The sequence below is a fragment of the Bacillus halotolerans genome (assembly GCF_001517105.1).
GTDB lineage: Bacteria > Bacillota > Bacilli > Bacillales > Bacillaceae > Bacillus > Bacillus halotolerans.
In genome coordinates this window covers 451,225-508,895 of sequence record NZ_LPVF01000012.1, presented here as the reverse complement: position 1 = coordinate 508,895, position 57,671 = coordinate 451,225, and the positions used below count along the sequence as shown (strand labels likewise).

Below are 57,671 nucleotides of genomic sequence, written 5' to 3'. Positions count from 1 at the left end.
TGGCCATCTGCAAATCAGTATATATCGGGCAGCGCTTGGTTTTGTACTTGGTGCGGGGCTTGGACTTTTGATCGGAATTTTGGCCGGATTCTCTAAACGGACGGAGTTGTATCTTGACCCATCATTGCAAATGCTCAGAACCGTTCCGCATCTGGCTGTCACGCCGCTGTTTATTTTATGGTTCGGTTTTGATGAAATATCGAAAATTTTGCTGATTGCGCTCGGCGCTTTCTTCCCTGTGTATATCAATACATTTAACGGCATTCGCGGAGTTGACGCTAAGCTGTTCGAAGTTGCCCGGGTGCTTGAATTTAAATGGCACCAGCAGATGACAAAAGTGATTGTGCCGGCATCCCTGCCCAATATATTGCTCGGCATTCGCTTATCGCTGGGTATTGCATGGCTTGGGCTTGTTGTAGCGGAGCTGATGGGTTCAAGCTCTGGGGTCGGTTATATGATCATGGATGCCAGACAATTTTCACAAACAAATAAAGTGTTTGCGGGGATTATCATTTTTGCGGTGGTTGGAAAGCTGACGGATTCTTTTGTCAGGATGCTTGAACGAAAGCTATTAAAGTGGAGAAACAGTTACGAGGGAAAATAGACGAAAAGGAGAGATTGATATGGACATTCTTTGGTTTATTCCGACGCATGGAGACGCAAGGTATTTAGGGTCAGAAAGCGATGGACGGACGGCGGATCATGAATACTTTAAACAAGTGGCGCAGGCCGCTGACAGGCTGGGGTATACAGGAGTCCTTCTGCCGACGGGAAGATCGTGCGAGGACCCTTGGCTCACAGCCTCGGCGTTAGCCGGGGAAACAAAAGATTTAAAGTTTTTAGTCGCGGTACGGCCCGGGTTAATGCAACCTTCTCTTGCAGCCAGAATGACCTCTACCTTAGATCACATTTCAGATGGACGGCTGCTGATTAATGTTGTGGCAGGGGGCGATCCGTACGAGCTAGCCGGGGACGGACTGTTTATCAGTCATGATGAGCGCTATGAAGCAACGGACGAATTTTTAACTGTTTGGCGGGGGCTTTTGCGCGGAGAAACGGTCACCTATGAAGGAAAACATATAAAAGTGGAAAACAGCAATCTGCTATTCCCGCCGCGGCAAGCACCGCACCCGCCTATCTATTTCGGCGGGTCCTCACAGGCTGGAATTGAAGTCGCGGCAAAGTATACAGATGTGTATTTAACGTGGGGTGAGCCGCCTGAACAGGTAAAAGAAAAGATTGAGAGAGTCAAAAAGCAAGCGGAAAAAGAGGGAAGAACAGTGCGGTTCGGCATTAGGTTGCATGTGATCGCCCGTGAAACAGAACATGAGGCGTGGGAAGCGGCTGAACGTTTAATCAGCCATTTGGATGATGACACGATTGCCAAAGCACAGAACGCTTTGCGCCGTGCTGATTCTTCGGGTCAAAAGCGGATGGCGGAGCTTCATCGAGGCGATCGGACAAAGCTTGAAATCAGCCCGAATCTGTGGGCGGGTATCGGCCTGGTCAGAGGAGGGGCAGGCACGGCTCTTGTCGGAGATCCGCAGACCATTGCCGACCGCATAGCGGAGTACCACGCCCTCGGCATTGAATCATTTATTTTTTCCGGCTATCCTCATTTAGAAGAAGCGTACTATTTTGCAGAGCTCGTCTTCCCGCTTTTGCCGTTCGAAAATGAGCGGACAAGGAAACTTCAGAAAAAAAGAGGAGAAGCCGTAGGTAACACTTATTTTGTCAAAGAGAATCATGCATCAGTTTAAGTGAAAACACAGTCTCCGAACATGGTATGATAATCAAAAAAGGGGGCTGTTTTTCCTGAGAATACTTATAAGTGCCGTTACTCTGTTGGTCATGCTGTCCGCATGCGGAAATACGAAGCACATGGAAATCAAAGAGGCAGATGTTTCAGATATTGAAAAAAACAGAATGAAGATTGCGGCTCCGTATTCATTCGCTGCTGAAGTGACTAATATCAACGAAAGCATTTCTGAGGCTGACATGTACATTGAACATTACCAAAACGGAAAGCTTGTTGAAACGATAGGTCCGGTAACTGCTGATTTCACGGAAGAAAATCCCGCTACATTACAATTTGTTTATTTTGAGAATGAGGAAGATCAGAAAAAAATGAGCACCGTTCACTTTGGCATTGTTGATGAACAAGGGAGCAGCACGGCTGCTTCATCGTTTCAGCGTGACGTCAGCGCTGCACAGGAAATGACTCAAAATTTATCATCAGCGGAGCCAATTTCTTTCGGGAAACCGGTATTGATCGGCAGCAGCATAAAGGATTCTAACGGTACAATGAAAACCTCTGAAAACAAAAATGAAGTGATTAAACATAAAGATGCTCTGCTTTATTATGTTGAATTGCATAAATAGAATGGACGGCTTCGGCCGTCTGTTTTACCGAGCGGTGTGCTTGCATTTTAGAATACATCATGATACATTTTAAATCGTAAATATTACGATTTAAAGGAGGCTTTTTCTTGGCTAAGAAATCAAAAGTGGCAAAAGAATTAAAACGCCAGAAGCTTGTTGAACAATATGTTGCTATTAGACAAGAGTTAAAGGCAAAAGGAGATTACGAAGCACTCAGCAAGCTGCCGAGAGATTCAGCACCGGGAAGACTCCATAACCGCTGTATGGTAACGGGCCGCCCGAGAGGATATATGAGAAAATTTAAAATGTCCAGAATTGCATTTAGGGAGCTGGCGCATAAAGGCCAAATTCCGGGTGTGAAAAAAGCAAGCTGGTAAGAAAAAACTCCGGACGATTACACCGCGCCGGAGTTTTTTTCATTTTTCTTGAAGGAAATGACATAGGATAGGTGCTGGATGATCATGATGATAAACACGATAATAATAGGGAAAAAGGGAATGTGTGACTGAAACAGCGGATAAAAAATGAGCAGGACAGCGGCGGCAGGAAGTGAAAAGTAGACGGCGATATATGACGCACGGCAGGCTTTTGCCGTCATCATCTGCTCTCTTTCATCCTGTTCCTCAAATTCATCTGGCAGCAGGAGATGTTTTGACGCAGGTCGGCTTTTCTTTTGTAAATAGATATAAACTGCAGCTGCCGCAATAAAAAGAATAAACGGGGTAATGTTTATATCAAACATCATCTGGGCGTTCCTTGTGCTGAAAAAGGCTCCAATGCCTTCCGAAGCTTCAAAGTATGAAATCAGTGTCCAGCATGCAAGGCCGAACAAAACGAGGTGAAATGCTGCTTTTGTTTTCATGCTCATATTAGTCTTCCTCCTCTAGCCAAAAGACATCCTCCATTTTCATGGAGAAGGCTTTGCAGATTTTTAATGCTAATAACAGTGAGGGAACATAGTCTCCTTTTTCAATTGCTGCGACCGTTTGTCTCGTGACGCCGACCGTTTCTCCGAGTTTTTCCTGAGAATAGCTGAAGCGCGCTCTGAGCTCTTTCACTTTATTTTTCATCATGACGTCTGCCACCTTCACATTCTCACTTTCTTCTATTGTATAGTTTATTTAACATTATGTAAATGGAACTTAACAACATTGCGAAAATAAAAATTTCTTTCGACAAATTTTTTATATTCTCTTGACGAAAAATTAATAAACGTGTAACATAATAAAAGTCAAAGCGGTGCTGACACCGACAATAACAAATGCGGGTGTAGTTTAGTGGTAAAACCTCAGCCTTCCAAGCTGATGTCGTGAGTTCGATTCTCATCACCCGCTCCATACATACGTTATTAACGCAGTGTTTCGTTTCTCAGATAAACGAAGTATTGCGTTTTTTTATGTGAAAAAGAACACGAATCTCGTGTTCTTTTACGTAAGCCAATGTACTGTATGGCCGCCGCCGTGAATTTGTTCAAACATTTTCGTTAATGATGTTAATAGGTTAACGGCATTTTCTTTTTTAATCGATGGCGGGAAAAAGATGATTTGCAGCATGCTTTTTGTATCTGCTGTGACGGGTTTTTGATTGACTTTGTTTTTGAAATTGCCGAATACCCCGTCTTCATCAGAATAAATCAGTATGTTATTTTTTTCTCCTGCTGAAATCCGGACTGGCTCCTGGAGCTTGCCGGCATCATAGATCATAATGGGGAGAGAATATTTTAACGCGAAAAAATGTATGGTATCATGGGCTGAATCCTCGCTTTCCATGAATTGTTCTTTGGATATCGGGATCAGCATTTGCTCCATCGGCGTTTTTTCTCCCTCGAATGAAGGGTCAAGCTGCTTAAAGATTGTCTGCCATTCTTTAACGAAAGGCTGGCTGGAAATTCCGCCGTCCGCATAGTCAAAAAACAGGGACTCTTGAAATAAACGAAGTCTGCCTTTCAGCATTTGCGGAGAGGAGCCGACTTCAATATTTTCATATATCACAGCGGCTGCTTTTATTCCTGCCGCACGTTCAGTAATAACAGGATCAAGTTTGATATTCACATGCATTCACTCCAATTACGGGATATCAACCTATTATACAACGGCTTGTTGTTTTATCACAAAGAAAGGAGGCTGTGCAAAACATGAACGTTTATCAGCTGAAAGAAGAATTAATTGAATACGCGAAAAGCATTGGCGTGGACAAGATCGGTTTTACGACCGCTGATACATTTGACAGTTTAAAAGACCGTTTGATTCTTCAGGAGTCACTCGGATATCTTTCCGGTTTTGAAGAGCCTGATATTGAAAAAAGAGTGACGCCGACGCTGCTTTTGCCGAAAGCGAAATCAATCGTGGCCATTGCACTTGCTTATCCTTCGAGAATGAAGGATGCGCCAAGAAGCACGCGAACTGAGCGCAGAGGCATTTTTTGCAGAGCCTCCTGGGGAAAGGACTATCATGACGTCCTGCGGGAAAAGCTCGATCTTCTGGAGGATTTTCTGAGAAGCAAGCATGAGGATGTCAGGACAAAATCAATGGTCGATACGGGTGAATTGTCTGATCGGGCAGTGGCGGAACGGGCCGGAATTGGGTTCAGCGCCAAAAACTGTATGATTACAACGCCAGAGTACGGGTCTTATGTGTATTTGGCGGAAATGATTACAAATATACCTTTCGAGCCGGATATGCCGATTGAGGATATGTGCGGATCATGCACCAAATGTTTAGATGCTTGCCCGACGGGGGCGCTTGTGAACCCTGGACAGCTCAACGCTCAGCGCTGTATATCTTTTCTGACCCAGACAAAAGGATTTTTGCCGGATGAATTCCGCACGAAAATCGGAAACCGCCTGTATGGATGCGATACGTGCCAAACGGTATGTCCAATCAATAAAGGGAAGGATTTTCATCTGCATCCAGAAATGGAACCGGACCCCGAGATTGCAAAACCGTTATTGAAGCCGCTTTTAACCATCAGCAACCGTGAATTTAAAGAGAAATTCGGACATGTTTCAGGCTCCTGGCGCGGAAAAAAACCGATTCAGCGGAATGCGATTTTGGCGCTTGCCCACTTTAAAGACACCTCCGCACTGCCTGAACTGACGGAGCTTATGCATAAAGATCCGCGCCCGGTAATCAGGGGAACGGCTGCCTGGGCTATCGGGAAAGTCGGAGACAACACATACGCGGAGGAGCTTGAAAAAGCACTGGAAAAAGAAAATGATGAAGAGGCAAAGCAGGAAATTGAAAAAGGAATTGAATTGCTAAAAGCCGGCATGACTAAATAAGTCTTGTCCTGACATACGTATAGAGCAGAAGGAAAAAACACTTGAGATGCAGCCAAGTGTTTTTTCTCTATAAAAAAGTATGTCGGGTGGGGTGAGCTTGAAGCACATATTAGAACAACTAGCGGAGGAGCGTCTCAGCTATCTGGTCAACGGGCATGATCTGAGACAAGAGCCTCAAGTCGGAGACCTGGAAGTCATGGAACGAAAGAAAAAGCTTCTGGAAAAACGTAAGATTGAGATGATAAAGGCGAAAGCAAAAGCTGTCATTGACTATGTGCAGGTTGAGGATGACGGAACCGCCTGCATCAGGTATATCATACACTTCGAATATCTATACAAGGAGCAGGATGACAGTCTGTATATGGAAGAGCAGATAGAAGAAAGAGTCGCTTTTGTTTATGATCAAATTCTGATTAAGGATCAGGAAGTGATAAAAAAACCGGCGGGGTTTAGTGAAGGCCAAAGCATTATTGACTATTCACAGGAAGAAAGGGAAGCGTTTGGCCGAGCTTTTCAATATGACCGGCTCGGAGCGGTACAATATGCCGAAAAATATTGGAACAAGCGTAATCCGGCTTATAAAAATTTCAGTGATAATTGTACGAATTTTATTTCTCAGTGTCTTCATGCAGGGGGAGCGCCAATGCGCGGCCACCCGAACAGAGGATCTGGCTGGTGGATGAAACAAAGCTCTTGGAGCTATAGCTGGACGGTGGCGCACTCGATGAAAATGTATTTGACGAATTCCAAGGCCGGCCTTCGGGCGGTTCGGGTGAAATCAGCGGATGAGCTGGTGCCGGGTGATGTGATTTGCTATGATTTTGAGGGAGACGGCCGGTTTAATCACACAACGATTGTGGTGGCGAAGGACAAAGGCAATATGCCGCTTGTCAACGCCCAGTCCTATGACAGCCGGATGAGGTATTGGTCATACGAGGATTCAACTGCATACACACCGTCTATCCGATATGCCTTTTTTCATATCGTTGATGATACGACAAAAGAGTAATTAATGATATAATGATGGGCGGATAAGAAAAATAGAGGTGAACACAGTGGCATTACATGTCGTTTTATATCAACCAGAAATTCCTGCTAATACAGGGAATATCGCACGTACTTGCGCAGCAACAGATACAACGCTCCACCTGATTCGTCCGCTCGGCTTTTCAACTGATGATAAAATGCTGAAGCGCGCCGGACTTGATTATTGGGAGTTTGTAAACGTAGTGTATCATGACTCGTTAGAAGAATTGTTTGAGGCATATAAAAAAGGGCAGTTTTTCTTTATCACGAAATTCGGCCAAAAGCCGCATACATCTTTTGACTACACGGATATTGACGAGGATTATTTCTTTGTGTTCGGAAGAGAAACAAGCGGCTTGCCAAAGGAATTAATTCAAAATAATATGGACCGATGCCTGCGTCTTCCGATGACAGAGCATGTCAGATCGCTAAATCTGTCCAATACCGCAGCAATTCTTGTGTATGAGGCGCTGCGTCAGCAAAATTACCGAGATTTAAAATAGTGAAAAACCCGCTCATGTGTATGGGCGGGTTTTTTGTGTTATGGAACTTTATTCTGGGCTTAACAACGTAACAGTGTTATGTTACAATGTATCCATCAAAGGAGCTGGACTTATGGAAGATCAATTAATCTCTAAAAAAGAATTGCTTGAAGAAACATCCATCTCATACGGTCAGCTGTATCGATGGAAACGAAAAAATTTAATCCCTGAGGAGTGGTTTATACGTAAATCCACATTTACAGGGCAAGAGACGTTTTTTCCTAGAGAGGATATTTTAAAGCGCATTTCAATCATTCAAAAGATGAAAGAAAATTTGTCTTTGGATGAGATGCGGGAGATGCTGTCACCGAAAATGAAGGATGTGAGCATGACAGCTGATGAATTGCTGACGAAAGGTTTGATATCAAAGCCGGCTCTCCATGTCTTTTCAGAAGGCGGAGCAGACACGGTGTTTTCTTCTCGGGATCTGTTGTCGCTGTATGTGCTTGAAGGGCTTTTACAATCCGGAAATGTCAGCTTGGAAGAAGCGAAAATGGCTGCTGAGGTATTGAGAAAGTATGATACAGCGGAGATCAAGAAGCAGACGGAACTGATCATTTTACGCAAGCTGGGTGTAACGACTTGTTTTATAGCGGCTGCCGCAGACAGCATCCTTTTTGAGTCGTCCGTCAAGATTGTCGAAAGAGTGGATTTAGCAAATGCTTCAGAGGAACTAAAGACAAAATATATGCAGGAGGGCCATCAATGGAAATAATAGATAATCTGGTGATAAACGGTACAGGGAGTTCAAAGGGCGGAAAATTTCAATCAGTTGAGATTAATGGCAGCGGAACCGTGGCCGGAGACGTGGAGTGTGACTCTTTTTCATTTAACGGGACCGGTAAAGCGGATGGGAGCGTCAAGGCAAAAACAGTAACCATCAGCGGTTCAGGGAAAATTCATGGGGATGTTGAAGCAGAATCCATCCGCATGAATGGAACAGGCTTTATTCAAGGTGATACCGCCGCTAAACAATTGAAGGTTGCGGGATCGTCAACATTTGGCGGAACAGTCAAGGCTGATGACATTGTGATCACCGGAAAGGCGGTCATGGAAGCTGATTGTGAAACGGAAACATTTCAGACCGAAGGCAAATGCAAAGTCAGCGGCCTTTTAAATGCTGATCAGGTGAATATCAAGCTTTCTTCCGGAGAGAGTTATGTGCGGGAAATCGGCTGCCGCCATCTTCAAGTGACGGGCAGAAAAGGGATGCTGACATTGCTGAAGCTGATGCCGACCCCTGTGTTAACGGCTGAACTGATCGAGGGGGACGTGATTGAGCTGACAAATACGAACGCCAAGACTGTGCGGGGAAATACAGTGAAAATCGGTCCGAACTGCCGGATTGAGACCGTGGAATACAGCGGTGATTATACTTGTGATCCGAACGCTTCGGTAGGCATGTACACAAGAATGTAAGGAGGATCATATGAAACGGTAAAATTAGGGAATTTAAAATTATATGGTGCCGGGCACGCTGCGGGAGGCGCCTATCACCATGTCAGCATCAAAGGTGAAGGTACGGTTGGAGAAGGACTGTCCGCTGCAGGCTGCCGCATATACGGCACAGGCCGTTTTCTCGGGAACGCGGAGACTGAACGGCTGAAAGTATTCGGAGAAAGCGAGTTTGAAGGCGATTTGACTGCGGACAAAATCAGTATATATGGGACGATGCAAGTCAGAGGCGCTCTTCATGTTGGCCGATTGAAGCTGAAGGGTCTGACTGAGGTCGGCGGCAATATGGCAGGGGATTCGTGCGAAGCAAAAGGAAAGCTCAGCGTGAAAGGCGATTGTGAAACCGAATCGTTTCATATCACTGGCTGTGTGGACGTAACAGGTTTGCTGAATGCAGGTGAGATTGATATCGGATTGAGCCATGATGCCAGCCGGGTCCGGGAAATAGGCGGAACGTCCATTACAGTAAAAAAACGTGCGCGCTTTTTTGCGCGAAAAAAAGCGAAACTAACTGCGGAGCTGATTGAAGGAGATAAAATCTATTTGGAAAATACCGAGGCGGCGGTTGTCAGAGGGAAAGAAGTCGTTATCGGGCCAGGCTGTAAAATCGGCACAGTTGAGTTTGAAAACAAATGCGAATGCGATCAGCATTCAAAAATGATGAAAAGAATTAAGTTGTAAAACATTGTTCTGTTACAAAGAAAAAGGGTGCTCTCAGGAGGGAGCACCCTTTTCTTTTTATTCTTTTCCCGGCTTGCTATCGTACCCTGCGGTAAAAATTGATACTAAAAAAGTGACAATGACTCCCATCATGATGATTGTTTTCACCGTCTCTCCCCCTCTTCAATTTTTCCTGCTGTCCGAGTCTGGATGATTCTGTATTTTCTTTATTATGAACGCACGCAGTCTGCCTTGTCAACGCTGTATAAGGTATCTTTATTTTAAGAAACCAAAGCATGTATCACGAGCTGACGGCATAGATTGTATCAAAGTACCTTTTTTTGCACAGCGCATCAAACATGATAGAGGAGGTCCTTATGGATATATTAAAGAAAATTGAAAAGTACAGAGAGGAAGAGCAGCGTCTGAAATGGGAAGGAACATTCGCTGATTATTTGGAGATTATTAAAGAAAATCCAATGGTCGCGCAATCTGCTCATTCTCGTGTTTTTAATATGATAAAAGACAGCGGGATAGAGGAGATTGACGGACGGAAGAAGTACAGCTTTTTTGACCGCGAGCTGTTCGGGCTTGAAGAATCCCTCGAGCGCCTTGTGGAAGAATATTTTCATCCGGCAGCGAAAAGGCTTGATGTCAGAAAGCGGATTCTGCTTTTAATGGGCCCTGTGAGCGGCGGTAAATCAACGCTGGTCACGATGCTCAAAAAAGGTCTTGAAGCGTACACGCTGACGGATAATGGTGCTGTATACGCGATTAAAGGCTGCCCGATGCACGAGGACCCCCTTCATTTAATCCCTCATCATTTGCGTGAGGATTTTTACAGAGAATACGGCATTAGAATAGAAGGAAGTCTTTCACCATTAAATGTGATGAGGCTGGAGGAAGAGTACGGGGGGCGTATTGAAGATGTGAGGGTGGAACGGATCTTCTTTTCTGAGGATAAGCGTACAGGAATCGGCACCTTCAGCCCGTCTGACCCGAAATCTCAGGATATTGCCGATTTGACGGGAAGTATTGATTTTTCAACCATTGCCGAGTACGGTTCTGAATCTGATCCGCGCGCCTACCGGTTTGACGGAGAGCTGAACAAGGCGAACCGAGGCATGATGGAGTTTCAGGAGATGCTGAAATGTGATGAGAAGTTTCTCTGGCATTTGCTCTCACTGACACAGGAAGGGAATTTTAAAGCCGGGCGATTTGCGTTAATTTCTGCTGATGAGCTGATCGTAGCTCACACGAATGAAACGGAGTATCGCTCATTTATTTCTAATAAGAAAAACGAAGCCCTGCACTCCAGAATTATTGTGATGCCTGTTCCTTATAACTTAAAAGTGTCTGAGGAAGAAAGAATTTATGAAAAAATGATCGCAGAAAGTGATGTATCGGATGTTCATATTGCTCCTCACACCCTTAAGGTCGCCGCGATGTTTTCAATCCTTACCCGATTAAAAGAGCCGAAGCGGTCTGATATTGATCTGGTGAAGAAAATGAGACTGTATGACGGAGAAAGTGTGGAAGGCTTTAATTCAGTAGACGTTGAGGACATGAAGAAAGAATATAATGATGAGGGGATGAGCGGAATTGACCCGCGCTACGTGATCAACCGCATTTCTTCAACCATTATCAGAAAAAATATGGAGTCGATCAATTCCCTTGATGTTCTCCGTTCTTTAAAAGAAGGACTTGATCAGCATCCGTCTATTTCAAACGAGGATCGGGAGCGGTACTTGAATTTTATTTCCGCAGCACGTAAGGAATATGATGATATTGCGAAGAAGGAAGTCCAAAAAGCGTTTGTGTATTCATATGAAGAATCAGCCAAAACGCTCATGGATAATTATCTCGACAACGTAGAGGCTTATTGCAATAAAAATAAGCTGCGTGATCCTTTGACAGGGGAAGAAATGAATCCGGACGAAAAGCTGATGAGATCGATTGAAGAACAGATCGGCATTTCCGAAAATGCGAAAAAAGCGTTCCGCGAAGAAATCTTAATCCGCATCTCCGCGTATGCGAGAAAAGGAAAGCGGTTTGACTACAATTCCCACGAAAGACTGCGTGAAGCCATTCAGAAAAAATTGTTTGCTGATTTGAAGGATGTCGTTAAAATTACGACCTCAACGAAAACGCCTGATGAGCAGCAGCTGAAGAAAGTAAATGAAGTCGTCGCCCGTTTAATTGATGAGCACGGCTACAACTCGACGAGTGCCAATGAGCTGCTGAAATACGTCGGCAGCCTGCTGAACCGATAAGCAAGTGACCCGTCCGAACAGGGCGGGTTGTTTTGTACCATTTTCTAAATAGTTTGTCAATTAACTGTAGTGATGCGCATATGATGAATATAAATCTTTCCGAAAGACTTGTTTCATAATCTGGCACAAGCCGGAATAGGTATGTATCACGACCACAAATGGTTAAGGAGGGGAAATTCATGTCCCAAAATGACAGCGGCCATTTTTTGATTTCTGAGGAAAACTGGTCCCTCCATCGCAAAGGCTTCGATGACCAGCAGCGCCACCAGAAAAAAGTACAGGAAGCCATAAAAAACAATCTCCCGGATCTCGTAACCGAGGAAAGCATTATTATGTCTAACGGCAAGGATGTAGTGAAAATTCCAATCCGCTCATTGGATGAGTATAAAATCCGCTATAACTACGATAAAAATAAACATGTAGGGCAAGGGGACGGGGACAGCCAGGTTGGAGATGTGGTAGCCCGGGACGGATCAGACAAAAAGCAGGGGCCGGGTAAAGGCCAGGGAGCCGGAGATCAGGCAGGCGAAGATTATTATGAAGCAGAAGTTTCACTAATGGATTTAGAAGAAGCGCTTTTCAAAGAATTAGAGCTTCCGAATCTTCAGCAAAAAGAAAGAGATGATATCATCCACACGGATATTGAGTTTAACGATATCCGTAAAACAGGGTTAACCGGTAATATTGATAAGAAAAGAACAATGATGTCGGCTTTTAAACGCAACGCGATGACAGGGAAGCCGTCTTTCTATCCGATTTATCCGGAGGACTTAAAATATAAAACATGGAATGATGTCACGAAGCCTGAGTCAAAAGCTGTCGTGTTAGCAATGATGGATACGAGCGGCAGTATGGGCGTGTGGGAAAAGTACATGGCGAGAAGCTTCTTTTTCTGGATGACCCGCTTTTTACGGACGAAATATGAAACAGTTGAAATTGAATTTATTGCCCATCATACAGAAGCAAAAGTTGTGTCTGAGGAAGATTTCTTTTCAAAGGGAGAAAGCGGCGGAACAATCTGTTCTTCCGTATATCGAAAGTCGCTAGAGCTGATCGATGAAAAATACAGCCCCGCCCGTTATAATATTTACCCTTTTCATTTCTCCGACGGCGACAATCTCACATCTGATAATGCCCGGTGCGTGAAATTGGTGAATGATATTATGAAGAAAGCGAATTTGTTCTGTTATGGCGAGGTCAATCAATACAATAGACACTCGACGTTAATGTCGGCTTATAAAAATGTGAAAGACGAGAAATTCAAATACTATATTTTAAAGCAGAAGTCAGACGTTTTTCAGGCGCTGAAGAACTTTTTTAGAAATGAAGAAACTGGCATCAGCCATCAATTATCCTAGTGAAGAGCCCATTTCAGGGCTTTTTTTTATTTAAAAAAAGTAAGAAAGCGATTACGAAAAAAATAAGAAGAAAAAAGGAATTTTTCCTTTGACAAATCTTCTTTCATTTATTAATATTTTATCTTGTGAACTATTATTGAGGAATGAGGTGAAAAGGAGTTGACTGAATCAGAACGTGCTTTGCTCACTTTTGAACAGCTCTTCGATACGTCTCGGTCTATCTATAAAAAACAGAAGAAGATATTGGAGATTGTGCTTGAGCCTTTTGATATTACAGTCCTTCAATATTTACTGATGTTTAAGATTCATCAAAGCGGAAGCACGCCGCTCAGCAAGCTGGCCATGTCTCTTGATCTTAAGCCTGCTTCTGTGACCCGGATGACCGATATCCTATATAACCGGCAATTGATGAATCGATATGACAGTCCGGATGACCGCCGTATCGTCATGATTCAGTTAACCGAAGAGGGGGAAGAACTTTTACAGAAAGCCGCTGTGCAATACGCAAAAATGGGCGCGAGCCTGTATCAGAAGCTTGACACGTCTCAGCTTCAATATTTGCGTAAGCTTGCCGGGAGTTTATCAAAACTCGCTGAAGGCTGTGCAGAAAAAAGCGGTAATTGAAAACTTCCCACATATTTTCACCAGCTTTCCACAAAATGATAGAGGAAGAAACGAAAGGAGAAAAACAAAATGAACAGAGGACGTTTAATTCTGACCAACATTATCGGTTTGATTGTTGTTCTTGCAATTATAGGCGGAGGTGCTTACTACTATTATCAAAGCACAAACTACGTAAAAACAGATGAAGCAAAAGTAGCCGGCGATATGGCAGCTATCTCAGCTCCAGCAGCAGGTAAAGTATCCGATTGGGATCTTGAAGAAGGAAAAACAGTGAAAAAAGGCGACACAGTTGCAAAAATCAAAGGTGAACAAACTGTTGATGTGAAATCCATCATGGATGGAACAATTGTGAAAAACGAAGTGAAAAACGGACAAACCGTACAGGCTGGTACAACAATTGCGCAAACGATTGACATGGACAACCTGTACATCACAGCAAATATTAAAGAAACAGATATTGCGGATATTGAAGTAGGAAATAGTGTAGACGTAGTCGTTGACGGAGATCCTGATACAACTTTTGACGGTACTGTAGAAGAAATTGGCTATGCGACGAACTCAACTTTTGATATGCTTCCATCTACAAATTCAAGCGGAAACTACACAAAAGTAACGCAAAAAGTTCCTGTTAAAATTTCAATCAAAAACCCATCTGATAAGGTGCTTCCAGGTATGAATGCATCTGTTAAGATTTCTGAGTAAAACAGATCAGTCATCAAACCATGAAAGGAGGTTGTCTTAGATGGCTAGAGGCAAAGAAAAAAATACAAAAAGCCCTATGACATTGCTGATTGTGCTAATGGCGGGTTTGTTTTTGGCAATACTAAACCAAACATTGCTTAACGTCGCAATGCCGCACTTAATGACAGAATTTGGCGTAAGTGCAACGACGATTCAGTGGCTGACAACAGGTTACATGCTTGTTAACGGCGTATTGATTCCGTTATCTGCCTTCCTGATTACACGTTTTGGCCAACGGAGTCTCTTTCTCGTCGCCATGTTCTGTTTTACGCTCGGTACGTTAGTCTGCGGTATCGCACCTAACTTCTCTGTAATGCTGATCGGCCGTTTGATCCAGGCCGTGGGCGGAGGTATCTTGCAGCCGCTCGTTATGACAACCATTCTGTTAATCTTCCCGCCTGAAAGCAGGGGGAAAGGAATGGGGATTTTCGGACTTGCGATGATGTTTGCTCCAGCGGTCGGCCCGACTCTTTCTGGGTGGATTATTGAGCATTACACATGGCGCATTATGTTTTACGGACTTGTGCCGGTCGGCGCAATTGTTATCATCGTGGCTTTCTTCATCTTTAAGAATCTGGTGGAGCCGCAAAAAATCAAACTCGACACACTTGGAGCGATCCTCTCAATTGTCGGTTTCGCATCCTTATTATACGGAGTCAGTGAAGCGGGTTCTGACGGCTGGACCGACCCGGTTGTACTGTCTACAGTTATAATCGGCGTCATTGCAATTATTGCTTTTGTTGTTCAGCAATTGCGCCATGATGATCCGATGCTTGATTTCAGAGTGTTTAAATACGACATTTTCTCACTCTCAAGTGTTATTAATATCATTATTACAGTGGCACTTTACACTGGTATGTTCCTGTTACCGATCTATCTGCAAAACCTGGTCGGATTTACGGCGCTTCAATCCGGTCTGCTTCTGCTTCCAGGTGCGATCGTGATGCTGATCATGTCACCGATCTCTGGTATTTTGTTTGATAAATTCGGCCCGAGACCGCTTGCGATTATCGGTCTGGTCGTGACAGTGGTGACAACATTCCAATATACGCAATTGACCATCGATACACCGTATACACACATTATGCTTGTATACTCAATTCGCGCATTCGGTATGTCACTCTTAATGATGCCTGTCATGACAGCCGGGATGAACCAGCTTCCTGCCCGTCTGAACAGTCACGGAACGGCGATGAGCAACACGCTCCGCCAAATCAGCGGATCAATTGGAACAAGCTTAATTACGACGATTTATACAAACCGCACGACATTCCATTATTCACAAATTGCAGATAAAACAAGCACGGCGGACCCGAACTTCCTCCATGCGTTCCAAAATGCAGTTTCGAATATAATGGTGAATATGAATGTGCCTTATGAAACAGCGAAAACGTATGTTTACTCACATATTTATAAACACGCGACACTCGATTCAAACGTCATGGGGATTAATGACGCCTTTATGTGGGCGACATTATTCTGTGTGGCAGGTGTGATTCTCAGTCTTTTCCTGCGTGATGTCAGAAAAGATAAATTGCGTGCGGAGAAAAAGAAAAAAGAGGAGCTTTCATTGCTTCCGGCTCCAAAAGAAGTTAAGGAATCTTAAACTGTACAGGGAGGTTTCCTGAATGAAAATTTATGTAGTGTATGACAGTGAAGGCGAACATACAAAGGTATTGGCAGAAGCGATTGCTGAAGGCGCTCGGGAAAACGACGCGGCTGAAGTATTCATCGACCACGTAGATCAGGCGGATATCCGCCAGCTTAAAGACATGGACGCGATTATTTGGGGATGCCCCGGGCATTTCGGAACAATCAGTGCAGGTTTGAAAACTTGGATCGACAGACTCGGCTACTTATGGGCTGAAGGCGAGCTGATCAACAAAGTCGGCGCAGTATTCTGCACAACGGCAACAACACACGGCGGCTTGGAAATGACAATGCACAACTTAATCACGCCAATGTTCCACCAAGGGATGATTGTTGTCGGTTTACCTGGCAATGTGCCTGAAAACGCGCTGTACGGTTCTTACTACGGAGCGGGCGTCACTTGCCCGGTAGACAGTGATGAGTTAATGTCTGAGGAAGGTATCCAGCTGGGCCGCGCATTAGGAAGACGCGTCAGCCAAGTCACAGGAAACTTAACAGCCGGACAGTAAGGAGAGGTTAAAATGGCCATTATTATAGCAATTATTGCTGCTGTCATTGTGATTGCGGGCCTTATCACGTATAACGTCCGCAACGCCTCTGCTGGACTCGAGAAGCGAGAATCAGCTGAAAAAATCGCCCCTCCAGAAGAGGAAGAAAACGAAGCACAATACCCTGCTGAAGCAAGGGCTGCTGAGCATGTCCCAGCCGTTGTAAAAACTGACTCTGAAAAAGAGAAAAGTGACTCAATTGGGGATGACTTCTACAGGCAGGCGCTTCAAAAGTTTAAGCATTCTGAGGAAGATCAGAAAGACAAAGAGGTCACTGAACAAAGTGACAAAATGCAGGACAGCAGTTATCGTGATGCGCTGCTCTCCATGAAAAATAAAAAGAAATAATATCCAAAGGCAAATCCGTTTACTCATGGCGGGTTTGCTTTTTTTTTATGCTGTTTAAATGCATAAAACTTGGTTTTTTATAAAATAAATCCATGGAATATGTTGTATTTCAAAAAGTTCTAGTGTACTATTTGAGTCATACACTTCATGAGTGTTTTTAGGAGGAAAAACAATGAAACCGTTTTGGGGTTTAGTAAAAAAGGATTTGAGACTGTCAAAAATGCGGTTTTTTGCATGTCTCGGTGCAGTCATACTTTTAGCTGCCGGAAGCTTTTTATTAGAACGATTGACTGAAGAACCTTTAGCTGCTTTTGGATGCTGGGTAATGCTTGCCATTTTTCAAGTGTTTTTAGCTCCTTTGCTGATCTACAATAGTCTTCGTGTAGAGGGGAAAAACCAGCTATGGTTATATAATCCGAACGGCGCAGCCGCGCTTTTACTCTCGAAACTGACTGCCGGTCTTGTCTATCAATTTATTTTTCAGTTTTTGATTTCAGTTTACGGAGTCTTTCTTTATCAATACCTTAACTCAAAAACGCTCATTGCTGATCAAGTTCCGCTTGCAGGCACTATACTGATCTTTAATCTTTATGGGCTGGTATTTACTGCTTATCTTTCCTGTGCGGTGATCCTGCTGTGGAATGTGTTTCATTCTTTAAAATCGAGTTCTTCCCTCATCTGGCGGTTTCGCTGGTTCATTTGTATGTTACTGGGGATAGGGTGGTTTTATGCAGAGGACCATTTGATTATGCCTTGGCTGACACCGCTGGATAAACTGTATTATTTCACAACGTATGGAGATGTCGGTTTTACATACAAGGGATCCTTAGGGTGGAGCGTGGAATTAAACATCTTCCATCTTCCATATCCGTCTATTATTGTCATGCTGGTTCTGGCAGCTGTATTTCTTTTTTTGGCTTCCAGGCTCCTGCAGCGAAAAGTTGAGGTGTAGAGAACATGAGACAAGACTTTCAATCCTCTAAACCGATTTATTTGCAAATTGCTGATCAAATTTTTTATAGGCTGGTCAGACAGGAGCTTGTTCCCGGAGACAAGCTGCCGTCTGTCAGAGAAATGGCAATTCAAACAAAAGTAAATCCGAATACGATTCAAAGAACCTACAGTGAAATGGAAAGGCTGGGAATTGTGGAGACAAGAAGAGGGCAAGGGACGTTTATCGCTGACAAAGCTGAAATCGTGGATGAACTGAAAGAGAGGCTTACCCGTGAAGTGTTTGAAAGCTTTATTCATCAAATGGCAGAGCTGGGATTAACAAAAGAAGAAATGCTGGCAGGGATTAAAAAATACACGGAAGGAGGACAGGAATGAATATTGTGTTTGACAATGTGTCTAAGAGATACGGCGGCCACACGGCGCTAAACAATATATCCTTCACTTTATATCCGGGAAAAATTTACGGATTTTTGGGCTCGAATGGCAGCGGGAAATCGACAACCTTGAAATTAATCGCCGGATTGATGTTTCCTACTTCAGGATCAGTGCAAGCGGGTGAACAGCCTGTAACAAGAGACATGGTCAAACAGACGGCTTATCTAACAGAGCTAGACATGTTTTATCCCGGATTTACGGTGAAAGATATGCTCGATTTTTACGAATCACAGTTCCCTGACTTTCAGATGGAAAAAGCCTATCAGCTGCTTGAGGAAATGCAGCTGAAGCCTGAAAAAAAGATAAAGCAGCTTTCCAAGGGGAATCGAGGCCGTCTTAAAATTGTGCTGGCACTATCAAGAAAAGCTTCCGTCATTCTGCTGGACGAGCCTTTTTCCGGTCTTGATCCAATGGTCAGGGATTCAATCGTAAACAGTCTCGTTTCTTATATTGATTTTGAGCAGCAAATCGTTGTCATTGCGACACACGAAATTGATGAAATTGAAATCCTGCTTGACGAGGTCATCGTGCTCGCCGACGGAGAAAAAATGGCGCAGCGTGATGTGGAAGAGATTCGCGAGCAGGAAGGTATGTCCGTGCTGCAATGGTTTAAAACGAATATGGAAGTTTACTAGAAAGAGGAGGAATTTGATGAAAACAGTATTGGAATTAAAAAATGTGACAAAAAACATCAGAGGCCGGACGATCATTGATCATCTGAGCTTTTCGATTCGCGAAGGCGAAGTATTTGGATTTCTGGGACCGAACGGAGCAGGGAAAACGACAACAATCAGAATGATGGTCGGTTTAATGAAGCTATCACAAGGCGATGTGCTCATTTGCGGCCAATCAATCACGAAAGATTATGCCAAGGCAATCAAACATATCGGGGCTATTGTAGAGAATCCAGAGCTGTATAAATTCTTAAGCGGATATAAAAATCTCCAGCAATACGCAAGGATGGTAAAGGGTGTCACGAAGGAAAAAATTGATGAAGTGGTAGAACTGGTAGGCCTTAAAGAAAGAATCCATGATAAAGTGAAAACCTACTCTCTGGGAATGAGACAGCGTCTCGGCTTGGCACAATGCCTTCTGCACGATCCGAAAGTGCTGATTTTGGATGAACCGACAAACGGCCTTGATCCGGCGGGAATCAGAGAAATCAGGGACCATTTAAAGAAGCTGACGCGAGAAAGAGGAATGTCTGTCATCGTATCAAGCCATCTGCTGTCAGAAATGGAACTGATGTGTGACCGAATTGCGATTATTCAAAAAGGAAAGCTTATCGACATTCAGAATGTAAGAGATGAAATAACTGATGAAAAGGATACATATTTCTTCCATGTGGAGCAGCCGAAGGAAGCTGCTGCGATTCTAAAAGAATATGATTCGGTAATCAAGACAAACGGTTTGGAAATCAAACTGGCTAAAGAGGACGTCCCTGCAGTCATTGAATTGCTGGTCATGCAGCAAATCCGCATTTATGAAGTCAAAGTGATTACAAAATCATTAGAGGACCGCTTCTTAGAAATCACAGGCGAAGCAAAAGAGGAGGTTCAACATGCTTAATTTGATTTATAATGAGTGGATCAAAATTTTCAGCCGTGTCGGAACATGGGTGATGATCGGAATTCTTGCTTTGACAATGATCGGGTGGGCATTTTTAACAAACCACTTTTCGACCGATGAAGCTAATCCGAAGTGGAAAGAAACGCTTCAAGCACAAAATGCTGATTTGAAGAAGGCAATGAAAGAAGATCCTTCCCTGAAAGGACAATATGAAGAAACGATCACAATCAATAACTATCGCATTGAACATAATATCCCGAGTGACACTGGCTATACCGTTTGGTCTTATGTAACGGATTCTGCCGGTTTTACAATCCTTACTGGGCTGTTCACGATTATAATCGCAGCTGGCATCGTCGCAAACGAATTTAACTGGGGTACGGTTAAGCTGTTGATGATCCGGCCGCTCAGCCGTTTTCAAATTCTGCTTTCAAAATATATAACCGTTCTTTTATTTGGTTTCTTATTGCTGTTTATTTTATTTATGGGTTCAACTTTGCTGGGACTGGTCTTTTTCGGAACAGGCGGGGACACTGCCGCGAATGTTCATTTAATTTATAAGGACGGTCATGTATTGGAACAAAACATGCTGGGATATTTGGCCAAAACGTATCTCTCAGAATCTGTTGCGGCTTTAATGCTGGCTACGATGGCATTTATGCTGTCCGCAGTATTTAGAAACAGCTCTCTTGCTGTAGGGTTTTCCATCTTCTTATTGGTAACAGGCACGACAGCCACTGCATTTATAGCGATGAAGTTTGACTGGGCGAAGTATATTTTATTTGCCAATGTTAATCTGATGCAGTATGTAGAGGGGACACCGTTAGTGGAAGGGATGACAATGACTTTCTCTATTGTGATGCTGGCGATTTACTTTGTCGTCTTCCTGTTGCTTGCTTTCGGAATCTTTATGAAACGGGATATTGCGAACTAATGAAAAAAAGCTGTTTTGCATAAGCAAAACAGCTTTTTCTTTAAAATAAAAACTGCAGGCTTGCACCTGCAGTTTTTATTATCAATTTATGCTTACGCTTCTTTAGTAACGTTAGCAGCTTGTGGTCCACGGTTTCCTTCAACGATTTCGAAAGAAACTGATTGGCCTTCTTCTAAAGTTTTGAAGCCTTCGCCTTGAATAGCAGAGAAATGAACGAATACATCGTCTTGACCTTCTACTTCGATGAATCCGAAACCTTTTTCAGAGTTGAACCATTTTACTTTACCTTCTAACATGAAATTTCCTCCTAAAGCGATCATAACGCTTAAATTCACTATTCTTGCTCTAAAACAAACTTCCAAGACGAAAACTCTTACAAAACTTTCTTCTTAAAGATAGTTCGAACAAAAATAATTACCTTTACTCTACCAGTAATTTTGAGAAAAAACAACTGTTAAACGAAACTTTTTTCGGAAAATAACATATTATTTTTCATTTTGATATTTATTTGCCGAAATGTATCTGTTTTTTCGATACGTGATCTTATGTTTGCAGGACTTTTTACTTTAATATCTCTTTACGGAAAGGCAGGGTAATAGTAATTGACAACCCTATCTGATATGAGTAAGGTAAAGTTAACCAATGTTACAAATGACAACGTTTATCAACGAGGAGCGTCTGATTTTTATGTCTGATATAGCTTGCATGCTCTAATAAATAGATAGGAGTATGGTGTCACAATGAAAAAGTGGCTTGTATGCAGTTTTGTTCTTATTCTTTTCATTTCATTTACTGCATGCTCACCGTCAGCAGAACATGAAACGATAAAAATTGGAATTGCAGAGTCGGACGAAGCGATATGGAACTATATTGTAAAAAAGGCTGAAGCGGAAGGGCTTGATATTCAGCTGATTCCATTCTCTGATTATGCAGAATCAGATATTGCGCTGGCTAACAAAGAGATTGATGCCAATGCTATTCAATCCATTTCATATTTTCAGTCGTTTTCAAAGAAATACAAACATAAACTGGCGCCGCTCGGCACGACATACATAGCGCCTATGGGCATTTATTCAAAACGTTATCAGCGAATCAAAGATATTCCGCGCGGTGCTGTTGTTGCTGTCCCGGATGAAGCGCTCGATTTTGGGCGAGCCCTTACGCTGCTGCAGGAATCGGGTTTGCTTACTTTGAAGAACGGATTTAATGGAACCGGTTCAATTGATGTGATAAAAGATAATCCGAAACACTTGAAATTGAAAACCGTACGCCAACAGGATGTATTGAGCGGAGCCGACGTGTTTGTGATGAAAACAGCCGCCGCAAAAAAAGCGGGGCTGAACCCGCAGAAGCATACATTAAAGGGCGCCAGGCAAACCGGGAAGGAAGATATGAATGTAATTGTTGTCAGAGCTGAGGACAGAGATCGCGAAACACTGCAAACCATCCTTGAACTCTATCAATCAGATGATACAGCGGCATTTATAGAGAAAGAGTATCAAGGGATGCTTGTTCCCGCTTTTTTGCCTTTACATCGTCTTTCAGATTGGAAGAATGAATTCAAAACATGAATTCATTCTTTTTTTTGGAAAACCATACTTTGTTTCGGCCGTTTTCTTTCGCTTTATACAGCATTTGATCAGCAAGAACCGGCAAGGTTTCCGGCTTATCTGTATTTCGGGGGTAATGGGCTACTCCCAGTGAGGCCGTAACGGAAAGCTTTTCCCCGTTTGTTAATACAATCGGTGTATGACTAATCGAGTGCCTGATCCGTTCGGCGATTTGGAATGCTTTCTCAGGCGTGCAATTTGGCAAGAGGACGGCAAATTCTTCGCCGCCGATCCGTGCGGCAGGATCAGTGTTGCGGATATTTTGTTTTAGTCGGGATCCCAGCTCTTTTAGAACCTGATCCCCCTCATGATGGCCGTATTGATCGTTAATCGTTTTAAAGTGATCGATATCCATATAAATAAGCGAAAATTGTAAAGATGGAGTGTGTGCAGCCTGTTGATACAGGTCTTTTGTGATTTCTTCAAACTTTCTGCGGTTATAAATACCTGTCAAAAAGTCAAAGTGCGCCTGGAACTTATACTGTTTAAATAAAAGATGTACATTTGTTTCATGCTCGATAATATATAGGCTGAGCATGCCGCCGATAATTGAAATCAGCCAAAAGTAAAAGTGAAGCTTAAGTGAATGGATATCAACAAATACATAGAAGAAAAAGGAGATGAAACCATTTGAAATGATTAAAAGCAACAGAACGTGTTTCAGCTGAACTTTTTCTCTCCTTGATGCAATAAGTGACAGCACGGCAGCGATACAAATTGTAATCATGGAATACAGCGCTGATTCATTCAAGCTGATCAGCATGCGGCCTGCTGCGATTATTATCAGAGCTGTCGCTGTAGACACCCAGCCTCCATAAAGAGCGGCGATCATAATAGGGATATTTCTAAAATCTATGATTGAATGGTGATACGTCAAACCAAAATTCATAAGAATAACCCCGAGGAGACCGCAGGCAGTTCCTTTTATTAACTGAAAGGACAGGCGGTCTTTTTTATGTATTAACCTTTCTTTAAACAGGTGGGTGAACAGATAATTAAATGTGATTAAAATGGTCAAATTTACGAACAGTTCTTTCAGCAATATTATCACCCTTATATAAGTTACTAAAGAAAGGGGGTAATGAAAAGAACAAAAACGGTATTCATTGGGTTTTTTTATCAAAATATTGATGCTGGAATAATTCTTACTTGAACTATCGGAATTTGTGTAATATAGTATATAAGAAAAATTTTGAAGGGAGAGTTTGCCTCAATTGGAGACTTTGCTAGTCATTTTGCACGTATTTATTTTACTTTTACTCATTATTGGGCTATTTGCCATGCAGAAGAAACATGTTTCTTTTTCAAAACGTGTGTTTACTGCCCTGGGGCTGGGGATCGTTTTTGGATTTGCGCTTCAGCTGATATACGGTCCGACTTCAAACATTGTGGTTCAAACAGCCGACTGGTTTAATATTGTCGGGGGCGGATATGTCAAATTGCTTCAGATGATAGTCATGCCGCTTGTTTTTATTTCCATTCTAGGCGCTTTTACAAAGATGAAGCTGACAAAAAATCTCGGGAAAATCAGCGGTTTGATTATCGGGATTTTGGTTGCGACTACAGCGGTAGCCGCGGCGGTTGGTATTGCGTCCGCCCTTTCCTTTGATCTTCATGCGATTCAGGTTGATCAAGGAAATACAGAGCTTTCTCGAGGACAGGAGCTTGAACAGAAATCAGAGGAGATGACAGCGAAAACACTGCCGCAGCAAATGATTGAGCTGCTTCCTGGAAATCCGTTTTTGGATTTTACAGGGGCTAGACCGACATCAACTATCGGAGTCGTTATTTTTGCCGCTTTTCTGGGCATTGCATTTCTAGGTGTGAGACGGAAACAGCCGGAACAGGCTGAAACGTTCAAAAAATTGATTGATGCTGTTTACGCCATTGTCATGCGTGTTGTTACTCTCATTTTGAGACTGACGCCTTACGGTGTGCTGGCCATTATGACAAAAACGATTGCGACAAGTGATATTGACAGCATTTTGAAACTGGGTATGTTTGTCATTGCTTCATATGCCGCGTTAATTGTAATGTTTATCATCCACTTGCTTCTCCTGACGATCAGCGGATTAAATCCGGTTGTTTATTTGAAAAAAGCGCTGCCTGTACTCGTGTTTGCATTTACGTCACGATCAAGCGCAGGCGCTTTGCCGCTGAATATTAAAACACAAAGAAGCTTGGGTGTCCCGGAAGGAATTGCGAATTTCGCCGGCTCGTTCGGGCTATCTATCGGCCAAAATGGCTGTGCCGGGATTTATCCGGCTATGCTGGCGATGATGATTGCCCCGACAATCGGTCAAAATCCGTTTGATCCGGCGTTTATTATCTCAGTGATCGCGGTTGTTGCCATCAGTTCGTTTGGTGTCGCCGGAGTTGGCGGCGGAGCTACATTCGCAGCGCTGCTCGTTTTATCAGCGTTAAATATGCCCGTCGCGCTCGCCGGTTTACTAATCTCTATCGAACCGTTGATTGACATGGGACGTACTGCGCTGAATGTCAGCGGAAGTATGACATCAGGCCTGATTACCAGCAAAGTTACGAAGGAAATAGATTCTGGTGTATTCCAAGATCGATCCAATGTGATCGAAGCGGAAGAAGCCTAGTCATATTAAAACGTGTAATCCCGCGGGGGATTACCGGTTAAATTTCAATAAAAGACCCATGAATCCTGTAATATTAGGGTTTCGTGGGTTCTTTTTCTTTTTTGTGATTTATTTTTACTCCTGTTTACTCCACTTACTAAAAGTAATTAGAAATAAAGGGTCAGAAAGGATACCTTCCTGACCGTGATCAAGAAATTCTTGAAGTAGCTTTAGGAATTTAAGAGATAAGTCGCAGGTCTAAACTATCATTTTAAGGATTAATTCTTCATGACCACCCCTTCTTAATTTTCCCATGGTAATATTTTGATATTAATCTATTAAGAAAGGATATGGTCATGAAAGTATTTGAAGCGAAAACACTTCTTTCAGAATCAGAAAATCGAGCAAAAGAATACAAAGAATTAAAAAGTAAAATGGTCAAATTAAAGAAGGCCTTTAAAGCTGTTGTTGACTTAGATGATAGTGAGTTTTCAGGTAAAGGTGCAGATAATATCAAATCATTTTATGAGGATCAGGCCGGCATAGCTGATCAATGGATTGATCTGATTGAAATGAAAATTGCTTTTTTAACAAGTATTCCTGGTATCTTGGAAGATGCTAACTTATCTAATGCATACATAGAAGAATCCTTCTTAGAACATGAGTTGGTTAATGCTAATACTAAATCAAAGGCCATCATGTCTGAACAGAAAAAAGCGATTAAAGACATCTTAAATGATATACACGACATCCTTCCCCTAGATGTTTTTTCAACAGAAGACTTTAAAGATAAATTATCTTCTGCAGATAAAGAACGAAAAAACACAGTCGAGAAAATAAGTGAAGTCGATGAAAAACTAACATCTGAATATGCTCTATCAGAAACCAATGAACAAATGATTCAGGCAGATTACCAAGCCTTGATTGGAGCAACTTCAAAAGGTAAAAGTGCTTCACCCATCTATTATGATGCTAAAGCTTATAGAGACAGTGAAGTTCACAAGATGGCTGAGGATGTAAAAAAACAATCAACTGATTATATCTCCTTTAAAGATCAGCAGGCTGAACAAAGAAGGATTGCAAAAGAACAGGAGGAGCTTGAAAATCGCCCATGGTACGAAAAGACGTGGGATGTTGTTTGTAATTTTACAGGAGAAGTCTCTGGATATTATGATTATAAAAGGGCTGCCGATGGAGTTGACCCTGTAACTGGTGAAAAGCTCACTGAGGGACAACGAGTAGCAGCTGGTGCAATGGCTGCTGCGGGTTATGTTCCTATTGTGGGATGGGCCGGTAAATTAGGGAAAGGTGTAAAAGCTGTTTATTCAACAGGAAAAGCTATCTCTAAAGCCGAAAAAGCCCTCGAAGTATATAAAACACCTAAAACATTCTATGCTCTTCAAAACTCAAGTAAAGGGCTTTACGGACTTGCTTCGGCGAATGGCTTTAGTGAAGCTATAACCGGCCGAGATATGTTTGGGAATAAAATATCTGATGAACAACGACAGAATAGTCTTAATCAGGCTCTAGGTGTTCTTGGTGGATTTGGGCTGCGTGGTGTGAACAAAAAGTTAAATGCAACAAATCCTAGTGTTCCTAAAAGACCATCCTGGCGACAATCTGAAAAAGATGTTGGAAAAGATTATCCTAATTACAGTGAACAAAAGTCATTTATAAATGGCAAAGAGGTCCCTTATGGAAAGAAAGGAAGTTCCCGTCCAGACTTTTATAAAGATGAGCATAGTATAGAGGTTAAAAACTATAAGATTACTACGTCCAGTGGAAGAAGCAGATTAGTAAACAATGTTTCTAAACAAGTCGAAAAACGTCTGACTGACCTTCCGGGTAATACTAAACAAACAATAATCATAGATATTAGGGGACAATCAGTTTCTGAAGAAATAATGGACGATTTATATGATAAAATTATGAAAAAGACTAATGGGAAAGCAGATATTAAATTCAAAACCAATTAGAGGTGAACACGATGACTGTTGGGTTTAAGGTTAAATATTATTGGTATCAGGTTGGACATGGAGACTTCCTCCATTCATTTTTTTCAACTGTGAGCTATCATTTAGAAGAACAAGGTTGGGGATCGAAATATCCTCATTTATTAAATGAACTTTATCAAGGCAAACTTGAAACTAAAAACATTGAACCTGCCCTTGAAGAGTTAAAAGATATTAAAGAAAGATTGAAAGAATACAGCCCTTCACAAGTTGTTTGGGATATTGAAGACAGTAATAAACGCCCACCTTGGGGAGATAATATAAGCGAGGACATAACTGACTTATCAAATTATTTTGTTACGAGTGATGGAGAAGATTTTATAAGTCTTTTAAAGAGTGCTCTCGAAAAAGGTTTAAAAACGAAATCAGAAGTTCTTATTGATAGTATATGAAACGGGGACTACACCAATTTCAGAAGGTGAGGTTTCTGCATAAGGCTGGTTAAGCTGTATGAACACTTGCATAGCAAACCAAGGGAGGTCTCCCTATTGAGATTAAATTTTTATTATTCTTGCTGTAGCATCTAATTTAATTTCTATATTCATATTACATCAAGGTATTTCAGCATATGTTCTTGCTATTATCTTTTTATTAGCTGCTGGATATTCTACAAAATTCACTAAACCCAAAGATCAAAATAAACCAAATTGAAGCAATCTCCGTCCTCACGCATTGAACCTAACACGAAAAAAACAGACCTTTAAAGGTCTGCTTTTTACATTTGATCTAAAAAGGATTACTTTTCTGAAGAGCTACCAAAAGTAATTCTTAAAACAATGCCCATAATAATAATCGCAATTAGTCCAATAATATTAACTATTGTTGAAATGGATTCATTATCTACGAAAATATTAATAATAAATGAGCCTGCAACAATCAATAGTATCAAAAAATACAAACTTTTTTTCATAAACATCCTCCTATTTTTTAAAAAATATGTTATTATTTTCACGGAAAATAATTCTACAAAAATATTGTAAAGGAGTTTTATCGTGAAGAAAAGCATTAAACAATTGGTCATTGTAATCTGTTTCTCTCTAGTTTTCACCGCTATTACAATACCAATAGCTAACGCAAAAGAAAATTCTAATGATGTTTCTGCTGAGCAAGTTAATGTAGAAGCTCAGAACATGAAAAGAACTCTCGAACCTCTATTAGAATTAATTGATCAAATGCCAGAGGATGTTGCTGAGCAAGGAATAAACTCCGGTGTTGAATGGTTAAACGTACATAAAGGTAACGAATTTGAAGGTTATGAATTTGTTGCTGATGGAGAAAACCTAACTGCTGTTAAAACCGTACAGGAAAGTATAGGACCATTCATAGTATTGAATACATGGAGTTGCATTTCTAGTGCTGCTAAAGCTATAGCAGTAAATGCTATCCCATGGGCAAAGATCTTAAAAGTTAAAAAAGCCGCAAAATTAATGGGCGGACTAAATTCTATGACAAAAACAATTATCAGAGCTTATAAACATCAAAGAAACCTAGGACTTTCTAGAACAAATGCTATTAAAAAAGCCGTAAAAGTATCTACTAAAGCACTACCAGGTGAAACTCAAAAAGCCGTACTAGAATTCTTTAGTTTAGGTGACGTTGTTAATAATTGTTTCTAATTGTTTTAAAAACAGAAATACAAGCAGGGTAAATACCTGCTTGTATTATTTGATTATGTAATTTTAATTCCCAGGTGCCAATAAGCCATTACCTCAAATGCACCATTTGCAGCCTCGTCATCTTCTTCCTCAATCTAACCAGATCGCTGTCTTCCACATCACTAAGATTTAGCTCTTTATGTATCTCTTTCAAAATGCTGCCATAACCGATCAATCTCCTAGAAGCCAGTGCATCATCCAAATAAAATATTTGTATTTTTTCATCGGACCGAAACAGGATTTCCAACGCTTATTATATGTTGAGTGTTGAAGCAAGAAACAAAATTAAAAAAGGAGAGATTATTAATGAAACTCAGTCGAGGTATATTGGTAATAGCGGTGTTAAATAGTGTTCTGTCCTTTTCAACTTTTGAAGTGGGAACTAATAATGAAATGATAAAGATTGCTTCGGATAGAGCAGCATAAATGAAAAAATCCTTCTTTCGTTCAATATTGAACGAAAGAAGGATTTTTTTATGTTCACCAATTGTACTCCAAAATAGGTGAAAAAATATAAAAAACAAAAAAGTTTTAAAGCAAAAAACGTCTAAAAAGCCAATATAATTAACCATTTGAACCCTTATGCAATCCCATCTGGATTACACGTTTTTTTTAACGGCCGGGTTCTAAGTCTTCCAGCATTCCCATTACAGTGTTGTCATCCATTACATTCATTGCGCTTTGTTCGAAATGGATTGGCTCTGCATATTGCTGCTGTCTTTTTCTGGCTGTTGTTGTGTCCGTTTGACGATTTTGCTTAGACTGAGACTGATGCTGTTGAGGTTGGCTTTGCTGTTGGCCTCCATGCTGATGCTGACGGCCATTTTGCTGACGATTTTGAGATTGATCTTGATTATTTCCTCCAAACGCCTGTTTCATCATATCTCCAACATTAGAAAGATCCAACGACTTATTTTGAGCATTCCGGTTGTTCATTTGACCTGTAATAAACCCGCTGATTTTTTGCCGGATCTGCGGGGATAAAGTAGCAACAAGCACAGTAGAACCGATAACTAAGGCTGTAGGACTGATTCCTTTTCGCTGATTGAACAACGTGATCCCTCCTTTATAAGTGTATTGATATTTTCCCCTCTGATTAGACAAATTAACCGTTTTATTTCCCGGGAAAGCATTTCCGTTATTTTTTCATGCATATTTAGAGCCAATTAGAAAAACCTATAAGTAAAGTGATAAAGGAGGAATTCACATGCTTGGAAAAAAACAAGTCCTTGCGTCCATGCTTCTTATCCCTTTGCTTATGACTGGCTGCAGTATGGCCAATCAGGGTGAGGGCAGACGTGATAATGCAGAGCCTGAAAATGTTAACTACCGCAATCCGGCAAATGATAACGGCACAAGAAATATCAACAATGCAAATGATAGCCGTGACAACGTTGACAATAATATGACGAATAATGGTAATGACAATAACGGTAATGATAACCGTAAGTTGGAAGTTGCTGATGATGCAGCCGATAAAATTACCGATATGAAAGAAGTTAAACACGCGAATGTGATTGTTGCCGGAAATCAAGCGTATGTTGCAGTTGTATTAACAAATGGGAAAAAAGAAGTTGGAAAAGATCTGAAAAAGAAAATTTCCGATAAAGTAAGAGACACTGATAAGAACATGGACAATGTTTATGTTTCTGCAAATCCAGACTTTGTTGATCGGATGCAGGGGTATGGCGAACGGATTCAAAATGGTGATCCGATTGCAGGATTCTTTGATGAATTCAGTCAAACAGTACAACGTGTCTTTCCGCAAGCTGAATAACAGATAAAAAGCCGCATAACTTGTGCGGCTTTTTTCTTTCAGGAATGACACGCTGTGAACTAAGGCTGCATAGAGTAAAAATAAAAGGTACAAGACGGACCGGCTCAGGGAGGGAGACGTTTGCAGGGTGGCATAGGAAAGCGTGCGGCATCCGCTCTATTCCTGTGCGGAGTCCTTGTGATGCTGGCCGTAAGCTCGGCCATCGTATCAAGCACGATGTATATTCTGTCTTTGCCAGGGCAGACATCTGGGATAACGAAAGAACAAGTGACGAAGCACATGAAGAAAGAGTCATTTAAACAGGCCGATGTTTATTACACTTCTAAGGAAAAATCCTTACTGCCATTAACGAGAGAAACGCTAGAATATGCGGTGAGTATTAATCAGGTCATGCTTGAATATTCGAATCATAAGCCTATTGATATTATTTTTTTTCCTAATGAAAAACAGATGGAGGCTTATTCCGGTTTATTGGATGTTGTCGGCTTTTATTCTGAGCGGGAGCAGCTGATCGGATTATTGCCTGAAGAGAAAAAGCAGCTTTTAGAAGGTGATGATGTAGCGGTTTATCTGTATCAGAGATTATTGATTCATGAGTACACACACCATGCGTTTCATCAGAAATTACGGGAGCTCGAAGCAGATCCTGATGAGTTCCCCTTATGGTTCCATGAAGGATTAAGCGAGTGGATCGCGAACTATGAATTGCTCATAGATCCGATCACGTTTACTGTCGTGCCGTTTGACCGTTTGCAGACAGATCAGAACTGGCAGGAAGCTCGATCGGAATATGAAACCGATGTTTATTTGCAAAGCTTTTATATGATCAATGAGCTGACGGAAACATATGGGAAAGACATTATTTTGGAGATTATAAAGGAAACAGCGAAAAAAGGGGATTTTAAAAAAGGGTTTAAAGCGGCAACGCAGGATAGTCTTTATCAATTTGAAAAAGATTTTACCAGAAGGTTTGAAGAAAATGCGGCATTGGATAGTTTCTATCCAATGCCTTTTTTATTTAATGAAGTCCCTGCTGGCCCATACCGCCTTGAGTCGGAGGCATTTGTCCTTGTGCAGGGGCAAATGAATTTCTCAGTTGTTCCATATCCTGCGCGTCAAGCTGCGGAACCTGGTAATAACCATGTTTGTTTTGGTAAAGGAAAATCTCAAAAGCCATTTCGACATACTGCTGAATTTGCGCAGACAGTACACGTCTTACGGCCGGATTTGTCATTTCTAGAGAAGCCATCGTGAGCATAGATGCCTGTGCCTTAACAGCGCAAAGCATTTGGCGGCTGATGATGCTGTCATCAATGTCATTCATGGATTGAACAGGTTTCTTAGGCTGTGCCGGCTGCATACCGTAAACAGTCTGGTTGTCTTCTTTCATCATATAAGTTGCCGTTTTTTGTGAAGGCTCGCTTCCTGTTTTGAAGCACTCTGCCGTTAAGTTATATTGAGATGTAATGAATTGATATTGACGGTCAAGGATGTTTAATAATTCCTGATCCTTACAGAATTGTCTCAGCATCATAAACTGATCAAGCACAGTAAGCGTTCCGGAAAGCACCTCGTGCATATCAAACATTTCATGTCCGCCGTGATTTTGATGCGGTTTGCCTGGTATCCCTTTATTCTGTGATTGCTGCTGAAATTGCTGATCCAAACCGAATTCCTCCTTTTTTTTCAGATCAGCTGTATTTTGTGCTTGTCTGCGGTGTTTTATGCAGCGCCTGACAGGATTTATATGCTGATTGTCGAAGTGATTAGCAAATAAACGAATTATGCAAGATGTAAGGGAGGAAAACTGATGAGGCGTTTTTTGCATGTTGTTTTGATCATACTTTTCATTTTCTTGAATGTCATGTCCGCTTATGAAGCTGTAAGAGCTGCTGAGCCAGAACCAATATCGGTTGAAAAAGCGATACAGCAAAAAGAGGGGCAAGCTCTTGTCGAAGGATATACAATCGGCCAAGCCGTTTCACCTCAGCATTACAATCTGACAAGCCCTTTTTCAAATGATTATAACATTGCTATAGCGGACAGCAAAAACGAGACATCACCCGATCACATTCTTCCCGTGCAAATCCCCTCCGCATTTAGAAGCCAATTCGGACTGCAAACGAACCCGCTGCTTCTTGGGAAAAAGATAGCTGTTCAAGGCGAGCTTGAACATTATTTTAATACGACAGGTCTTAAGAAGGCTCAGTCAATAATCTTAAAGGATGACGCTGAATCCCCGCCGGCAGCACAGCCGATTACAATACAGGAAGCGCGCGGCCGAATGAATGAACATGTCACGATTAAAGGCGTTGTTACTGCCGATCAGAGCGCAATCGGAGGCGGAAAGCTGTCGACCTTTATGCAGGATGACACAGGCGGCATCAACATTTATTCGGCAGCACCAGAGAATTTCCCTGAGTTAAAAGAAGGAATGGACATTACGGTGACAGGGAAAATAACGACTTACCAAGGGCTTACTGAAATAGTTCCGGATACATCAGGCATCCGTATTACCCAATCAAATCAGCCTCTCCCTGTCCCTGAATTTTCAACGATCAATGAACTGGTCAATGGCAGCTTGGGTGATCAATATGAAGGGCGTCTTGTGACAGTCAAAGCTTATATTTCTTCCATCCCAAATTCTCAAGCAGGCGGCGGTTACAATGTTACGATGATTGATAATGATCACCACGCAATGACACTGCGTGTTATGAGGGAGACAGGTATCATTGATGAACTGACTGAGGATAAATGGTATGAAATCACTGGCGTGTTGAGCAGATATCAATCCCTTCAGCTTCTTCCGCGAAAATCAGGAGACATGAAGCTGCTTCAAGAGCAGCCTGCCCCGCCGTCTTCAGAAGGCGAATATGAAACTGTGGTTGATCGCGTTGTAGACGGTGATACCATTCATGTCAAAAAACCGATACTTGGCACGGCAAAAATCCGTTTTGTAAATGTAGACACGCCAGAAACGTACCATACACCTAAAAATGAAGCGGATGAAAATCAATTAAGATTTGGAAAGAAAGCCTCTGACTATTTAAAAACTGTTTTGTCTCCAGGAGATCACATTACTGTAAAAGTCGGCAGCGAAGCCAAGGACAGCTATGGCAGACTTCTTGGACAGGTTGTGACTGAGACAGGGGCAAATGTAAATTTAGAACTCGTGAAAAATGGCTATGCTCCAACATATTTTATTTGGCCTGTTGAAAATGAAGAGGATTATCAGGAATTTCAGGCCGCAGCCGCCACTGCTAAAAAAGAGCAAAAAGGCATTTGGGATGAAGCGGATCCTCTTATGGAAATGCCGTTTGAATTTAGAGCCAGAGACCAGGGGAAAGGGCTGACAAGGTATGTGGGAGACTCATCAAACAAGACCTATGTTTCGCCAGCAGACTGGAAGCAGGTGGCTGTGGAAAACAGGATCTTCTTTTCTTCAGCAGCTGAAGCAGAGAGTGCCGGTTACAAGAAAAAGCAAACCTCCCAAGAAAATATACCGCTTAGGATGTTAAGCATGAACGATTTACATGGGAAAATCGATCAGCAATACGAGCTTGATCTTGATGGAGACGGCACTCCAGATGGCACATTCGGACGCATGGACTATGCAGCTGCCTATTTGAAAGAAAAAAAGGCGGAAAAGAAAAACACGCTCACTGTGCACGCCGGGGATATGATCGGGGGCAGTTCGCCCGTATCATCTCTTCTTCAAGATGAACCAACTGTGGAACTGATGGAGGATATCGGATTTGATGTCGGAACTGTGGGCAATCACGAGTTCGATGAAGGTACGGATGAACTCATGAGAATGTTAAAAGGGGGAGATCACCCGAAAGGCACTAGCGGCTATGACGGACAAAACTTTCCCCTTGTGTGCGCCAATTGTAAAATGAAGTCTACCGGAGAACCCTTTTTACCGGCTTATGACGTTATAAACGTAGAGGGCATACCCGTTGCTTTTATTGGGGTTGTCACACAGTCGGCGGCAGGAATGGTCATGCCTGACGGAATAAAGGATATTGAGTTTACCGATGAAGTACAAGCGGTAAATGACGCTGCCGAAGAGCTGAAGAAAAAAGGCATCAGGGCCATTGCAGTGCTCGCGCATATGTCTGCCGAACAAAACGGCACCACAATTACAGGTGAATCCGCTGACCTTGCAAACAAATCAGATTCTGAGATAGACATCATTTTTGCAGCGCATAACCATAAGGTCGTCAATGGTGAAGTGAACGGCAAGCTGATCGTTCAGGCGTTTGAATACGGAAAAGCGATAGGTGTCGTTGATCTGGAGATTAATAAACAGACAAAAGACATCGTCAAAAAGTCGGCTGAAATCGAATACGTCGATCAAAGCAAGAAAAAACCTGATGCCAGCGCCTCAGCTATTTTAGATAAGTATCAGGCCCTTGCTGAACCGATTATCAGCAAAGTCGTCGGTGAAGCGGCTGTTGATATGGAAGGCGGTTATTCTAATGATGGCGACACACCTCTTGGGAATTTAATTGCTGATGGCATGAGAGCGGCGATGAAAACGGATTTTGCGCTAATGAATGGCGGCGGGATACGGGAAGGACTGAAGAAAGGCCCAATTACATGGGGAGACCTATATAACATTCAGCCGTTTGGAAATGTGCTGACGAAGCTTGAGATTAAAGGAAAAGATTTGCGCGAGATCATCAATGCGCAAATCTCACCGGTTTTCGGCCCTGACTACAGCATAAGCGGGTTTACGTATACGTGGGATACAGAAACAGGCAAAGCGGTTGATATAAAGATGGCAGATGGAACCGAAATCCAGCCGGATGCTACATACACTTTAACCGTCAATAATTTTATGGCGACGGCGACAGGAGCCAAATACCAGCCAATCGGATTGCTTGGGAAACATGCTGTTACAGGACCTGAGGATTTAGAAGCGACTGTAGAGTATGTCAAAAGCTTTGATAAGCCGATTTCATATACGAAAGAAGGCAGAATTAAACTGGCTGAAGACAGTCATGCTGAAGACCCAGTCACTGAAGAGCCGGCAGACAGTCCGGGAACAGACGATCCGGGAAAGGCAAATCCGACACCTGGGGAAGAACAGCCTGATCTAAGAGAGACTCCGGTTACAGCTCCGGTCCATCAGCTGCCGCCAGCAGTCATTTCGACTTTTGAAGAATTAACAGAGACCAAACAGCCTGCCACTGCCGCCGGCCGTATCAACACACTGCCTTTGCATAAAGAAAGGGAGGGAAGCGGTTTTGATCATAAGCTTCCGGATACGTCAGCAGGATACTACAACTTTATTGTGATCGGCGCAGCGGTCTCACTGTCCGGAACGTATTTATATATCAGAAGGAAAAGGAGTGCTGCTACGACGTGAAAAAATATATTCCTCTTGTGATCATTGTGATCGGTCTTGTGATCACAGGCTACGGGGGCTTCAAACTGATTGATACCAGCATGAAAACAGAGCAGACATTAAAAGAAGCAAAAAAGGCGGCTGAACAGCCGCGGGCGATACCAGGCACGAAGAAAAACGATAATCAAGCCGAGAAAAAATCATCGTTTAAGCCGAAGACCGGCCAAGCAAGCGGCATACTGGAAATACCGAAAATCAATGCGGAGCTTCCGATCGTGGAAGGGACCGATGCGGATGATTTAGAAAAGGGTGTGGGGCATTACAAGAAAAGCTATTATCCAGATGAAAACGGGCAAATTGTACTGTCAGGACATCGGGACACCGTGTTTCGCCGGACAGGAGAGCTTGAAAAAGGTGATCGGCTCAACATCATCCTTTCATATGGTGATTTCACATATGAAATTGACAAAACAAAAATCGTGGACAAGGATGATACCTCCATTATTACGCTGCAGCACGAAAAGGAAGAGCTCATTCTGACCACCTGCTACCCTTTTTCATACGTCGGGAATGCCCCGAAACGTTATATTATTTACGGAAAACGTATTTAAAGCCGCAGGACAATCCCTGCGGCTTTTCTTTCATGATAAATACGTATGGCAAAGGCTTTCTATATCAGCTGGAAGAGGTGCTTCGGCAACGACCAGCTCTTCGGTAATCGGATGAACAGCCTGTACCTTTTTGGCATGCAGCGCCTGCCTGTTAAGAAATTGGCTCCCGCCTCCGTAAAGTGTATCCCCCGTAAGTGGATGGCCGATGCTTGCCATATGCACACGGATTTGATGCGTTCTGCCTGTTTCCAGCTCTAATTCAGCAAGCGAGAGCTGTTCTCTCGCATTGATAGCAAGGGTACGGTAATGGGTGACGGCGGCTTGTCCGCCTGGCGAAACCCGCCGTCTTGTCGGGTGTGATCTGTCTTTTCCAATCGGTGAATCGATTTTGCCTTTTTTCGGTTTCAGTTTTCCTTCAACAATTGCGAGGTACGTACGCCTCAGCGTTTTTTGCTCTAGCTGCTGGTCTAAGATGGCATGCGCCAGACGATGCTTGGCGAATACGACAGCGCCTGATGTATCCTGATCAAGACGGTGGACATGGCGCACTTTGATTGTTTCTCCATTGACCTGAAAGTGATATGCGATCAAATTGGCGAGTGTGCCGGTTTGGCCTTCTTCATTGGGATGAGTGGAAATGCCAGCTGGTTTATTGACGATTAACATGTGGCGGTCTTCAAATAAAATATCAAGCTCTCCATACTCAGGTATGACGGAGGACTCTTCGTTTTCCTGAAGATCAATAAACAGGCGGTCACCCTTTTTTACGAGTATGTTGTTTTTGACAGGCTCGTGATTGACCTTTATATTGTGATAAGTCATCCATTCTTGGATAACGGGTTTAGAAGCTTTGAGCTCTGTTTTCAGCACAGAAAACAGCCATTGTCCGTCCTGTTTTTCACTGATTATCAGCTCTAGCCCTTTGCCTTTTTCTTTCATGATCAAATGGCTCCTTTTTTGCGCGAAAGGCCGCTGCTTCTCATAGGAAACACTTACCTTAACATTCGCGTTTTTTTCTGTGATATTCTTGAGAAAGACTTTGGATATTCGATGGCAAGAAAGGTGATAGACGTGAGAATCGTGAACGCAGCAACTGAAGAACAGGAATGCTTTATCAAGGAACTGTCAATGGAGCTTTTCCATCATGTATTTCCTCTTTATTTCTCCGAACTGGACATTCAGCGCTTTAAAAAGAAAGGCGTTCTGTCTTTAAATAACCAATATTACCAAGGAACATTAAAAGAAGCTTTTCAAATTATGGCTTGTCTGCAAATGATACATATTATTCTGACAAAGCCTTCACCGCACGATGACTTGAGTGATCAAGCTATTTTTGATAAAAACAGCAAGATGCTGAATGATTGCGGAGTATATTTTCCGTTTGCTTTATCTGATTTTCAACCGAAAACAAACAATGCCTTTTCGGGTCACAGAAGGCTGATATAATCTGCGGCAAGAGCTTTTCCATTTTGAGAAAAGCTCTTTTTGCATCAGAGAAATCATACCACAAATCCTTTCCTGCAACTCCCTTTTTAATCATCCGGTGTCTGAACATACTAATGATTGAAAGGGGTGCTGACCAATGAGTTCAGTTAAACATTCAATGACAACGCAGGTAGCAACCGTTTCTCCGAATCAAACGATTCAGGAAGCGGCTTCTCTGATGAAACAGCATAACGTCGGGGCGGTTCCCGTGGTAGAGCAAGGTGTTTTAAAAGGAATGCTGACTGACCGTGACATTGCATTGAGAACCACAGCTCAAGGCCGAGATGGCCAGACACCCGTTTCAGAAGTGATGTCAACAGACCTCGTATCAGGAAATCCTAATATGAGTCTGGAAGACGCGTCGCATCTGATGGCCCAGCACCAAATCCGCCGCCTTCCTATTGTAGATCAAAACAATCTAGTCGGGATCGTTGCGCTTGGAGACCTGGCTGTCAATCAGATGTCGAACGAGTCTGCTGGAGAAGCGCTGACAAACATTTCTCATCAAAACTTGCATTAATAAGAAAGAGCTTGCAGTGTGCAGGCTCTTTCTTCACATAAACCCTTACTTTTTGAAAGCAGAGACGTTTCGGGGTATAGTGTATACATATATGTCTCAATTCGGGCCAAAGGAGTTGTACGCAGTGATAAAAGCGTTAATTTTTGATTTTGATGGGCTTATTCTTGATACAGAAACACATGAATATGAAGTCCTTCAGGAAATTTTTGAGGAACATGGCTCAGTTCTGCCGTTATCCGTTTGGGGCAAGGTTATCGGAACAGCGGCGGGATTTCGGCCATTTGAATACTTAGAAAAACAGATAGGCAAAAAGCTGAACCATGAAGAGCTGACAAAACTGAGAAGAGACCGGTTTGCAAAACGCATGGAAACAGAAAAAGCGAGACCTGGTGTTGAAGCGTATCTGAATGCGGCAAAGGATTTAGGCTTAAAAGTAGGACTGGCTTCCAGCTCAGATTATAAATGGGTATCCGGCCATTTGAAGCAACTTGGCCTGTTTGACGAATTCGAAGTGATTCAGACAGCTGATGATGTAGAAGAGGTCAAGCCCAATCCCGAGCTGTATTTGTTAGCGGCAAAGAATCTTGGAGTATCGCCGTCGGAATGTCTCGCATTCGAGGATTCCGTCAATGGTTCGATTGCTGCCAAGCGAGCGGGCATGAAGTGTGTAATCGTTCCGAATCAAGTAACAGGCACCTTGATGTTTGAAGAATATGATCACAGGCTCGAATCAATGGCGGAGATGGAGCTCGCCCTATTGCTTGATCATCTGAACGCACAAAACTAGAAAGGAGCGAGTAGATTGTCTGAGAAATTAGATTTGACCCGTTTTGAAAAGAAAATGGTCATCCGTAATATCGAAGAGAAAGATATCGACAACATTATAGACCTTCAAAAGGACTGCTTTCCAGGCATGGAGCCGTGGAAGCGCGAGCATTTAATCAGCCATCTGGAGCATTTTCCGGAAGGGCAGTTTTGTGCAGAATTCGAAGGTGAAATTATCGGTTCGTGCTCAAGCCTCCTGATTAATTTTGATGAATATGATGACCGCCATACGTGGCAGGACATTACAGATGACGGATACATCACCAATCACAATCCGGATGGCTTAAACATGTACGGGATCGAGGTCATGGTGCATCCTGATTACAGACGGATGAAAATCGGCCATCGTTTGTATGAGGCAAGAAAGGATTTGGCAAGACGTTTAAATCTGAAAAGCATCATCATAGGCGGACGGATACCGAACTATCATAAATATGCTGATGAAATGACTGCGAGAGAGTATGTTGAACAGGTAACACGCCATCAAATTTACGATCCTGTCCTTTCTTTTCAGCTGATGAACGGTTTTACCCTGATGCGGATTAACCCGGATTATCTCCCGGATGATACAGCTTCAATTAAATATGCGACGCTGATGGAATGGAATAATGTCGATTATCTGCCGCAGCAGACAAAGCGTTATTATAAATCGGCCTTCCCTGTGAGAATTTGTGTCATTCAATACGAAATGAAAAAAATCTATTCCTTTGAGGAATTTGCGAATCAAGTAGAGTACTATGTCGATGTCGCATCTGACGCGAGGTCTGATTTTGCAGTGTTCCCGGAAATTTTCACAACCCAGCTGATGTCCTTCCTTGAGGAACGTTCACCAAGCTTGGCGGTACAGAGAATTACCGAGTATACTGAGGATTACATCAGTCTGTTTACAGACTTGGCTGTTAAGTATAATGTCAACATTATCGGCGGATCTCATTTTGTAGAAGAGGAAGGGAAAATTTATAATATCGCCTACCTGTTCAGACGCGATGGAACGATTGAGAAGCAATATAAACTGCATATTACGCCTAATGAACGCAAATGGTGGGGAATCAGCGCGGGCGACCAGGTACGTGTGTTTGATACGGACTGCGGGAAAATTGCGATCCAAATTTGCTATGACATTGAGTTTCCTGAGCTTGCCCGCATTGCGGCCGATAAAGGCGCAAAAATTATTTTTACGCCATTTTGTACGGAAGACCGCCAAGGCTACTTGCGTGTCAGATACTGTTCACAGGCAAGAGCGGTCGAAAATCAAATTTATACCGTCATTTCCGGAACGGTTGGAAACCTGCCGCAAACTGAAAATATGGATATCCAATATGCTCAGTCCGGCATCTTTGCCCCTTCTGATTTTGAATTCGCAAGAGACGGCATCGTTGGGGAAACCAACCCGAATATTGAAATGGTCGTCATTGGCGATGTTGACTTAGAAATTCTAAGAAGACAGCGCCAAAACGGAACGGTGCGCCAGCTCAAAGACAGACGCCGCGATATTTATCATATTCACTATAAGAAATAATCCGGAAACCCGCCTGAATTGGCGGGTTTTTTTAAAAAAACTCTGCCATGCTTTCTTTAAAATAGAATTTAATGTGTGTACATCGGAAAAGAAGGTGCCTTATGGAGTTTCTGCTTGTTTTAGTCCCTGTTTTCGGAATCTTCGCAATTGGTTATATCGGACAGAAAACACTTGGTTTTGATATTCAGACACTGTCCAAAATGTCCTTATATTTAATGTCTCCTTTTTTGGCTTTTGATACGTTTTATTCAAACGAGCTGACGATGGACTATGTGTATCTGTCTATTTTTGTGCTGGGTCTATGCCTGGTTCTTGTGCTGTTGGTCTCCTTTTTATCCTTTTTACATAGGTATCCGAACCAAGATCGCTGTGCCATGATTCTCTCATCAGCCTTTATGAATAACGGCAATTACGGCACGCCTGTCGTACTGCTTGTGTTTGGGACGGCGGGGCTGGATACGGCTGTTGTGTTAATGGTGCTGCAGCAGTTAATTATGAGTACTATCGGCATGTATTACGCTGCAAAGGGCGGTTCGGAGGAAGGCGGATGTAAAACGGTGATGACTCGGGTTATCCGTATGCCTGTGGCGTACGGAGCACTTTTAGGCGCAATTCTTCAGCTTATGCATATTTCAGTCCCTAAAGAGTTAATGACAGGCATTGAACTGGTCGGAAATGCGACGATTCCGGCGATCATGATTATTCTTGGCATGCAGCTTGCGCTGATCTCTTTCAGGAATATTGAATACAGAAAAATTTCTTATTCTCTGCTGCTGAAGCTGATGGTATCACCGTTAATTGCGCTGGCCTTCACATTGATTTTGCCTGTGGATGACATGACGAAGCAAATTATGATCCTCGTAGCGGCCATGCCGACCGCTGCCAATACGACCTTAATGGCCGTTCAGTTTAATACAAGGCCCGAAGTCGTTTCCAGTGCCACTTTTATCAGCACAATGCTGAGCATAGTCACTTTGCCGGTCCTGCTCTGGATGCTGCATCCTCTTTCTTCTTGATGAAAGAGGATGTTTTAATTACCCGGCGGTTTATTGACTCCTTTGTCGTCTGGCTTTATATTGAAGTCAGGGAAATCATCACCTAGACTTCACATAAGAGAAGGTCTGTTTCAATTTATTTATTGAACGCTAATGAAATGGAGATGATGGGTATGGGAAACATTCAGCAAAATCAGGGATTAAAGCAAAAGGATGAGCAATTCGTGTGGCATGCTATGAAGGGAGCGCATCAAGCGGACAGTCTGATTGCCCAAAAGGCGGAAGGAGCCTGGGTGACTGATATAGACGGACGCCGCTATCTTGATGCGATGTCCGGTTTGTGGTGCGTTAATATTGGTTACGGCAGAAAAGAGCTTGCGGAGGCTGCCTATGAACAATTAAAGGAACTGCCGTATTACCCGTTAACGCAAAGTCACGCACCTGCGATTCACTTGGCGGAGAAGCTGAATGAGTGGCTTGGCGGCGATTATGTGATTTTCTTTTCCAACAGCGGATCGGAAGCAAATGAAACCGCTTTTAAGATCGCTCGCCAGTACCATCTGGAAAACGGTGACCACAGCCGTTATAAATTCATCTCTAGATATAGAGCCTATCACGGCAATACGTTGGGAGCGCTCTCTGCCACCGGCCAGGCACAGCGGAAATATAAATATGAACCGTTAAGCCAAGGATTTCTGCACGCCGCCCCGCCTGATGTCTACCGAAATCCTGAGGACGCCAATTCATTAGAGAGCGCAAATGAAATTGACCGCATCATGACATGGGAATTAAACGAAACGATTGCCGGTGTCATTATGGAGCCCATTATTACTGGCGGAGGCATTTTAATGCCGCCGGACGGATATATGAAGAAAGTGGAGGAAATCTGCCGCCGGCACGGCGCCCTGCTGATTTGTGACGAAGTCATCTGCGGATTTGGGCGGACTGGCGAGCCGTTCGGATTTATGCACTACGGCGTGAAGCCCGATATCATTACAATGGCGAAAGGGATTACAAGCGCGTATCTGCCATTGTCAGCGACCGCGGTTAAACGGGAGATTTTTGAAGCATACCAAGGAGAAGCTCCTTATGACCGTTTCCGCCACGTCAACACATTCGGCGGCAGCCCGGCAGCCTGCGCATTGGCTTTGAAAAACCTGCAAATTATGGAGGATGAACAGCTGATTCAGCGATCCCGCGATCTCGGAGCAAAGCTTTTAGGTGAGCTTCAGTCGTTGAGAGAACACCCTGCAGTAGGGGATGTAAGGGGAAAAGGGCTGCTGGTCGGAATCGAACTTGTCAAAGATAAGCTGACTAAAGAGCCGGCTGGCGCTGACCAAGTGAACCAAGTGGTTACGGCATGCAAAGAGAAAGGGCTGATCATCGGCAAAAACGGCGATACAGTCGCCGGATATAACAATGTCATTCAGCTCGCCCCGCCATTTTGTCTGACAGAAGAAGACCTTGCATTTATCGTAAAAACGGTGAAGGAAAGCATACTGACGATTTGATACAAAAGTGATTTGTTAAAGGAGCACACTATGAGTTTTCACAACCAGCCTATTTTACCGGCTATTCGCAATATGAAGCAATTTGATGAGTTTTTAAACAGCTCGTTTTCGTACGGCGTGATACTTGATATTCATCTCGGACAATTAAAGGGCGTGATCAGAGAGGCGCAAAAGCACGGGAAGAAGATGATGGTGCATGTCGATTTAATTCAAGGGATCAAACATGATGAATACGGAGCGGAATTCATCTGCCAGGATATCAAGCCAGCGGGGATTATCTCAACAAGATCAAACGTGATTGCAAAAGCGAAGCAGAAGAAAATCTATGCAATCCAGCGTTTGTTTCTGCTTGATACAAGCGCAATGGAAAAAAGCATGGAGTTTGTCGGCAAGCATAAGCCTGACTTCATTGAAGTGCTGCCGGGCATCGTGCCGTCACTTATTCAGGAAATTAAAGAGAAAACAGGTATCCCTATCTTTGCGGGAGGTTTCATCCGCACAGAACAAGATGTAGAACAGGCACTGAAAGCTGGTGCCGTTGCTGTTACCACATCTAACACCAAATTATGGAAAAAATATGAAAACTTTTTGACAGAAAGTGATTGACACCGCTTTCATCCGCTGATACAATTGCACTAGGTTAATACAATGTGATGGAGAATCCGGAGACCCACAGCAGCTCTTTACGGTAAAAGTTATACATCCGTAAAGCGGTTTGTTGTGGTTTTTTTATTCTCTATCATACTTCTTAATCGCAACCTTAGGAGGAATTATCTATGACAGCATTTTGGGGAGAACTAATCGGTACGATGCTGCTTGTTATTTTTGGCGCAGGTGTTTGTGCAGGAGTCAATTTGAAGAAATCGCTTTCATATCAATCTGGCTGGATTGTTGTTGTATTTGGATGGGGATTAGGTGTGGCAATGGCCGCTTATGCGGTCGGCGGCATCAGCGGCGCCCATCTCAATCCCGCGTTAACGATAGCATTTGCTTTTGTTGGTGATTTTCCGTGGAAAGAGGTTCCGGTTTACATTGCGGCGCAAATGATCGGTGCAATGATCGGTGCGGTAATTGTTTACCTGCATTACCTGCCGCATTGGAAGTCTACCGATGATTCCGCTGCCAAGCTGGGTGTTTTTTCAACCGGACCCAGCATTCCGCATACGTTTGCAAACGTTTTAAGTGAGGTTATTGGGACATTTGTCCTTGTGCTTGGAATTTTGGCGATTGGGGCAAATGAGTTTACAGAGGGACTTAACCCTTTAATCGTCGGTTTTCTCATCGTTGCTATCGGTATTTCTCTTGGAGGAACCACGGGATATGCAATTAATCCCGCCCGCGACTTAGGTCCGCGGATTGCCCACGCACTTCTGCCGATTCCGGGGAAAGGCTCATCAAACTGGAAGTACGCATGGGTTCCTGTTGCCGGCCCGATTTTGGGCGGATCATTCGGCGGTGTATTTTACAGCGCCGCGTTTCAGGGGCAGATTACAAGCAGTTTCTGGATTGTAAGCGTTGTATTGGTTGTGGTATTGTTAGGACTCTATGGCTATACGAAAAAACATGCAGCTCAAACACTATCAAATTCAAAATATATTTAAGCAAAGGGGAGACATCTTATGGAAACTTACATTTTATCCTTAGATCAAGGGACAACAAGTTCAAGAGCGATTCTGTTTAATAAAGAAGGCAAAATCGTTCACTCCGCTCAAAAGGAATTTACACAATACTTCCCGCATCCAGGATGGGTTGAGCATAATGCAAATGAAATTTGGGGATCTGTCCTTGCTGTTATCGCATCTGTCATTTCTGAATCGGGAATCAGCGCTTCTCAAATTGCCGGAATCGGCATTGCCAATCAAAGGGAAACAGCGGTTGTTTGGGATAAGGATACAGGAAAGCCTGTGTATAATGCGATCGTTTGGCAGTCACGACAGACATCTGGAATCTGCGAGGAGCTTCGCGAAAAAGGATATAATGATACATTCAGAGAGAAAATAGGCCTTTTGATAGATCCATATTTTTCTGGCACGAAGGTGAAATGGATTTTAGACAATGTGGAAGGCGCAAGAGAAAAAGCGGAAAAAGGCGAGCTGCTGTTTGGAACGATTGATACATGGCTCATTTGGAAAATGTCAGGCGGAAAAGCGCACGTGACGGATTATTCCAACGCCTCAAGAACGCTGATGTTTAATATTTACGATTTGAAATGGGACGATGAGCTGCTTGAGATTTTAGGCGTTCCGAAATCAATGCTCCCTGAAGTGAAACCGTCCTCTCATGTGTATGCGGAGACAGTTGATTATCACTTCTTCGGAAAAAATATTCCGATTGCTGGAGCGGCAGGCGACCAGCAGTCCGCGTTGTTCGGCCAGGCGTGCTTTGAAGCAGGCATGGGGAAAAACACATACGGCACAGGATGTTTCATGCTGATGAATACAGGGGAAAAAGCAATTAAGTCGGAACACGGGCTGCTGACAACAATCGCCTGGGGCATTGACGGTAAAGTTGAATATGCTTTAGAAGGAAGTATTTTTGTCGCAGGCTCAGCCATCCAATGGCTCAGAGACGGAATGAGAATGTTCCAGGACTCTTCGCTTAGCGAATCATACGCAGAGAAAGTTGATTCAACTGACGGCGTATATGTCGTTCCGGCCTTTGTCGGCTTGGGAACGCCTTACTGGGACAGCGATGTGCGCGGTTCAGTTTTCGGCCTGACTAGAGGCACAACAAAAGAACATTTTATCCGTGCCACGCTGGAGTCATTGGCTTATCAGACGAAAGATGTGCTTGATGCAATGGAAGCGGATTCTAACATTTCATTGAAAACGCTTCGTGTGGATGGCGGCGCTGTTAAAAATAACTTTTTGATGCAGTTTCAAGGGGATATTTTGGATGTGCCTGTGGAACGACCGGAAATCAATGAAACAACTGCGCTTGGCGCGGCATATTTGGCAGGTATCGCTGTGGGATTCTGGAAGGATCGTTCTGACATTATTAACCAGTGGAATCTGGATAAGCGTTTTGAACCGAAATTGGAAGAAGAAAAACGAAATGAGCTGTATAAAGGCTGGCAAAAAGCCGTTAAAGCAGCTATGGCTTTTAAATAAAATAAGAGTATGTTATAATGGTTACAAGTTAATAAGAACGGTCCTGAGATGAGGAGAGACCACAGCACCAAAGTGTGAACATGCACTTTGGCTGTTGTGGTCTCTTTTTCTATTTACTTACCGTGACAACAAGGAGGAAACGTAATAATGAAAAATCAATTTTCAAGTCTTGAGCGGGATCGCATGCTGACAGACATGACGAAAAAAAAATATGATCTATTTATCATCGGAGGAGGAATTACAGGAGCTGGTACAGCTCTTGACGCGGCATCAAGGGGCATGAAGGTCGCACTCAGCGAAATGCAGGATTTCGCGGCTGGAACATCAAGCAGATCAACAAAATTGGTTCATGGCGGATTGCGCTATTTAAAACAATTTGAAGTGAAAATGGTCGCTGAGGTAGGGAAAGAGCGGGCGATTGTCTATGAAAACGGCCCGCACGTTACCACACCGGAATGGATGCTGCTTCCGTTTCATAAAGGCGGCACATTCGGCTCATTCACAACCTCTATCGGTTTAAGAGTTTATGACTTCTTAGCCGGCGTAAAAAAATCAGAACGCAGAAGCATGCTTTCAGCAAAAGAAACGCTGCAAAAAGAGCCTTTGGTGAAAAAAGACGGTTTAAAAGGCGGCGGCTACTATGTTGAATACCGCACTGACGATGCGAGACTGACAATAGAGGTCATGAAGGAAGCGGTCAAATTCGGGGCAGAGCCTGTGAATTATTCCAAAGTAAAAGAACTCCTTTATGAAAAAGGCAAAGCAGTCGGTGTATTAATTGAAGACGTTTTGACGAAAAAAGAATATAAAGTATACGCGAAAAAAATCGTCAATGCGACAGGCCCTTGGGTAGACCAGCTCAGAGAAAAAGACCATTCTAAAAACGGAAAGCACCTTCAGCATACAAAAGGTATTCACCTTGTATTTGACCAATCTGTCTTTCCTTTGAAACAAGCGGTATATTTTGATACACCGGACGGCCGCATGGTGTTTGCTATTCCTCGTGAAGGCAAAACATACGTGGGCACAACCGATACTGTTTACAAAGAGGCCTTGGAGCATCCGCGCATGACAACTGAGGATCGCGATTACGTCATCAATTCAATCAATTACATGTTCCCGGAACTGAATATGAAAGCGGATGATATCGAATCAAGCTGGGCTGGCCTGCGTCCGCTCATTCATGAAGAAGGAAAGGACCCTTCCGAGATTTCACGCAAAGATGAAATTTGGACGTCAGATTCAGGCTTGATTACTATTGCCGGCGGTAAGCTGACCGGGTACAGAAAAATGGCGGAGCACATTGTCGACCTTGTTCGTGATCGATTAAAAGAGGAAGGCGAAAAGGATTTCGGCCCATGCAAAACGAAAAACATGCCGATTTCAGGCGGGCACGTCGGCGGTTCTAAAAACCTTGCATCCTTCGTGACGGCGAAAACGAAAGAAGGCATTGCGGCCGGCTTATCAGAAAAGGATGCGAAACAGCTGGCTATCAGATACGGCTCCAACGTAGAGCGTGTCTTTAATCGGGTCGAGGCACTGAAAGACGAGGCTGTGAAGCGAAATATCCCGGTTCATATCCTTGCCGAGGCAGAATACAGCATTGAAGAAGAATTGACTGCAACGCCTGCTGACTTCTTTGTCCGCAGAACGGGACGTTTATTTTTTGATATCAATTGGGTAAAAACATATAAAGACGCCGTTATTGATTTTATGAGCGAGCGATTCCAGTGGGATGAGCAGACGCAAAACAAACATACAGAAAACCTTAACAAGCTATTACACGATGCGGTTGTACCGGTCGAACAATAAAAATAACGGGCTGTCTGCAGCCCGTTTTTTCTTTTATGAGCCAGAAAGCGTCAGATCTCAAGATATCAAGTGACAGAGACGCTCTCTTCATATTAAAATAATGGCATATGGCTGATACATAGGAGGACGAATTATGACTTGGAGAAAGAGCTATGAACGCTGGAAACAGACAGAAAATTTAGATCCTGAATTAAAAAAGCTCCTCACTGAATTAGAGGGGAATGATCAGGCTCTTGAAGACTGCTTCTATAAAAACCTTGAATTCGGAACTGGGGGTATGCGCGGAGAAATTGGCGCCGGTACGAATCGGATGAATATTTACACGGTGCGCAAGGCATCAGCGGGATTTGCGGCATACATCTTGCAGCAGGGTGAGGAAGCGAAAAAACGGGGCGTTGTCATTGCGTATGATTCCCGCCATAAGTCACCGGAGTTTGCGATGGAAGCGGCAAAAACGCTTGCTGCACAAGGCATCCAAACGTACGTATTTGATGAGCTTCGCCCGACGCCGGAGCTGTCATTCGCTGTCAGACAACTGAACGCTTACGGAGGAATTGTTGTGACGGCTAGCCATAACCCGCCTGAATATAATGGGTACAAAGTGTACGGTGATGACGGCGGCCAGCTGCCTCCGCGTGAAGCAGACATCGTCATTGAGCAGGTAAACGCCATCGAAAATGAACTGACAATCACAGTCGAAGATGAAGAAGTGTTAAAAGAAAAAGGCTTAATAAAGATCATCGGTGAAGAGATTGATAAGGTCTATACTGAAAAACTGACATCTATTTCCGTTCACCCTGAGTTATCCGGAGAAGTGGATGTGAAAGTGGTTTTCACTCCGCTGCATGGAACCGCAAACAAACCGGTCAGACGCGGACTTGAAGCCCTCGGCTATCAAAATATCACGGTCGTGAAGGAACAGGAACTGCCAGATCCGGACTTTTCAACTGTAACATCTCCGAACCCGGAAGAGCATGCTGCATTTGAATACGCTATTAAGCTCGGCGAAGAGCAAAATGCAGATATTCTTATTGCAACAGATCCGGATGCGGACCGCCTTGGCATTGCGGTGAAAAATGATGAAGGCAAATATACAGTGCTGACAGGAAACCAAACCGGTGCCCTGCTGCTTCATTATTTGCTTTCTGAAAAGAAAAAACAAGGAATCCTGCCTGAGAATGGCGTCGTTCTGAAAACAATCGTAACAAGTGAAATCGGCCGCGATGTCGCATCTTCATTCGGACTCGATACGATTGATACACTGACGGGCTTTAAGTTTATCGGTGAAAAGATTAAAGAATACGAAGCCTCAGGCCAGTACACTTTCCAATTCGGATATGAAGAAAGCTATGGTTATTTAATCGGAGATTTCGCCCGCGACAAGGATGCCATTCAGGCCGCACTTTTGGCAGTTGAGGTTTGCGCGTTCTATAAGAAACAAGGAACGTCATTATACGAAGCGTTAATGAATATCTTCAAAGAATATGGTTTTTACCGTGAAGGGCTGAAATCACTGACGCTGAAAGGAAAACAGGGAGCGGAGCAGATTGAAGCGATTCTTGCTTCCTTCAGACAAAATCCGCCGCAAACAATGGCCGGTAAACAGGTTGTCTCAGCAGAGGATTACGCTGTAAGCAAACGGATGGTTTTGACGGAAAATAAAGAAGAAGCCATCGACCTGCCAAAATCAAATGTATTGAAATATTTCTTGGAAGACGGATCTTGGTTCTGCCTCCGTCCTTCTGGTACTGAGCCGAAGGTCAAATTTTATTTCGCTGTAAAAGGAACATCCCTACAAGACAGTGAACAGCGTCTTGCCGCACTTTCTGACGATGTCATGAAGACAGTTGACGAAATTGTCGAAGCAACAGCAAAATAATTTGAAAAAAGCTGGATCACGCAATGTGATCCAGCTTTTTTCTATTTCTCATCCAAAAGTCTGAAAGAAAATCATCCTTCATGTGAAGTAACAATATTCAAAAAACTGGTATAATCTTAGATAATAACCATAGTCGGAGTGAGAGACGTGACCAAACCGAGGGTGGAAAAATTAAGAACGCTGAAAACCATTGCCGAGACTTTGAATCAAGGACACGATGTCAAAGCAACGCTGAATGAAGTGTTAAAAGAATTGCTGAGCTTAACGAATCTTCAGTCTGGATGGATCTTTCTCATTGAAGAGGACGGTTCCTATACATTAGCGGCAGACGCATACCTGCCGCCTGCTTTAAGCAGGAGGGAAAAAGTGCTGATGTGTGAAGGGGAGTGCTATTGCCTGACGAAATTCAATAACGGCGGACTTAGAAAAGCAGCCAATATTATGAACTGTAAACGCATAGAATCAGCTGAAGAGCTGCATTGTTTTGACACAGAAGGGATTACGCATCATGCAACCGTTCCCTTAGAAGATGGAGACAGACGGTTTGGTTTATTAAATGTGGCGGCGGCCGGAAAGACACTTTTTGATGAGGAGGAGCTTCATTTGCTGGAGGCAGTTGCTTTTCAGATCGGAACGGCGCTACAGCGGATGAGGCTTGCTGAATACAAACAAAAAAACGCTCTTTTAATGGAGCGGAACCGTCTCGCTCAGGAGCTGCATGATTCAGTCAACCAGATGCTGTTTTCCGTCAGTTTAACAGCAAAAGCGGCAAAGACATTAACACAAGAAGAGACCCTGCAGCAAATGATTGATTTTATTCAAACGTTAACGCAGGACGCGCTGGCTGAAATGAAGTCCTTAATTTGGCAGCTTCGCCCCGGAGGATTGGAAAAAGGGCTGGCTGAAGCCATTAAAAGCTACGGCACTCTGATCGGATTGAATGTCGTCTTTACACAAAAAGGATGTCCGGACCTTCGTGATGAAGAGGAGCATATGCTGTGGCGTGTCGTGCAGGAAGCCCTCAATAATTGCAAAAAGCATGCCGGGACTGATACGGCATATGTCAGAATTACTGCTTCTTCGTCCTATGCAGCCCTGGATATTATCGATCATGGGGCAGGATTTCGTTATGAAGCGCACGACGGACTGCCTTCACTTGGCATCAAAGGAATGAAAGAGCGGGCAGAAAAAGCCGGCGCGGAATTTTTCATTGAGTCAGAGCTTGGAGCTGGCACGAAGCTGTCTGTCAGGCTTCCGCTTACCAATCAGAAAGGAAGAACAGTGAGATGAGAATTGTAATAGCGGATGATCACCATGTTGTCCGGAAGGGACTTCGTTTTTTCTTTGCCACCAAGGACGATATTGAAGTTGTCGGAGAAGCGGCAACCGGAAGTGAGGCCCTCCGTGTCATCGAAGAAACAAAGCCTGATCTCGTTCTGATGGATCTGTCGATGCCGGATATGGATGGAATAGCAGCAACAAAAAAAGCAGTACAGCAATTTCCCGGTGTCCATATCGTCGTGCTGACGAGCTACTCTGACCAGGAGCATGTCATCCCTGCGCTTCAGGTAGGAGCGAAGGCGTATCAGCTAAAGGATACGGAGCCGGAGGAATTGGTGAAAACACTGAGACAGGTTGATTCAGGCGAATATATGCTGTCTTCAGCTATTATGCCCCATGTCCTGACACATATGAAAAAACAGAATGAACCGGAAAAAGAAAAATTTTATCAATTAACCCGGCGGGAAAGAGATGTGCTAAACGAAATTGCTTGCGGAAAAAGCAATAAAGAAATCGCAGCATCGTTGTTTATTTCAGAAAAAACAGTAAAAACCCATGTGTCTAATCTTTTAGCAAAGCTTGAGCTGGCGGACCGCACACAAGCAGCGCTTTTTGCAGTGAAATACAACCTGAATGGAGAGACCACAAAGTGAACATATTAGTGATTAGCGGCTCGCCGAGAACACATGGCAGGACAAGAATTGCGGCAGCCTATATTTCATCTGTGTATCAAACGGATTTGATTGATTTGAGCGAATTTATATTGCCGTTATTTAACGGTGAAGCCGAACAGGCCGAGCTTACGCGGGTACAAGAGCTGAAACAGCGCGTCAGCAAAGCGGATGCGATTGTATTACTATCTCCTGAATATCACAGCGGCATGAGCGGCGCTTTAAAAAATGCACTGGATTTTTTAAGCAGCGAACAATTTAAATATAAGCCAGTAGCTCTTTTGGCAGCAGCAGGCGGCGGAAAAGGCGGAATCAATGCGCTGAACAATATGAGAACCGTGATGAGGGGCTTATATGCCAATGCCATACCGAGGCAGCTTGTGCTTGATCCGGTAACGATTGATGCGGAAAACGCAACAGTAACGGAACACATGGCGGCCAGCATAAAAGAGCTGATGGAAGAATTGCACATGTTCGCAAATGCAGGAACCCCCGGCGTCTAAACACCGGGGGTTTTTTTATGTGAGAAGCGCTAATTGATCCTCATATGTCAGCTCAGTGGCATGATCAATATAGCGGAGAAGAGAATACAGCACCTTTTCTAATACAGCATAATCCTGTTCAAAATGGTATGCATGCAAAAAATGCTCAATTCGTTTTGATAACAAATCATCCTCTGTCCGCACCATTAAAATTAATAAATTATCCCATTGGGAACGATGGGTGTAATACAATGCTTTGTCGTAATCAGCATAATCCATATCAATCGCTTCTCCTTTCCTGTGTGAGAAGTTCAGGATTAGTTTATGCCGCATCAGCTGTTATTGACGGGGCAAAACTTGGCGTCTGCGTCAGAACTGGGGTAGCAATATGAGGGAGACATAAAATGAAAATGTCTGAATGAAGCAAGCGGTTTTGGAAAACCTAAGATGAAAATAATCTGGGTACAGGAGACTGAAAACATGAAATCTCTGCCGTATGCCATTGCGCTTCTGTTTTGCGGTTTACTCATCTTATCGATGGCTGCAAAAGGGCATTCAGAAAACATGAACGAGTCTGTCCAAAAGTGGGAACAGCTCGCTTGGAGTAAAATTCAAGATGAATATAAAGGGGCTTCTTTTTCCGATTACGCCTATATGGGGCGGACCGAGGTGAATGACCAGCAGACAAAGGATGTCTTTCGGGTGACCGTCAAACAGAATGATGAAACATTTTCCGTGCGTGCGGAAGTTTATTTTCACCCTGTGACAAAACATATGATCAGCATCAATGTGTTTCGTCTTTAATAAAAAAAACTGTACAGCCGACAAAGGCCATACAGTTTTGTTTTTAGAAATAACGCTTTGCTCCGAGGTAGCGCTGTTTCCAGTATGAGTTGTTCATATTTGAAATGACAACCCCTGAGTCGTTGGCATTAATGAATTCCCCGTTTCCGAGGTAAATCCCGACATGAGAAGGGCCGGCTTTGTATGTCGAAAAGAAGACAAAGTCTCCGACTGCAGGCTGGCTGACAGGTTTCATGGTGTTCCAGTAGCCAGCCGCCGTTAATCTGGACACAGAAGTCACTTTGTTTAGCGCATAGTAAATGAATCCGCTGCAGTCAAATCCGGCCGGTGTTGTTCCTCCCCAGCGATATGGAACACCAAGGTGCTCCTTAGCGGCCGCGATCATTTTGTTAATCTTCGCGCTTGTTGAGATCGTGCTGCCTGAAGATCCGGAACTTGAATTTGAAGATGAAGCTTTGCCTGTAATCGTGAGCTTCTGGCCGATTTGTAAGACATCGTTTTTCAAGTTGTTTTTCTCCCGGATCTGCTGGGCTGTCACATTGAACTTTTGAGCGATCACCCATAAGGAATCACCGCTCTTCACCGTATATGTAGTCGTCGTTGTGCCGGAGCTTGAATTTGACGAAGACGGTGTTGTTGATGTGCTGGAACTTGATTTGCCGGTCAGCTTCAGCACTTGTCCGACGTACAGAACGTCTGATTTCAGATTGTTGCTGTTTCGGATTTGCTGTACAGTCAGGTTATATTTGTTTGCGATCTTCCAAAGTGAGTCTCCGCTTTTTACGGTGTACTTCGTTGTTGCTGACGCTGATTGATTTGATTTGGATGAATTGTTTTTGGATGACGAATTAGAACCCGCTGATTTTGTTTTTAACACTTGATTCACATAAATGGTATCTGATTTTAAATTGTTCAATACCTTCAATTCAGCGATGGACATATTGACTTTGTTCGCGATTTTCCAAAGCGAATCACCTAGCTGCACTTTGTAAGTGCCAGTCGAAGCTGAAGAGCTTGAGCTCGATTTAGATGGTTTAGAGCTGCTTGAAGTGCCGGAACTGGAATTTGAAGAAACCTTTCCGGATACTTTTAATTTTTGCCCTGCACGAATCATGTCGCTGCTCAATCCGTTTAACTTTTTCAGTTCCTGTACCGACATCTTAAACTCATTGGCAATCAGCCATAGTGAATCGCCGCTTTTCACTGTGTAAACAGAATTTCCGCTCTTCTTTGCTGTTGAGCCTGAAGAAGATGATGAAGTGCCGGAATTGCTGCCTGGGATGGTAAGCGTCTGGCCGATTGACAGGACGGTAGTCGAAAGATGGTTGGCGGATGTGATGGCCGCTACACTTGTGTTGTAGTTTTGCGCCAGCTTCCATAAGGAATCTCCGCTTTTGACTTTAATCGTTGCTGCTTCAGCGGGTGTAATCGCTAGTGTTGTGCTGACAATCGCGGATGCTGCCAGCCCTGCTGCTAATTTCTTTTTCATCTGAGCTCTCCTTTTTCCCCCAATGATTTTGAATATGCTGTTTCTTTTTTATATCGGCAGATTCAACTCATCGTTTTGCCTTTTTTAAAAATCAGTCATATTATCTTAACAGAAAGCAGGAAAAAGGGCATAAAAAAAGAAGGAATCATCAACTATTCCTTCATTTTCAAAAGCTGCATAATTTCGTCTTTGTTTTTGACAAGGTCTCGCAGCGTATATTTGTTTAAAACGGCAAGATAGGCCATAAGCGCTTCATTAAGCACGTGTTTTAAGCCGCACACTGGAGAAATAATGCAGAGATTTCTATTCGCATCAAAACATTCAACAATATTAAAATCGTCTTCTGTTTTTCTGACGACCTCTCCGATATTAATGTCTTCAGGATCCATGCCTAAACGTATGCCGCCGCCCCGTCCGCGTATCGTTTCTACATATCCGAGCTGACCGAGCCTGTATATGACTTTCATGAGATGATTTTTTGAAATAGAATACGTTTCGGCAATCTGTTTTATATTTGAAAGTTCTCCGGGACGTTCTGCAGCAAGAAAAATCAAAACTCGTAATGAATAATCTGTATAATTTGTTAACTTCATATTAAGACCTCGGAATAAGACATTTTCTATATCTTATCATAATCTATTATAAAATGAAAAAAAAGGAATTTCCCTAAAAAAGCGTGCACCCTGCTGGGCACACGCATTTTTTTAATTCATGTCATTGGAAGGATTTTGTTTTGAACGGTTTTTCGTATCAACTTCAGTGTTTTGAATTTTGCGTTCGAATTTAGAAAGATAACGTGAAGCAAAATCCTTTCCGCCAAGACCGAATGATAAACCGAATGCAAGTGCGAATCCGCCAAGCACGATGATAAATGCGGAATTGACAATTGTGTCAGCGACTCCGAGCTGATCAAGGGCCATAAAGAAAGCCAGTGCGATGATTGTATACTTTGCAATCGCAGCTAAAGATTTGAACTCCTGACCTTTGATCATGCTGGCCAGTACCTTGCGCACCAATTCTCCGGCGTAAAGGCCGATTCCGAGGATAAATACTGCGACAAGGACATTCGGCAGATACGCGATGATGCCGCCAGCGATCTCAACAAGTAAATGCAGCTGAACAACTTGCAGCGCCTCGGCTGTAAACAGCAGGATCACAATGATTTGCGCAATCATACCGACAACTTGGGAGAGTGACAGCTTTGCGGATGCGCCAGGTTCTACGCCCATTTTTCCTAATAAAGAATCAAAGCCTGCACGGCGGAGCAGTCCGGACACCATTGTGTTTACCCATTTTCCGGCCCATATACCGGCTAAAATCAGTACGATGGCGATAATGATATTCGGAAGCATGTTTAAGATGGTATTGAGCATAGAGACGGCTGGCTGAGAAATGCCGGCGACATCAAGACGATCAAGCGCTGAAATGACAACCGGAATGAAAATCAGCACATAAGCAATGGTTCCGATGACAGCAGAAAGGCTTGTATCCTTTAAGTAAATGGATAATCCCATACGAGCAGCGAATCTTTCTGTACCGATGCTTGCTAGGAAATTCGTGATGATGTCACGGACCAGGCGGGCGATGAGCCAGCCGATTAAAACGATCAGCGCCGCAGCGAATAATTTCGGCAGAAAAGCGAGTACGCTTTCCATCATATTTGTAAACGGGCCTGAAATTCCGCTGATATTCAGCGAAGATAAGACTCCCGGCAAGAATATGAGCAGCACAAGATAAAAGACAATTTGTGAAGCGGCGTTAACTGCCTGGTGAATATCTTTCCCTTCAGATACCAAGTTCCATTTGCGCAGTTTTTCGCTCGTGTTCAGCTTCATCCCGATTTTTTTGACAAGAAAGCTTAACACAGAAGCTGCCGCCCAGCCTAACAGCAGAATCAATCCGGCCTTCAGCAGGCTCGGAACAGCAGCTGCAATAGCAGAAAGCATGCTGACAAAAGGCGAAGCCACTGTTGTCAGGTGCAAAATGTTAAAGAATAAAATAAAGACGATAATCAAAGCGATAAAATAAACGACCTTGCTTACGATTTTTTCTGATGAATAGCGTGACGGCTTTTTCTCAGCAAAGATCTTGTCGTCGATTTTTGTTTTTCTGAGCCCTTTGTACACCGCTTTTTCAATGATTTTGGCGATAGCCCATCCGATTAATAAGACAAGCAAAGCAATGATGAGGTTTGGCAACTTACTGAGATAAGAAGAAAACATGTCTGCTGCATTCAATTGGTATCGCTCCTTTTTTTCGTAATATGGTCTGTTTTTACCCACTGACACATTTGGCAAACAGGCCAATGTGCAGGGCGAGTTTTTTTTAGGCAAAAATGTGACTTATCATCTTTTATCAGGCGGGCTCATACATTATAGATAAGTCCAAGTAGGGGGGATTCGGTTGAACGCGGAGGAGAAAAAGGGATTACAGCGGGCAATTGAGGAAATTACCGAAGTTGCAAAAGGATTCGGCCTTGATTTCTATCCGATGAGATATGAAATCTGCCCGGCTGAAATTATTTATACATTCGGCGCGTACGGGATGCCGACAAGATTCAGCCACTGGAGCTTCGGGAAACAGTTTCACAAAATGAAACTGCATTATGACCTTGGATTAAGCAAAATTTATGAGCTTGTCATTAACTCAGACCCATGCTACGCCTTTTTGCTGGACAGCAATTCACTGATACAAAATAAATTGATTGTCGCCCATGTTCTCGCTCACTGTGACTTTTTCAAAAACAACTGCCGCTTCCAAAACACGAAGCGTGACATGGTGGAAAGCATGGCGGCAACGGCGGAGCGAATTAAGTATTATGAACGGATTCACGGAATAAAGGAAGTGGAGGCCTTTTTAGACGCGATCCTTTCAATCCAGGAGCATATCGATCCTTCTTTGGTGCG

Annotated in this window: 57 protein-coding genes, 1 tRNA gene and 4 pseudogenes (2 of these 62 only partly in view); 49 read left to right on the top strand and 13 right to left on the bottom strand. The window is 43.2% G+C overall.

Annotation, left to right across the window (positions count from 1 at the left end):
• The 4 genes from AU387_RS17880 to rpsN form a co-directional block, all read left to right on the top strand.
• On the top strand, positions 1–604 hold the 3' portion of the coding sequence (locus AU387_RS17880) for an ABC transporter permease (protein ID WP_082687952.1). Its footprint begins 230 nt before the window's first position; 604 of the gene's 834 nt are visible here — the last part of the coding sequence; its start codon lies off the left edge, out of view; the stop codon is at positions 602–604.
• A 19-nt stretch (positions 605–623) separates the two neighbouring features.
• Positions 624–1,760, top strand: coding sequence for an FMNH2-dependent alkanesulfonate monooxygenase (ssuD, locus tag AU387_RS17875; protein WP_059336485.1), 1,137 nt, complete (start codon positions 624–626; stop codon positions 1,758–1,760).
• Positions 1,761–1,851: 91 nt separating this feature from the next.
• Positions 1,852–2,382, top strand: a complete 531-nt coding sequence (locus AU387_RS17870; protein WP_059336509.1) for a hypothetical protein — start codon at positions 1,852–1,854, stop codon at positions 2,380–2,382.
• Between the two features lie 107 nt (positions 2,383–2,489).
• On the top strand, positions 2,490–2,759 hold the full coding sequence (gene rpsN / locus AU387_RS17865) for a 30S ribosomal protein S14 (RefSeq protein ID WP_024120680.1): 270 nt from the start codon (positions 2,490–2,492) through the stop codon (positions 2,757–2,759).
• 17 nt (positions 2,760–2,776) lie between these two features.
• Here the strand turns inward: rpsN and AU387_RS17860 are convergent, their stop codons facing one another.
• On the bottom strand, positions 2,777–3,250 hold the full coding sequence (locus AU387_RS17860; protein ID WP_059336484.1) for a hypothetical protein: 474 nt from the start codon (positions 3,248–3,250) through the stop codon (positions 2,777–2,779).
• A gap of 1 nt (position 3,251) precedes the next feature.
• Positions 3,252–3,452: a helix-turn-helix transcriptional regulator gene (locus AU387_RS17855; protein ID WP_010333491.1), complete on the bottom strand. Its 201-nt coding sequence runs from the start codon at positions 3,450–3,452 to the stop codon at positions 3,252–3,254.
• Between the two features lie 193 nt (positions 3,453–3,645).
• On the opposite strand from AU387_RS17855, the gene AU387_RS17850 reads away from it, so the two are divergent.
• A tRNA-Gly gene (locus AU387_RS17850) sits at positions 3,646–3,719 on the top strand.
• Positions 3,720–3,809: 90 nt separating this feature from the next.
• Here the strand turns inward: AU387_RS17850 and AU387_RS17845 are convergent.
• A complete protein-coding gene (locus AU387_RS17845; protein WP_059336483.1) occupies positions 3,810–4,433 on the bottom strand; it encodes a hypothetical protein in 624 nt (207 codons plus the stop codon).
• Positions 4,434–4,516: 83 nt separating this feature from the next.
• Between AU387_RS17845 and queG the strand changes: the two genes are divergently transcribed.
• The 18 genes and pseudogenes from queG (at position 4,517) to AU387_RS17755 (ending at position 20,779) form a co-directional block, all read left to right on the top strand.
• Positions 4,517–5,662: a tRNA epoxyqueuosine(34) reductase QueG gene (gene queG / locus AU387_RS17840; protein ID WP_059336482.1), complete on the top strand. Its 1,146-nt coding sequence runs from the start codon at positions 4,517–4,519 to the stop codon at positions 5,660–5,662.
• Positions 5,663–5,741: 79 nt separating this feature from the next.
• Positions 5,742–6,671, top strand: coding sequence for an amidase domain-containing protein (locus AU387_RS17835; RefSeq protein WP_082687951.1), 930 nt, complete (start codon positions 5,742–5,744; stop codon positions 6,669–6,671).
• 37 nt (positions 6,672–6,708) lie between these two features.
• The gene (gene trmL / locus AU387_RS17830; protein WP_081638260.1) at positions 6,709–7,191 is read left to right on the top strand and encodes a tRNA (uridine(34)/cytosine(34)/5-carboxymethylaminomethyluridine(34)-2'-O)-methyltransferase TrmL; all 483 of its coding nucleotides are present in this window, start codon (positions 6,709–6,711) and stop codon (positions 7,189–7,191) included.
• Positions 7,192–7,303: 112 nt separating this feature from the next.
• Entirely contained in the window at positions 7,304–7,945 is a 642-nt protein-coding gene (locus tag AU387_RS17825) for a YhbD family protein (RefSeq protein WP_059336480.1), read from the top strand.
• Complete coding sequence (locus AU387_RS17820; protein ID WP_059336479.1) at positions 7,936–8,649, top strand: bactofilin family protein; 714 nt, start codon at positions 7,936–7,938, stop codon at positions 8,647–8,649. Before AU387_RS17825 ends, AU387_RS17820 begins: the two co-directional genes overlap by 10 nt.
• Positions 8,650–8,661: 12 nt before the next feature.
• Positions 8,662–9,366, top strand: a pseudogene (locus tag AU387_RS17815) (hypothetical protein); the annotation flags it as partial.
• 356 nt (positions 9,367–9,722) lie between these two features.
• Positions 9,723–11,618 carry a serine/threonine protein kinase PrkA gene (gene prkA, locus AU387_RS17810; protein ID WP_024120689.1) on the top strand — a complete coding sequence of 632 codons (1,896 nt, stop codon included), beginning with the start codon at positions 9,723–9,725 and terminating at the stop codon, positions 11,616–11,618.
• Positions 11,619–11,797: 179 nt separating this feature from the next.
• Positions 11,798–12,976 carry a sporulation protein YhbH gene (gene yhbH, locus AU387_RS17805; protein ID WP_059336478.1) on the top strand — a complete coding sequence of 393 codons (1,179 nt, stop codon included), beginning with the start codon at positions 11,798–11,800 and terminating at the stop codon, positions 12,974–12,976.
• A gap of 159 nt (positions 12,977–13,135) precedes the next feature.
• The gene (locus tag AU387_RS17800; RefSeq protein ID WP_044156656.1) at positions 13,136–13,600 is read left to right on the top strand and encodes a MarR family transcriptional regulator; all 465 of its coding nucleotides are present in this window, start codon (positions 13,136–13,138) and stop codon (positions 13,598–13,600) included.
• A 35-nt stretch (positions 13,601–13,635) separates the two neighbouring features.
• Positions 13,636–14,302: pseudogene (locus tag AU387_RS17795) on the top strand (biotin/lipoyl-containing protein).
• 40 nt (positions 14,303–14,342) lie between these two features.
• Positions 14,343–15,947, top strand: coding sequence for an MFS transporter (locus AU387_RS17790; RefSeq protein WP_059293177.1), 1,605 nt, complete (start codon positions 14,343–14,345; stop codon positions 15,945–15,947).
• A 22-nt stretch (positions 15,948–15,969) separates the two neighbouring features.
• Complete coding sequence (locus AU387_RS17785; RefSeq protein WP_044156653.1) at positions 15,970–16,500, top strand: NAD(P)H-dependent oxidoreductase; 531 nt, start codon at positions 15,970–15,972, stop codon at positions 16,498–16,500.
• A 12-nt stretch (positions 16,501–16,512) separates the two neighbouring features.
• Positions 16,513–16,887: a hypothetical protein gene (locus AU387_RS17780; RefSeq protein ID WP_044156652.1), complete on the top strand. Its 375-nt coding sequence runs from the start codon at positions 16,513–16,515 to the stop codon at positions 16,885–16,887.
• 172 nt (positions 16,888–17,059) lie between these two features.
• Entirely contained in the window at positions 17,060–17,839 is a 780-nt protein-coding gene (locus AU387_RS17775) for a hypothetical protein (RefSeq protein ID WP_059293175.1), read from the top strand.
• Positions 17,840–17,844: 5 nt separating this feature from the next.
• A complete protein-coding gene (locus AU387_RS17770; RefSeq protein ID WP_044156650.1) occupies positions 17,845–18,216 on the top strand; it encodes a GntR family transcriptional regulator in 372 nt (123 codons plus the stop codon).
• The gene (locus AU387_RS17765) at positions 18,213–18,911 is read left to right on the top strand and encodes an ABC transporter ATP-binding protein (RefSeq protein ID WP_059336477.1); all 699 of its coding nucleotides are present in this window, start codon (positions 18,213–18,215) and stop codon (positions 18,909–18,911) included. The genes AU387_RS17770 and AU387_RS17765 overlap by 4 nt, the downstream gene beginning before the upstream one ends.
• 16 nt (positions 18,912–18,927) lie before the next feature.
• Positions 18,928–19,845: an ABC transporter ATP-binding protein gene (locus tag AU387_RS17760; RefSeq protein ID WP_044156647.1), complete on the top strand. Its 918-nt coding sequence runs from the start codon at positions 18,928–18,930 to the stop codon at positions 19,843–19,845.
• Positions 19,838–20,779, top strand: coding sequence for an ABC transporter permease (locus AU387_RS17755; RefSeq protein WP_044156646.1), 942 nt, complete (start codon positions 19,838–19,840; stop codon positions 20,777–20,779). Before AU387_RS17760 ends, AU387_RS17755 begins: the two co-directional genes overlap by 8 nt.
• 92 nt (positions 20,780–20,871) lie before the next feature.
• Here AU387_RS17755 and cspB read toward each other — a convergent pair whose 3' ends face one another.
• A complete protein-coding gene (cspB, locus tag AU387_RS17750) occupies positions 20,872–21,075 on the bottom strand; it encodes a cold shock-like protein CspB (protein ID WP_010333511.1) in 204 nt (67 codons plus the stop codon).
• 444 nt (positions 21,076–21,519) lie between these two features.
• Between cspB and AU387_RS17745 the strand changes: the two genes are divergently transcribed.
• Entirely contained in the window at positions 21,520–22,350 is an 831-nt protein-coding gene (locus AU387_RS17745; RefSeq protein WP_059336476.1) for a MetQ/NlpA family ABC transporter substrate-binding protein, read from the top strand.
• Here the strand turns inward: AU387_RS17745 and dgcK are convergent.
• Positions 22,340–23,431 (bottom strand): diguanylate cyclase DgcK, encoded by a 1,092-nt coding sequence (gene dgcK, locus AU387_RS17740; RefSeq protein WP_059336474.1) that lies wholly within the window; start codon positions 23,429–23,431, stop codon positions 22,340–22,342. The genes AU387_RS17745 and dgcK overlap by 11 nt on opposite strands.
• Before the next feature lie 172 nt (positions 23,432–23,603).
• On the opposite strand from dgcK, the gene AU387_RS17735 reads away from it, so the two are divergent.
• The 3 genes from AU387_RS17735 to AU387_RS17725 all read left to right on the top strand — a co-directional run bounded on the left by AU387_RS17735 (position 23,604) and on the right by AU387_RS17725 (position 27,378).
• On the top strand, positions 23,604–24,995 hold the full coding sequence (locus AU387_RS17735; RefSeq protein ID WP_044156640.1) for an L-cystine transporter: 1,392 nt from the start codon (positions 23,604–23,606) through the stop codon (positions 24,993–24,995).
• A gap of 335 nt (positions 24,996–25,330) precedes the next feature.
• Complete coding sequence (locus tag AU387_RS17730; protein ID WP_059336472.1) at positions 25,331–26,950, top strand: ribonuclease YeeF family protein; 1,620 nt, start codon at positions 25,331–25,333, stop codon at positions 26,948–26,950.
• Positions 26,951–26,961: 11 nt separating this feature from the next.
• Positions 26,962–27,378, top strand: coding sequence for an immunity 70 family protein (locus AU387_RS17725; protein ID WP_059293171.1), 417 nt, complete (start codon positions 26,962–26,964; stop codon positions 27,376–27,378).
• 344 nt (positions 27,379–27,722) lie between these two features.
• On the opposite strand, the gene AU387_RS21810 is transcribed toward AU387_RS17725, so the two are convergent.
• Complete coding sequence (locus AU387_RS21810; RefSeq protein WP_169793539.1) at positions 27,723–27,896, bottom strand: hypothetical protein; 174 nt, start codon at positions 27,894–27,896, stop codon at positions 27,723–27,725.
• Positions 27,897–27,978: 82 nt separating this feature from the next.
• On the opposite strand from AU387_RS21810, the gene AU387_RS17720 reads away from it, so the two are divergent.
• A complete protein-coding gene (locus AU387_RS17720) occupies positions 27,979–28,602 on the top strand; it encodes a hypothetical protein (protein WP_059293170.1) in 624 nt (207 codons plus the stop codon).
• A gap of 278 nt (positions 28,603–28,880) precedes the next feature.
• Positions 28,881–28,991 (top strand): annotated as a pseudogene (locus tag AU387_RS22405) (hypothetical protein); the annotation flags it as partial.
• Between the two features lie 262 nt (positions 28,992–29,253).
• Here AU387_RS22405 and AU387_RS17715 read toward each other — a convergent pair.
• The gene (locus tag AU387_RS17715) at positions 29,254–29,694 is read right to left on the bottom strand and encodes a hypothetical protein (RefSeq protein ID WP_059336471.1); all 441 of its coding nucleotides are present in this window, start codon (positions 29,692–29,694) and stop codon (positions 29,254–29,256) included.
• A 154-nt stretch (positions 29,695–29,848) separates the two neighbouring features.
• Between AU387_RS17715 and AU387_RS17710 the strand changes: the two genes are divergently transcribed.
• Together AU387_RS17710 and AU387_RS17705 are read left to right on the top strand one after the other, a co-directional pair.
• Positions 29,849–30,418: a YhcN/YlaJ family sporulation lipoprotein gene (locus tag AU387_RS17710; RefSeq protein ID WP_024120703.1), complete on the top strand. Its 570-nt coding sequence runs from the start codon at positions 29,849–29,851 to the stop codon at positions 30,416–30,418.
• Between the two features lie 120 nt (positions 30,419–30,538).
• Positions 30,539–31,505 (top strand): annotated as a pseudogene (locus AU387_RS17705) (gluzincin family metallopeptidase).
• On the opposite strand, the gene AU387_RS17700 reads toward AU387_RS17705, so the two are convergent.
• Positions 31,437–32,084, bottom strand: coding sequence for a spore coat protein (locus tag AU387_RS17700; protein WP_024120704.1), 648 nt, complete (start codon positions 32,082–32,084; stop codon positions 31,437–31,439). The pseudogene AU387_RS17705 and the gene AU387_RS17700 sit on opposite strands and share 69 nt — an antisense overlap.
• Positions 32,085–32,228: 144 nt before the next feature.
• On the opposite strand from AU387_RS17700, the gene AU387_RS17695 reads away from it, so the two are divergent.
• A complete protein-coding gene (locus AU387_RS17695) occupies positions 32,229–35,792 on the top strand; it encodes a 5'-nucleotidase C-terminal domain-containing protein (protein ID WP_059336468.1) in 3,564 nt (1,187 codons plus the stop codon).
• A complete protein-coding gene (gene srtA, locus AU387_RS17690) occupies positions 35,789–36,382 on the top strand; it encodes a sortase SrtA (protein WP_059336467.1) in 594 nt (197 codons plus the stop codon). The genes AU387_RS17695 and srtA overlap by 4 nt, the downstream gene beginning before the upstream one ends.
• Positions 36,383–36,412: 30 nt before the next feature.
• On the opposite strand, the gene AU387_RS17685 is transcribed toward srtA, so the two are convergent.
• Positions 36,413–37,321, bottom strand: a complete 909-nt coding sequence (locus tag AU387_RS17685) for an RluA family pseudouridine synthase (protein ID WP_059336465.1) — start codon at positions 37,319–37,321, stop codon at positions 36,413–36,415.
• 111 nt (positions 37,322–37,432) lie between these two features.
• On the opposite strand from AU387_RS17685, the gene AU387_RS17680 reads away from it, so the two are divergent.
• The 14 genes from AU387_RS17680 (at position 37,433) to AU387_RS17615 (ending at position 52,493) form a co-directional block, all read left to right on the top strand.
• The gene (locus AU387_RS17680) at positions 37,433–37,828 is read left to right on the top strand and encodes a YhcU family protein (protein WP_059336508.1); all 396 of its coding nucleotides are present in this window, start codon (positions 37,433–37,435) and stop codon (positions 37,826–37,828) included.
• 136 nt (positions 37,829–37,964) lie between these two features.
• Entirely contained in the window at positions 37,965–38,387 is a 423-nt protein-coding gene (locus AU387_RS17675; protein WP_024120708.1) for a CBS domain-containing protein, read from the top strand.
• Positions 38,388–38,511: 124 nt separating this feature from the next.
• Complete coding sequence (locus AU387_RS17670) at positions 38,512–39,174, top strand: HAD family hydrolase (RefSeq protein ID WP_044156626.1); 663 nt, start codon at positions 38,512–38,514, stop codon at positions 39,172–39,174.
• A gap of 15 nt (positions 39,175–39,189) precedes the next feature.
• Positions 39,190–40,731: a bifunctional GNAT family N-acetyltransferase/carbon-nitrogen hydrolase family protein gene (locus AU387_RS17665; protein ID WP_024120710.1), complete on the top strand. Its 1,542-nt coding sequence runs from the start codon at positions 39,190–39,192 to the stop codon at positions 40,729–40,731.
• A gap of 101 nt (positions 40,732–40,832) precedes the next feature.
• Positions 40,833–41,747, top strand: coding sequence for an AEC family transporter (locus AU387_RS17660; RefSeq protein WP_059336463.1), 915 nt, complete (start codon positions 40,833–40,835; stop codon positions 41,745–41,747).
• A gap of 137 nt (positions 41,748–41,884) precedes the next feature.
• Complete coding sequence (locus tag AU387_RS17655) at positions 41,885–43,237, top strand: aspartate aminotransferase family protein (protein WP_082687949.1); 1,353 nt, start codon at positions 41,885–41,887, stop codon at positions 43,235–43,237.
• Positions 43,238–43,267: 30 nt separating this feature from the next.
• Positions 43,268–43,843, top strand: coding sequence for a glycerol uptake operon antiterminator GlpP (gene glpP / locus AU387_RS17650; protein ID WP_029441192.1), 576 nt, complete (start codon positions 43,268–43,270; stop codon positions 43,841–43,843).
• Positions 43,844–44,013: 170 nt separating this feature from the next.
• Positions 44,014–44,838, top strand: a complete 825-nt coding sequence (locus tag AU387_RS17645; protein WP_059336460.1) for an MIP/aquaporin family protein — start codon at positions 44,014–44,016, stop codon at positions 44,836–44,838.
• Between the two features lie 18 nt (positions 44,839–44,856).
• Positions 44,857–46,347, top strand: coding sequence for a glycerol kinase GlpK (glpK, locus tag AU387_RS17640; protein WP_059336458.1), 1,491 nt, complete (start codon positions 44,857–44,859; stop codon positions 46,345–46,347).
• Positions 46,348–46,491: 144 nt separating this feature from the next.
• Entirely contained in the window at positions 46,492–48,159 is a 1,668-nt protein-coding gene (gene glpD, locus AU387_RS17635) for a glycerol-3-phosphate dehydrogenase (RefSeq protein ID WP_082687948.1), read from the top strand.
• A gap of 133 nt (positions 48,160–48,292) precedes the next feature.
• Complete coding sequence (locus AU387_RS17630; RefSeq protein WP_059293158.1) at positions 48,293–50,038, top strand: phospho-sugar mutase; 1,746 nt, start codon at positions 48,293–48,295, stop codon at positions 50,036–50,038.
• A 147-nt stretch (positions 50,039–50,185) separates the two neighbouring features.
• The gene (locus tag AU387_RS17625) at positions 50,186–51,328 is read left to right on the top strand and encodes a GAF domain-containing sensor histidine kinase (RefSeq protein ID WP_059336455.1); all 1,143 of its coding nucleotides are present in this window, start codon (positions 50,186–50,188) and stop codon (positions 51,326–51,328) included.
• Positions 51,325–51,972 carry a response regulator gene (locus AU387_RS17620; RefSeq protein ID WP_059336453.1) on the top strand — a complete coding sequence of 216 codons (648 nt, stop codon included), beginning with the start codon at positions 51,325–51,327 and terminating at the stop codon, positions 51,970–51,972. Before AU387_RS17625 ends, AU387_RS17620 begins: the two co-directional genes overlap by 4 nt.
• Positions 51,969–52,493: an NADPH-dependent FMN reductase gene (locus AU387_RS17615; protein WP_059293155.1), complete on the top strand. Its 525-nt coding sequence runs from the start codon at positions 51,969–51,971 to the stop codon at positions 52,491–52,493. The genes AU387_RS17620 and AU387_RS17615 overlap by 4 nt, the downstream gene beginning before the upstream one ends.
• A gap of 15 nt (positions 52,494–52,508) precedes the next feature.
• Here the strand turns inward: AU387_RS17615 and AU387_RS17610 are convergent, their stop codons facing one another.
• A complete protein-coding gene (locus tag AU387_RS17610; RefSeq protein ID WP_024120719.1) occupies positions 52,509–52,751 on the bottom strand; it encodes a YhdB family protein in 243 nt (80 codons plus the stop codon).
• A gap of 201 nt (positions 52,752–52,952) precedes the next feature.
• On the opposite strand from AU387_RS17610, the gene AU387_RS17605 reads away from it, so the two are divergent.
• Positions 52,953–53,276, top strand: coding sequence for a YqzG/YhdC family protein (locus tag AU387_RS17605; RefSeq protein ID WP_044156615.1), 324 nt, complete (start codon positions 52,953–52,955; stop codon positions 53,274–53,276).
• Positions 53,277–53,319: 43 nt separating this feature from the next.
• Here AU387_RS17605 and lytF read toward each other — a convergent pair whose 3' ends face one another.
• From lytF to AU387_RS17590, 3 genes are all read right to left on the bottom strand, one after another.
• Positions 53,320–54,765 (bottom strand): peptidoglycan endopeptidase LytF, encoded by a 1,446-nt coding sequence (gene lytF / locus AU387_RS17600; protein WP_059336451.1) that lies wholly within the window; start codon positions 54,763–54,765, stop codon positions 53,320–53,322.
• Between the two features lie 152 nt (positions 54,766–54,917).
• The gene (gene nsrR, locus AU387_RS17595; RefSeq protein ID WP_059336449.1) at positions 54,918–55,358 is read right to left on the bottom strand and encodes a nitric oxide-sensing transcriptional repressor NsrR; all 441 of its coding nucleotides are present in this window, start codon (positions 55,356–55,358) and stop codon (positions 54,918–54,920) included.
• A gap of 111 nt (positions 55,359–55,469) precedes the next feature.
• The gene (locus AU387_RS17590) at positions 55,470–57,002 is read right to left on the bottom strand and encodes a mechanosensitive ion channel (RefSeq protein WP_059336448.1); all 1,533 of its coding nucleotides are present in this window, start codon (positions 57,000–57,002) and stop codon (positions 55,470–55,472) included.
• A 166-nt stretch (positions 57,003–57,168) separates the two neighbouring features.
• Here AU387_RS17590 and spoVR point away from each other — a divergent pair, with 166 nt between their 5' ends.
• Positions 57,169–57,671, top strand: partial view of a stage V sporulation protein SpoVR gene (spoVR, locus tag AU387_RS17585; protein WP_059293151.1) — the start only. Its footprint extends 904 nt past the window's final position; the window shows 503 of its 1,407 coding nt (coding positions 1–503); its start codon is at positions 57,169–57,171; the stop codon falls past the right edge of the window.

Excerpts from the sequence above, each read along its gene's own strand:
- ssuD (WP_059336485.1), top strand. The coding sequence starts at position 624 with ATGGACATTCTTTGGTTTATTCCGACGCATGGAGACGCAAGGTATTTA.
- AU387_RS17870 (WP_059336509.1), top strand. The coding sequence starts at position 1,852 with ATGCTGTCCGCATGCGGAAATACGAAGCACATGGAAATCAAAGAGGCA.
- AU387_RS17860 (WP_059336484.1), bottom strand. The coding sequence starts at position 3,250 with ATGAGCATGAAAACAAAAGCAGCATTTCACCTCGTTTTGTTCGGCCTT.
- AU387_RS17855 (WP_010333491.1), bottom strand. The coding sequence starts at position 3,452 with ATGAAAAATAAAGTGAAAGAGCTCAGAGCGCGCTTCAGCTATTCTCAG.
- queG (WP_059336482.1), top strand. The coding sequence starts at position 4,517 with ATGAACGTTTATCAGCTGAAAGAAGAATTAATTGAATACGCGAAAAGC.
- AU387_RS17835 (WP_082687951.1), top strand. The coding sequence starts at position 5,742 with ATGTCGGGTGGGGTGAGCTTGAAGCACATATTAGAACAACTAGCGGAG.
- AU387_RS17825 (WP_059336480.1), top strand. The coding sequence starts at position 7,304 with ATGGAAGATCAATTAATCTCTAAAAAAGAATTGCTTGAAGAAACATCC.
- AU387_RS17820 (WP_059336479.1), top strand. The coding sequence starts at position 7,936 with ATGGAAATAATAGATAATCTGGTGATAAACGGTACAGGGAGTTCAAAG.
- prkA (WP_024120689.1), top strand. The coding sequence starts at position 9,723 with ATGGATATATTAAAGAAAATTGAAAAGTACAGAGAGGAAGAGCAGCGT.
- yhbH (WP_059336478.1), top strand. The coding sequence starts at position 11,798 with ATGTCCCAAAATGACAGCGGCCATTTTTTGATTTCTGAGGAAAACTGG.
- AU387_RS17790 (WP_059293177.1), top strand. The coding sequence starts at position 14,343 with ATGGCTAGAGGCAAAGAAAAAAATACAAAAAGCCCTATGACATTGCTG.
- AU387_RS17785 (WP_044156653.1), top strand. The coding sequence starts at position 15,970 with ATGAAAATTTATGTAGTGTATGACAGTGAAGGCGAACATACAAAGGTA.
- AU387_RS17780 (WP_044156652.1), top strand. The coding sequence starts at position 16,513 with ATGGCCATTATTATAGCAATTATTGCTGCTGTCATTGTGATTGCGGGC.
- AU387_RS17775 (WP_059293175.1), top strand. The coding sequence starts at position 17,060 with ATGAAACCGTTTTGGGGTTTAGTAAAAAAGGATTTGAGACTGTCAAAA.
- AU387_RS17770 (WP_044156650.1), top strand. The coding sequence starts at position 17,845 with ATGAGACAAGACTTTCAATCCTCTAAACCGATTTATTTGCAAATTGCT.
- AU387_RS17765 (WP_059336477.1), top strand. The coding sequence starts at position 18,213 with ATGAATATTGTGTTTGACAATGTGTCTAAGAGATACGGCGGCCACACG.
- AU387_RS17760 (WP_044156647.1), top strand. The coding sequence starts at position 18,928 with ATGAAAACAGTATTGGAATTAAAAAATGTGACAAAAAACATCAGAGGC.
- AU387_RS17755 (WP_044156646.1), top strand. The coding sequence starts at position 19,838 with ATGCTTAATTTGATTTATAATGAGTGGATCAAAATTTTCAGCCGTGTC.
- cspB (WP_010333511.1), bottom strand. The coding sequence starts at position 21,075 with ATGTTAGAAGGTAAAGTAAAATGGTTCAACTCTGAAAAAGGTTTCGGA.
- AU387_RS17745 (WP_059336476.1), top strand. The coding sequence starts at position 21,520 with ATGAAAAAGTGGCTTGTATGCAGTTTTGTTCTTATTCTTTTCATTTCA.
- AU387_RS17730 (WP_059336472.1), top strand. The coding sequence starts at position 25,331 with ATGAAAGTATTTGAAGCGAAAACACTTCTTTCAGAATCAGAAAATCGA.
- AU387_RS17725 (WP_059293171.1), top strand. The coding sequence starts at position 26,962 with ATGACTGTTGGGTTTAAGGTTAAATATTATTGGTATCAGGTTGGACAT.
- AU387_RS21810 (WP_169793539.1), bottom strand. The coding sequence starts at position 27,896 with ATGAAAAAAAGTTTGTATTTTTTGATACTATTGATTGTTGCAGGCTCA.
- AU387_RS17710 (WP_024120703.1), top strand. The coding sequence starts at position 29,849 with ATGCTTGGAAAAAAACAAGTCCTTGCGTCCATGCTTCTTATCCCTTTG.
- AU387_RS17695 (WP_059336468.1), top strand. The coding sequence starts at position 32,229 with ATGAGGCGTTTTTTGCATGTTGTTTTGATCATACTTTTCATTTTCTTG.
- AU387_RS17685 (WP_059336465.1), bottom strand. The coding sequence starts at position 37,321 with ATGAAAGAAAAAGGCAAAGGGCTAGAGCTGATAATCAGTGAAAAACAG.
- AU387_RS17680 (WP_059336508.1), top strand. The coding sequence starts at position 37,433 with ATGGCAAGAAAGGTGATAGACGTGAGAATCGTGAACGCAGCAACTGAA.
- AU387_RS17675 (WP_024120708.1), top strand. The coding sequence starts at position 37,965 with ATGAGTTCAGTTAAACATTCAATGACAACGCAGGTAGCAACCGTTTCT.
- AU387_RS17660 (WP_059336463.1), top strand. The coding sequence starts at position 40,833 with ATGGAGTTTCTGCTTGTTTTAGTCCCTGTTTTCGGAATCTTCGCAATT.
- AU387_RS17655 (WP_082687949.1), top strand. The coding sequence starts at position 41,885 with ATGGAGATGATGGGTATGGGAAACATTCAGCAAAATCAGGGATTAAAG.
- glpP (WP_029441192.1), top strand. The coding sequence starts at position 43,268 with ATGAGTTTTCACAACCAGCCTATTTTACCGGCTATTCGCAATATGAAG.
- AU387_RS17645 (WP_059336460.1), top strand. The coding sequence starts at position 44,014 with ATGACAGCATTTTGGGGAGAACTAATCGGTACGATGCTGCTTGTTATT.
- glpK (WP_059336458.1), top strand. The coding sequence starts at position 44,857 with ATGGAAACTTACATTTTATCCTTAGATCAAGGGACAACAAGTTCAAGA.
- AU387_RS17630 (WP_059293158.1), top strand. The coding sequence starts at position 48,293 with ATGACTTGGAGAAAGAGCTATGAACGCTGGAAACAGACAGAAAATTTA.
- AU387_RS17620 (WP_059336453.1), top strand. The coding sequence starts at position 51,325 with ATGAGAATTGTAATAGCGGATGATCACCATGTTGTCCGGAAGGGACTT.
- AU387_RS17610 (WP_024120719.1), bottom strand. The coding sequence starts at position 52,751 with ATGGATTATGCTGATTACGACAAAGCATTGTATTACACCCATCGTTCC.
- AU387_RS17605 (WP_044156615.1), top strand. The coding sequence starts at position 52,953 with ATGAAATCTCTGCCGTATGCCATTGCGCTTCTGTTTTGCGGTTTACTC.
- lytF (WP_059336451.1), bottom strand. The coding sequence starts at position 54,765 with ATGAAAAAGAAATTAGCAGCAGGGCTGGCAGCATCCGCGATTGTCAGC.
- nsrR (WP_059336449.1), bottom strand. The coding sequence starts at position 55,358 with ATGAAGTTAACAAATTATACAGATTATTCATTACGAGTTTTGATTTTT.